Here is a 57,671-nt window from a genome sequence, read left to right on the forward strand (position 1 = left end):
TGGGCATCGATTCTCATCGAGGCGCGGGGCGACAACCCCAACTCAGACGCCGGATAGATGAAAGCAAGCCAAACACGACATCAACAACAGTATTGCAGAAAAGGGGGTAACCATAGATGTGGGAGCGGGCTTGCTCGCGAAGGGGCCCGACGAGTTACCCCAAAAACTGCAGAATCAACCAACCGTTCGCCCCACTGATCACCACAAACCTCGGGCCAGGCCCGGCAAAACGCAAAGTCTACGGGGCCGCGCCCAGCAACTGCTGGCGCAACTCGGGGTTATTGGTACGCGGATCGAGCCAGATGGCAAAAAACGCCTTGGCGAATTGCAGGTCCGTCACATCACGCAGTAACTGCTGACCGAGAAAAAAACGCACGCCCTGCCCCGGCAGATAGACCCCGGTCAGCCGCGTGCCGGCCTGCACATCGACGAACGACTGGTGCATCTGCGCCTGCCAGGACGCCAGTTGCTCGGCACTGACCGAGGTGCCGGCGAGTCGCTTGATTTCCCTGACACTGGCGTTCACCAGGTCATCACGGGAAATGCTGCGCTGGTAGATCAGCTCCAGGGCGAACGGCTGATCGCCCGCCAGGGGCCGCGAGGTACTCCAGAGCCGTGCGCTGTAGACATCGAAACCGTACTTGCGAAACTCGCCGCTGCCGAGGATTTGCGCTCCGGGCAGCGAGTCTTGCCAATTGGCCAGGGCCTGGCAGCTCAGCAAGACAAGCAGCCACAGACCATGGCGTAGCGGTGATCGTTGGCGGTTCATGGCAGATTGGCCTCATCGCGGGATGCCCAAAAAAACGTATACGCAATAGACCCTTTCGTACAATTTCCAATAATGGCTCTATTTTTGTATACAAAATGCACATACACATAAAGCAATCTATCCGATGCAATGTTACCGTTGCCACCTCACACAGGTCGGAGACGTGCGCGTGTTGATCCTCAAATTGCTGGTGATCCCAGGCTTCCTGCTACTGATTTCCCTGGCTGGCAAACGCTGGGGGCCGAGCGTGGCCGGTTGGTTATCGGGGTTGCCGGTGGTGGTCGGGCCGATCCTGTTGTTCCTCGCCCTCGAACAAGGCCAGGCGTTCGCTGCGCAATCGGCCACCGCCGCGCTGTCAGCCATGTTCGCGATGATTGCGTTTTGCGTGACCTATGCCCAGGTCGCACAACGGGCCGGATGGCCGCTGGCGTTGATGATCTCGCTGTCGGTCTGGGCGCTGGTGGCGGTTGCCCTCTCACTGATCCCGCCCTCCCTGGTGTTTTCGGTGTGCGCCGCCGCCACCGCGCTGCTCGCCGCGCCGTACCTGTTCCCCACCGTGCAACCGGTGCTCAGTGGCCCGGCGCCGAAATCCGACAAGCTCCTGTTGCGCATGGTGGCCGGTGCATTGCTCACCCTGGTCGTCACGCTGCTGGCCAGCACCGTCGGCGACCGCTGGAGCGGCCTGCTGGCAGTGTTCCCGGTATTGGGCAGCGTGATGGCGGTGTTCTCCCAGCAAACCCGTGGCCCGGCCTTTACCGCCGCGCTGCTGCGCGCTACCGCCACCGGCATGTACTCGTTCGCCGCCTTCTGCCTGGTGTTGGCGCTGGCCCTGCCGACGATGGGAATGAACGCTTTTGTGCTGGGCGTCGCGGTGTCGGTGGCCATGCTGGGCGTGACCAAGCGCCTGCTGGCGCGGCCGGTTGGCCCGGCGACTGACACTGAAGGAGCAGCCGTCAAACGCTAAGCTGCATCAGGTCATCGGGCTGTCCTCAGCATGGGTGGGTGCTCAGCCAAGGTGACCGCTCGGTAGTGCACACTGGAATGCATCACAACCTCCATGGGATGATCGCGCCCCACCGCGCGCCCATCCCTGGAGATTCCGATGTCATTGTTGAGTAAAAGAGCCCTTGTCCTGCTGCTGGCCGCCGCTACCGGCCTTGGGGCTTTGAATGCGCAGGCCGCCAAGGCCGCTTCCAGCGATGCGCCCGCCCACAAAGTCTCGATGCTCGGCGACAAGTTCACCTTCAACCTGCCCAAGGGTTTCATCGCCAACCCGCTGCCCGCCAGCCCGGACGGTGCCAGTGGCACCCTGTACAGCAATGAAACCACCAAGACCGTGGTGATCGCCGCTGAAAACACCCTGCCCAACGGTGTCAGCGTCAAGGACAACGACGGCGGGTTCCTCGACGGCACCGTGGCCGATTTCGATGCGGCGCAACACACATCACTGCCCGACTACAACAAGCTCAGCGAGAAAGCCCTGACCCGGAAAACCGGGCTGGGCCTGCGCCAGGTCGACGGCACTGCCACGCAGGGCGGCGGCATGACCCTCACCACCACGCTGATGGCGGCATCCGGCACTCGCATGGCGGTGATCCAGGTCATTTCCCGTCCCGGCGACATGGCGGCCCACGAAACCCTGGTCAAACAGATCGTCAGCGGGAAATAAGGCTAAGGGTTCAGACGCTGCAACCAGGCGCTCAAGTCCTGTATCTCGTCGGCGCTGATGCTGTGACCGACACCGGGGTAGGCGTGAAACTCGGGCTCGAGTGACACGCTCTGCAACAGGCTGTTGGCTTCGGTGCCGTCGCTCAATGGCAGGCGTTTGTCCTGCTCGCCATGACCGATGAAAATCGCCAGCGACTGGCGTTTTTCATCCGGTTGGAGCTCGGACTTGAGCACCGGCAGAATCCGCCCGCTCAACGCAGCGATCCCACCGAACGCCTCGGGATGTCGCAGGCCTGTTTCGTAGGACATGATCGCGCCCTGGCTGAAGCCGACCAGGAACACCTTCTCGGGTTCGGTGTGATATTTCTTCGTGGCCTGTGCGACGAAATCCAGCAGCAACTGGCCGCTGGACTTCAGATCATCGGTCTCGCCGTTGTAGGCCCCTTCGCCCTTCTTGCGAAACCACTGATAGCTGCCCGGCTCCATCACCATCGGCGCTCGTACCGACAGGTAGGTGTAGGACGCGGGCAAGTCATCCTTGATGCCGAACAGGTCCTGCTCGTTACTGCCGTAACCGTGGAGGAAAATCACCAGGGGTTGATGGTTCGAATCGGAGCTGGCCTGCTCCAGGTACTTGAGCGGCAAGTCGGTTTGCAGCGGGGTTTGGGCGTGGACGGCAGTGGATACCAGGAGCGTGAACAGCGCGAGCATCTTCAACATGGGTCTTCCTTCACTGAATGCAGGATTCGGGGAAGAGCCTAACACTGCTCAGTAGGCAGGAACATCTCGGGCTTGGCTGATGCCGCCTTCGCGAGCAAGCCCGCTCCCACATTTGAAATGCATTCAACTGTGGGAGCGGGCTTGCTCGCGAAGAGGCCAGTACAGACAAAGAAAATTCCTGGATCAGTCGTTGATCAACTTGCCCACCCGAATCGGCTCGCGCCCGGCGACCTTCGCCTGCCAGCTGCCGGGCTGGGTGTAGCGCCCACGGTCGATAGCGAACAGCACGCCACTGGTGCCGGCCTGCACGGTGGTGACCTTGTCGTTCAACGGGTCGACCACCTCGAACAGCGCATCGCCCTTCTCCACCCACTCCCCGGCCTCACGCAGGAAGCTGACCACGCCGTGATGCGGGGCGAACAGATATTGGGTGCCTTCGAATGGCATGCCTTCGCAGCATTCGGCCGGTGCCGCCGACCAGGTGCCGGAGATGAAACCCTGCTCGGCGAGGAACCCGAGGATGGCCTCGCAATTGGCCTGGGCCTGGTCGACGCGGGTGTCGCACATGCTGCCCAGCTCCAGGGTGGTCGCCAGGTTGGCCGGTGGTATCGCCGCCGCCGGGAACGCCCTGGCCAGGCGCAACCATGGCGCAGAACAGGATTCATCGAACGAGCTGCCGCCGGAGTCTTCACACAACAACGCCACGCCGGCCTTCAAACGCGCGGCCAAGGATTGCCATTGCGGCCAGTGCTGCGGCAACGCGTAGATGTGGATCGCGGCGTCGAAGTCGCAATGCAGGTCGAGGGTGATGTCAGCGTCGCAGGCATGGCGCAGCAACAGGCGGTGCATGGCTTCCAGCTGCGATGGCGCTGCCGGCAAGCCGTCGAGGACCTGGCCCATGGTCTGGCGAATCAGCGCGATGTTGGCCTGGGCGTCGCTGCCCAGGCGATCACCGATCAAGGCGGCCACCGGCGCACTGAGTTCGACGAACGAGCGGTTGAAGTTCTTGCCGCTGCCCAGCTCGAAACGTCCCAGGTGGCTGCCTTGCAAGTGCTGGTCGAGGCCAATGGGATTGGCCACCGGCACCAGTTCGATCACACCGTTCAGTTGTCCCTGCTGTTCAAGTTCGGTCAGGCGTTTCTTCAACTCCCAGGCCGTGCGCATGCCCGGCAATTCGTCGGCGTGCAGGCTGGCCTGGATGTACACCTTGCGCGTGCCCGCGCCATAACGAAACACGCTGAGGGTGCGCTGGCTGCCCAGGTGGCTCCAGGGCAGTTGGTGGTCGATGCGTTGCATGGGAATACTCCTGAATAGCAAGGTCACCATTGTGGGAGCGGGCTTGCTCGCGAAGGCATCGGTACATTCAACATCACTGTTGCCTGACACGACGCCTTCGCGAGCAAGCCCGCTCCCACAGGTCTCTCTGTGCTGAAAATGATTGCACAAAAAAAATGGCAACCGCGCCAACGGTTGCCACTTTTCCAAACGGCTGGATTACTCGCCGTAAACGTCAAACTTGAAGTACTTGTCCTGCACTTGCTTGTACTTGCCGTTGGCGCGGATTTCGGTGATCGCTGTGTTGAATTTCTCGGCCAGGGCGGTATCGCCCTTGCGCACGGCAATGCCGGCGCCGCCACCGAAGTATTTCGGATCGTTGTACTCAGGGCCGACGAAGGCAAAACCTTTACCGGCGTCGGTTTTCAGGAAACCGTCGTCCAGGTTGACCGAGTCGGCCAGCAGCGCGTCAATGCGGCCAGACACCATGTCCAGGTTGGCTTCCTGCTGGGAGCCGTAGCGCACCAGGACAATCCCTGCCGGTTGCAGCACTTCAGTGGCGAAGCGGTCGTGGGTACTGGCGCGCAGGACACCGACTTTCTTGCCCTTGAGTTCGGTCAGCGGGTCCTTGACGTCGCTGCCTTCCTTCATCACGAAGCGCGCCGGGGTGTGGTAGTACTTGATGGTGAAATCGACGTTCTTCTTGCGGTCGTCAGTGATGGTCATGGACGACAGGATGGCGTCGATTTTCTTGACCTTCAGCGCAGGGATCAGGCCGTCGAACTCTTGCTCGACCCAGGTGCACTTGACTTTCATCTGCTCACACAGCGCGTCGCCGATGTCCACATCGAAACCGGTGAGTTTGCCGTCAGGGGTTTTCATCGAGAATGGCGGGTAGCCGGCTTCGATACCGATGCGGATCGGCTTGGCGTCTTCGGCCACGGCGGTCAGGGACAACATCGACAGTGCCAGGGCACCGAACATCACTAGCTTCTTCATTTATAACTCCTGTGTGCGGAGGCTTTTATTGGCAGCTTCGATTGGCAGCGTTCGGTCATCGCTTCGTGAGCGGGAACCGAAGTGGCCGGCAGTCTAGAGCGGCTACAGGAGGGCAAATTACGCCGAGGCGACAAATATTTATAGAAAAGTGGCACCCGGAGGAAGGTGTCGAGGTGAACGCGCCATGACGGTGCAAAGTCTGTCAGACATACCGCGACTTCATGCCTGACCTTCAGGTTTTCCGGCTCCATCCGACAGAATGGGACGACTGGCGATGCCCGGCGTTTTGCGGCACATTGAGCGCCCTTGCGTCCCATCGAGAGTAGCGTGATGCCCACGTTGAACCTGATCCAGCACCACCCCGCCGAAGGTCCGGGCGCTATCGCCATCTGGGCCGAATCCCGAGGGCTGACGCTGAAGGTGTTTCGCGCCGACCTCGGCCAATTGCCACCCGTCAGCGCCGATCCGGTGATCCTGTTGGGCGGGCCTTACGAATCCAATGCCGGTCCGGCCTGGCTGGAAGCCGAACGGCAATGGCTCAGAGGCAGTCTGGATCAGGACGCGGCTGTGTTCGCCATATGCCTGGGGGCACAGTTGCTGGCGTTGAGCCTGGGCGGGAATGTACGGCGGATGGACCGGAGCGAAACCGGATGGACCACCGTAAGCTTTATCGATGGGCAAACGCTGAAGGTGCTGGAGTGGCACGAAGACGTCATCGACCTGCCGCCTGCCGCGCAGCTGTTGGCCAGCAGCGCGTACTGTGCGCAGCAGATGTACCGCGCCGAGCCGACGCGGCTGGGGTTGCAGTTTCATCCGGAGTGGAACGCCGAGTCGGTGGCCCTGCTCAATGCGCATTTTGGCGATGAGTCGCCGTTGCCACGGGGGCCGCAGGAGACAGAAGCTTACGCAGCAGTGGCCAAGTGGTTAGAGGCAACGCTGGATGAGTGGTGGGCGGCCACTTCCTTTCGCTGAAATACATACCTGTGGCGAGGGGGCTTGGGTATCAGCATTCACAACCAATCACAGCACTCACCGGCCGCTGCACCCCGACACTCAACTCAAACCCCTCATCCAGCCACCCGGTCACGCCACCAATCATCTCCTTGACCGGATACCCCAGGGCCGCCAGTTTCACCGCCGCCTTGTTGGCGCCGTTGCAGTGTGGCCCGGCGCAATACACCACAAACAGGCTGTTCTTCGGATAACCCGCCACCCCTTCGGCACTCAGCAAGCGCCCGGGAATGTTGATCGCTCCCGGTACATGCCCGCGTTCGAACGCCAGCGGGCCACGAACATCCACCAGAATGAAATCAACTTCGCCTGCCTGTTGGCTGCCGTGGACGTCGGAACAATCGGTTTCGAAGGTCAGGCGGTTGCTGAAATGCATCAGGGCGATGGCCGATGGGGCGGCGGGGATTTCGCGAACCAGACTGGTCATGGGCAGTACTCCAAAGAAGCGGTGGGTGTGGGAAGACTTTATCCACCAGGCACATGCGGCTACAGTGGCGCACAAGACACTCACCGGGAACTTTCCGCCAAATGCACCCTACCCCAGGAACGGTCGCGATTCTGGCCTACGACGGCCTCTGCACCTTCGAGTTCGGCATTGCCGTGGAGATCTTCGGCCTGCCACGACCTGAATTCGATTTTCCGTGGTACGAGCATCGTATCGTCGCGGTCGATCAAGGTCCGATGCGTGCCATGGGCGGCATCCAGGTCCTGGCCGATGGCGGCATGGAATTGCTCGCCGATGCCCGCACCATCATCATTCCCGGCTGGCGCGACCGCAGCACCGCGGTGCCCGCCGAGCTAATCGCCGCCCTGTGTCAGGCCCATGCGCGGGGGGCGCGGTTGCTGTCGATCTGCTCCGGTGTTTTCGTCCTCGCCGCCACCGGGTTGCTCGACGGCCACGGCGCGACCACGCACTGGCGCTACACCTCGGAACTGGCCGAGCGCTTTTCCGGCATCCTCGTGGACCCGGACGTGCTGTATGTCGATTCCGGCCAATTGATCACCTCCGCCGGCAGCGCGGCAGGCATCGATGCCTGCCTGCACTTGGTGGCACGGGATTTCGGCACCCAGGTGGCCAATTCCGTGGCCCGACGCCTGGTCATGTCGCCGCAACGCAGCGGTGGCCAGGCGCAATTCATTCCGACGCCGGTCAGTCCTACACCGCGCAGCGATCTTTCCCGCGTCATGCAGTGGGCACGTGAGCGTTTGCACGAGCCGCTGGAGGTGCGCGACCTGGCCAGCGAAGCCGCCATGAGCGAACGCACCTTCCTGCGCCGCTTTACTGAAGCCAGTGGCCAGTCACCGAAAACCTGGTTGCAGCACGAACGTCTGGGCCGCGCCCGCGAACTGCTGGAAAGCAGCGACCAGAACACCGAGCAGATTGCCGAACGTTGTGGTTATCGCTCGGTGGAAAGCTTTCGGGTGGCCTTTCGCACGGTGGTTGGCGTACCGCCTTCGGTGTATCGGGAGCGGTTTGGGCGTGGGGGCAATGCTGGTTTTTGAGGTGTTCTCAAGGGCCTCTTCGCGGGCAAGCCCGCTCCCACACAGATAGTGTGAACACTGGAGATTCACTGTGGGAGCGGGCTTGCTCGCGAAGACGTCAGACCAGGCAATTCAGCGCTCAAGGCTTGCGCAATAAATAGGTATCCATGATCCATCCATTGGCCAGCCGCGCAGCCTTGCGCACCCGTTCGATTTCATCCGCCACATCCTTGAGCCTGCCGCTGATCAGGATTTCATCCGGCGTCCCCAAATAGGCCCCCCAGTAAATCTCGAAGTCCTGATCCACCACCTGATGGTAAGCATCCTGGGCATCGAGCATCACCACCAGGCTGTCGGCATCGCTCACCTGCCCCGCCGCCAGTCGCCGGCCGGTGGTGATTTCAACGGAGCGGCCAATCTGGTTGAGCGGCACCTTGTGCCGTGCCGCCAACGCCTGGACGCTGGTAATGCCAGGGATCACTTCGAACTCGAACGCGCAGGCACCTGAAGCCTGGATCGCCAGAAGGATACGGATGGTGCTGTCGTACAGCGCCGGGTCGCCCCACACCAGAAAACCACCACACTGGCCGTCGGACAGTTCTTCATTGATCAGCCGCTCGAAGGTCTGTTGTTTGGCCTGGTTCAAGTCGTCGACACTGGTCTTGTAGTCCACCTCACCGCGCTCACGCTCAGGGCTGTGGGCTTCGACCAAACGGTAATCGTGGCCGGTGATGTAGCGTTCACAGATTTCGCGCCGCAATTCGATGAGTTTGTCTTTGCTCTCCCCCTTGTCCATGAGAAAAAAAACATCGACCTGATTCAGCGCCTTCACCGCTTGCATGGTGATGTAGTCGGGATTGCCGGCACCGATCCCGATGACCAGGAGTTTTTTCATCACAGCAGGTCCTCAGGGTCGGTGCCCGGCAAGCGTAGCCGCCAGCAACCATGGAACCGCAACTCGACAGCCGACAGGGGTTCGACGTCGATCAGGCTGGACAATGCCCCCTGCAACACCTGCGTCAGGGCGGCACGGATGACGAAGGGATGGGTAATGGCAACAATGTGCCCCGGCGTCGACTGCAAGGTTGTCAACCACCCGTCCACCCGCTCCTCCAGTTGCACCAGCGACTCACCACCGTGGGGAGTCGAAGCCGGGTCCACCAACCAATACTGGAGCGCCTGGGCTTCGGTTTTTTGCAGCTCACCGATGCGCACGCCGCTCCAGCGCCCGAAGTCGCAGTCCCTCAGTGCGTCGACAATCTGCGGCGAACTGCCGAACAGTTCAGCGGTTTGCCGGGTGCGCAACTCCGGGCCACAGACAAGGCGTGGAGCGCCCTTGAACTGCTTGCAACGGGAAAGCCTGAGCGCTTGCCAATCCATCTCCAGAGGCTCGTCCAATGGAAAACGCGCCAATTTCTGTGCGACGGTTCGAGCGTGACAAATCAGGGTTAAACGGGTCGCCTGCACCAGCAATCACTCTAAAGATGGAAAGGAACGACGGCGTCAGGTGACTGCCATCGCGCAATTGTGCCGCAACAAAGCAGCCCCGGGTGGTGTTTAATTTTCCTGTTTGAAACGGATCCTTCAGTCATTTCCTGCCAGGTTTTCTGTCATGGCTGACCGCAATGCAGGCAATCACCTACAAGACTTTACGACATCGGCGTAGCCCCTTGGTACAGGCACTTCGCCCCTTTTTCGGGCACGGCCAGACCACGCGAAAATTCACTAGACAGGCAGTGCGCGATAATTAAATACTCCTTTCAACGGACTGTTAAAACACTTGCCACGCTCATCCAGCAGGAGCCCGGATGCCCTTTCTCGAACACCCGATCAACGCGTCTGGCCAGGCATCGTCTCCGGCCGAACCGCCAGTTCCTCGTTTAATGCGGTCCATCCCAAGAAACATCCGACAAGAAAAAGAGTGGCGCCTGACAACATTCAGACGACCACCGATTTAATGTGTGAAAAAACCGACAGTGATAGTCAGGTTCGGCTCAAACCGCCGAATCGTTTGATACAGGAGCGTTTCCATGCTGGTCTTGCGTCCAGTCAAGTTGGCCGACCTGCCCCAGTTGCAGAGGCTGGCTCGTGAAAGCCTCGTGGGCGTCACGTCCCTGCCCGACGATAGCGAACGGTTGCGCGAAAAAATCCTCGAGTCCTGTGCCTCATTCGAGAAGGACGTCGAGGCTCATGGCCCGGAAAACTATTTCTTTGTACTCGAAGACCTGACGACACAGCACCTGGTCGGCTGCTCGGAAATCCTCGCCACGGCGGGGTTCAGCGAGCCGTTCTACAGTTTGCGCAACCGGCACTTCACCAGTGCCTCGCGGGAACTGAACATCGAGCACGGCGTACCGGCCTTGTCGTTGTGTCACGACCTCAGTGGCCACACCTTGCTGCGGGGCTTCCATATCGATGCCGCGCGGGTACGCAGCGCGTATTCCGAACTGCTGTCGCGGGCGCGCTTGTTGTTCATCGCTGCCCACGCCCGGCGTTTTTCCGAAACGGTGATCACCGAGATCGTCGGCTACAGCAGTGATGAAGGCCACTCGCCATTTTGGGACGCCGTGGGCAAGCATTTCTTCGACTTGCCCTACGTCGAGGCCGAACGGCTTTGTGGCCTGCAGAGCCGCACCTTTCTCGCCGAACTGATGCCGCAGTATCCGATTTACGTGCCCATGCTGCCCCAGGCCGCACAGGACTGCATCGGCAGCATCCACCCCGACGGCCAGGAAGCCTTCGATATCCTTGAACGTGAAGGCTTCGAAACCAACAGTTACATCGATCTGTTCGATGGAGGCCCGACGCTCTATGCGCGCACCTCGGGCATTCGTTCCATCGCCCACAGCCAGTGCGGCGTAACGCAGCCTGGCCCGGTGATCGATGCCCGTGGCAGCTTTCTGGTGAGCAACGAATCCTTGACGGATTATCGGGCCATCGTCGCCGATCTTGATTACATCGCCGGACAACCCGTAACGCTGGACGCCGCCATGTGCGAGGCGCTGAAGGTGACCGAGGGCAGCCCGATCAGGCTGATCGCCCTGTGAATACCCGCCAGATTCAACGCCCGAGCACACGCGCACAAGGAGCAGCCGCATGATTGTCCGTCCGGTGCAGATCACCGACCTGCCCGCCCTGTACAAGCTGGTGCGTCAAGCCGTTCCGGGGCTTACCAGCCTGCCGGCCGACGAAGAACGCCTGGCCCACCGGATTCGCTGGGCCCAACGCACCTTCGCCGGGCAGGTCGATCGGGCCGATGCCGACTACCTGTTCGTGCTCGAGGATGACGAGCAGCAAGTGCTGGGCGTCAGTGCCCTGACAGGTGCCGTCGGTCTGCGCGAGCCCTGGTACAACTACCGGGTCGGACTGACGGTCAGCGCTTCAGCGGACCTGGGTATCCAGCGTCAGATCCCGACCCTGTTCCTGAGCAATGAATTGACCGGGCAATCGGAGGTCAGCTCGTTGTACCTGCGCCCCGATCAGCGCCAGGGCAGCAACGGCCGCTTGCTTTCGCTCGGGCGTTTGTTGTTTGTGGCCGAGTTTACGCAGCTGTTCGGCAACCGGCTCATCACCGAATTACGTGGCAGCGCCGACGAACGAGGTGGCTCGCCGTTCTGGGACAGCCTCGGCCGGCACTTTTTCAAGATGGATTTCAGCTACGCCGATCACTTGTCCGGTCTGGGCAACAAATCGTTCATCGCCGAACTGATGCCGCGCCAGCCGCTGTACACCTGCCTGCTCACCGAACAGGCCCAGGCGGTGATCGGCAAGGCCCACCCGAATACCGAGCCGGCCCTGAAAATCCTCAGCGCCGAAGGGTTTGCCCACAACGGCTACATCGATATCTTCGACGGCGGACCGGTCCTTGAAGCCCCGGTTTCCGGGATCCGCACCGTGCGCGACAGTCAACCGCTGATACTGGCCATCGACTCGCCGGACGATCAAGCGCCCCTCTGGCTGATTCACAACCGCCGTCTGGAGAACTGTCGCATTACCTGCGCCCCGGCCCGACAGGTGGGCAACAGCCTGGTGGTTGATCGCCTGACCGCCAAGCGCTTGCAGTTGCAACCCGGTGATTCGGTGCGCGCCGTGCCGCTGCTTGACCAACGGCTACAGGCCGAGGCGGCGTGACCTATCAGTTCCATCGTTGCGACGTCAATCGGCCTTACCCAGCAAATTCGTCATCATTCTCCCCCGGCACGCGTGATAGCCTTTTACTTCTTCGGCGTTGACACTTTTGCTCAAGCCCTTCCATTCCATTGGTGGAACTCATATGTCCAGGCTTTCCCATCAAGATTTGCGCCGCAATTTTCGCCAATTGTTCGCCTCCGACACCTGCTACCACACAGCCTCGGTGTTCGACCCGATGTCGGCCCGCATCGCCGCCGACCTGGGCTTCGAAGTCGGGATCCTCGGGGGTTCGGTCGCCTCGCTGCAAGTGCTGGGTGCCCCCGACTTTGCCCTGATCACCCTCAGCGAGTTCGCTGAACAGGCCACCCGCATCGGCCGTGTCGCCCAGTTGCCGGTGATTGCCGACGCCGACCACGGCTACGGCAACGCGCTCAACGTCATGCGCACCATCGTCGAACTCGAACGGGCCGGCGTCGCTGCGCTGACCATCGAAGACACCCTGCTGCCTGCGCAATTTGGCCGCAAATCCACCGACCTGATCACGGTCGCCGAAGGCGTCGGCAAGATCCGCGCGGCACTGGAAGCCCGCTGCGATACGGAAATGGCGATCATCGCCCGCACCCACGCCGGGATTCTGCCGGTGCAGGAAATCATCAGCCGCACCCGGCAATACCAGAGCGCCGGGGCCGACGGGATCTGCATGGTGGGTGTAAAGGACTTCGACCATCTGGAGCAGATCGCCGAGCACCTGAGCGTGCCGCTGATGCTGGTGACCTACGGCAACCCGCTGCTACGCGATGACAAGCGCCTGGCCGAACTGGGAGTGCGCGTGACCATCGACGGCCATGGCGCGTACTTCGCCGCGATCAAGGCGACCTACGACAGCCTGCGCGAGCAACGCCAGATCCTCACCCAGACCTCGGACCTGAGCGCGACCGAGCTGACGCACACCTACACGCAACCGGAGGAATACATCCGCTTCGCGGAGGAGTTCATGAGCGTCAAGGAGTGACAGTTTAAACCGACACGCCGCCATCGTCGGATCGCCGCCCGGAGCAGGCTCGCTCCCACAGGTCTTGCGCTGGAAGATCACACCGAGTCGAGCAGTTCGCGATGAGGTTTCCCGTTACCGCAACAGATCACACGATTACGCCCGGTGGTCTTGGCTTCGTATAGCGCATGATCGGCGTCGTTGAGCCAAAGCGTCGCGTCGCCATGGGCCGGGTTGAATGACGCCAGGCCAATGCTCAGGCTGACTTTCAGCGCCGGGTTCTGCTTGTATCCCAAGGTGGCGAAGCGATCGCGCAGGGCATCCATGACGGCGGCGGCGCGGTTCAGGGGCAGGTCCGGAAGGATCACGCAAAACTCGTCGCCGCCGTAGCGCCCTGCCATATCGGCCGCTCGCAGGCTCTGTTTGAGCATCTTGCTCAACTGGCGCAGAACGATGTCGCCGGCAACATGGCCGTAGGTGTCGTTGATGGCTTTGAAATGGTCGATGTCGATCAGCGCGATCGCCCCGCCTTTTTGCTGGCGTTTGCAACGCTGGAACTCGACCTCCATCTGGTCCTTCCAGGCGCCATGGTTCAGCAGGCCCGTCAGGCTGTCGGTGCGGCTCAGTGCCAGCAGTTCACGCTTCTGACGGCCGAGGGTATGGGCCTGGCGGAAACAGATCCAGCCCAGCGCCAGCGGATACAGGCACAGCAACGGCAAACAGGCATAGAGCTGCAACGGGCTGGTGGCAGGAATGAACGCCGGGGCGAAAATCACCAGGCCAACGCCCACGCCCAATACTTGCGCGGCCGTCCCGGCCAGCAGGAAGCGAATGCCACCGATGGCCACGTTGTGCATGGCCATCATGGAAACGGTGGTCGCGCTGGGCAGTGGATTGAAATGCATCGCGGCAATCCAGAAGCCGCCGAGAAAGGCATCGATCAGCAGATTGCGGTGTTCGGCGTGATAAGGCTTTCTGGCCCGGCGCGCCCAATGGTAGGCCAGGTGTGGCCAGACCAGGCCATTGAACCACATGAACCCCCAGACCCAAGGCGCCGGATCGAGTGGATACATCGCCGCGCTCACGCATACCAACCCAAGGGCCACCCCCAGGATTCGCGATGTATAGAGCCTCCTGGCCAATGAATATCCCGTTCCTCCCGATTTTTCCATAGGGCCTCTGTGCCACTCGACGGAATTCGACAACAGCCTGTGCCTATGCGCTGGAGTCTATCAGGGTGAAATCAAATAGCCATCACCGACTGACAGGCTGAATATCGCTACATCACGCTCGCATAAAAGCAAAAGCCTCGTCTCCAGAAACGGCTATACATGAAAGAAGGGTTGATCAATGACCATAAGAGGAGGCCCATGCAGACCTTTCAAGTATTGATCATCGGCAGCGGGTTTGGCGGCCAGTGTGCGGCAATTAATTTGCTCAAGGCCGGCATCGACGATTTGCGCCTGCTGGAGCGGCGGGATTTCTTCGGCGGCACCTGGTGCCAGAACACCTACCCCGGCGCGGCAGTCGACGTGCCCTCGCCCCTGTACTCCCTGTCTTTCGCCCCTTATCGCTGGACGCAAATGTTCGCCGAACAGGCCGAATTGCACCGCTACACCCGCCACGTGGTGGAGCACTTCGGCCTGCGGGACAAAGTGGAACTGGGCGCCAATGTCGAGCGCGTCGAATGGGACGACACCCACAAGCGCTGGACGCTGTACACCGCCAGCAAAGGTACATTTTGCGCGCAGTTCCTGATCAACGCGACCGGGCCGCTAAGTCAACCGGTGGTGCCGCACTTCGACGGACAGGAGCGCTTTCAAGGCAAGACGTTCCACACCAACAACTGGGATCATCACTACGACTACCGACAAAAACGCGTGGCCATCGTCGGCAGCGGCGCCAGTGCGGCCCAGGTCATTCCGGCCATTGCCCCGGACGTCGGGCACTTGCATGTGTTCCAGCGCACACCCCACTGGGTTTTGCCCCGGGCTGACCGCAGCTTTGGCCGTTTCCAGCGCTGGCTGCTGGGGTTCAAGCCGGCCTACAAGCTGCTGCGCTGGGGGATCTACTGGCAATTCGAAACCCGGGTGATTGCCTTCAAGTATTCGAAGCCGGCCGTGCACATGGTCCAGCGCCAGGCCCTGCGTTTTCTCAAACGCCAGGTGCCGGACGCCGAACTGCGGCGCCAACTGACGCCGGACTACACCATCGGCTGCAAACGGGTGATTCTGTCCAGCTCGTTGTACCCGGCACTGGCGCGCGACAACGTGACGCTGCACAGCCGCGAGCAAGGCATCGCGGCCATCGACGAAACCGGCATCGTGACCCTCGATGGCCAGCACATTGAGCTGGACCTGATCGTCTGGTCAACCGGCTACGACGCCACCGACGGGGTGATTTCCTACCCGGTAACGGGCAAAAACGGCACCCGTCTCAAGGAGGTCTGGGCGCAATACCCGCGGGCCTACCTCGGCACCGCCCTGCCCGATTTTCCAAACCTGTTCATCGTCACCGGGCCGAACACCGGCATCGGCCACACCTCGGCGCTGTTCATCATCGAATCCCAGATGAACTACATCCTCGATTGCATTCGCACCTTGAAGACTCAAGGTTTACGCAGCATCGAAGTTCGCCATGAGGCGGAACGTACCTACACTGAAATGATCCACCGGGAAATGGAACGCACCGTGTGGAAGTCCGGTGGTTGCCACAGTTGGTATCAAAGCAAAAGCGGTCATGTGATCGCCATGTTTCCGGGATTCAGCTTCAGCTTTCATCGCTTGACCCGGGCGCTGAAACCCGCCGATCACATTTTGTCCTGAGCAGATACAAGGGAGACGCGTGATGCTTTTGTTGTTCGTCGTTCTCGCAGTGTTCGTCACCTGGAGCTGGCTGACCTACCCGGCCATCGGCTACTGGCTCTATGACTTGAACATGGCGGCCGAGGCCAAGCTGTACCGGCTGCACAAGATCGTCGTGCCCATCCCCGAGATGACCGTCTCAACCTGGCAAGGCGGGCCGTACGAGGCCACCAGCAATGTGCTGATGCTCCATGGCTTCAGCGCCGACAAGAACCTCTGGCTGCGTTTCGCCCGGCACTTTGTCGGCAGCCATCGGGTGATCATCCCGGACATCGCCGGCCATGGCGAAACCGGCTTCAAGGCGGGCGGCGGCTACGACATCCCGCTGCAGGCCAAGCGCATGATCCAGCTGCTGGACGTGTGCGGGGTGGAGAAAGTCCATGTCATCGGCAACTCCATGGGCGGCTACATGGCGGCGTGGCTAGCGGCCACTTACCCGGAACGCATTGCGTCCGTGGCCCTGGTCGACCCGGCCGGTGTCACCGCGCCCGAGCCCAGTGACCTTGAGCGGCATTTGGCCAAGGGCCACAACCCGTTTCTGATTCATTCGCGGGAAGAATTCCGGCGCTTCTACGCCATGACCATGGCTTCGCCACCCTGGGTACCGAAGCTGGTGCTCGATGCCGTCGCCCAGCGCTATGAACAGTCCCGCGAGGAGCTGGAGGAAATTTTCCGCGAATTGCGCGCCAGCCCGCCGATGGAACCACACCTGCCCGACATCACCGCCCCGGCGCTATTGCTGTGGGGGCGCAAGGACCGGCTGATCGATGTCAGCAGCGTGGCGGTCTGGAGCAAGGGCATCGCCGACCTGCGCGTGCATATCTGGGACGCCATCGGACACATGCCCATGGTGGAAGCGCCATACGGTTCGGCGCGCCTGTATCGCGAGTTTTTGGCATCGCTGCGCTCGGAGAGCCCTCAGGATCAACGACTGCACTAGGCATCCCCTAGCAGTCCTTTGCAGAATGAAGTTCGTCAGAAACTTCGTTTGTCGCCGGCGCTGAAGGCTGCGATCTTTCGTCCATCCTTTACGTCTCCGCGCCAGGAATCCTGTTCATGAACCACCCGAACTTCGTCAGCCCTGACCTGATCCGCCAACGCTTCTCCAAAGCGATGTCCGACATGTACCGCGAGGAAGTGCCGTTGTACGGCGCGTTGATGGAGCTGGTGGAACAGACTAACCGTCACGTGCTGGACAGCGATGCGCAAATCCTGCGGCAGCTCACCAGCACCGGCGAAATCGAGCGCCTGGACCTGGAACGTCATGGGGCGATCCGCGTCGGTACGGCCGATGAACTGGCGACCCTCGCCCGCCTGTTCGCGGTGATGGGCATGCAACCGGTGGGTTACTACGACCTGACACCGGCTGGCGTGCCGGTGCACTCCACGGCTTTTCGCGCGGTGCATGAAGCGTCGTTGCAGGTCAGCCCGTTCCGGGTGTTCACCTCGCTGTTGCGCCTGGAACTGATCGAAGACCTGGCGCTGCGCGCGTTCGCCCAGTCGATGCTCGACCAGCGCTCGATCTTCACCCCCACGGCCCTCACGCTCATCGAACGCGCCGAATCCCGGGGTGGCCTAACCGAGCAGGAAGCCCAGGCGTTCGTCGAGCAGGCACTGGAAACGTTTCGCTGGCACCACAGCGCCACCGTCACCGCCGAACAGTATCGACAGCTCAGCGCCCAGCATCGCCTGATCGCCGACGTGGTGGCGTTCAAGGGCCCGCACATCAACCACTTGACGCCACGGACCCTGGACATCGACATCGTCCAGGCGCAGATGCCGGCCCATGGCATCACCCCCAAAGCGGTGATCGAAGGCCCGCCTCGCCGCCAGTGTCCGATCCTGCTGCGCCAGACCAGCTTCAAGGCCCTGGACGAGCCGATTGCCTTTACCGATCAAAGCGAGGCGCGCGGCAGCCACAGTGCCCGGTTCGGCGAGATCGAACAGCGCGGTGCCGCCCTCACGCCCAAAGGCCGCGCACTCTACGACCGCTTGCTCAATGCCGCACGGGACGAACTCAAGGACTTCCCCAACGAAGCCAACGCCGCGCGCTATAACGCCCTGATGGTGCAGCATTTCAGCGAGTTCCCTGACACCTGGGAAGGCATGCGCCAACAGGGCCTGGCTTACTTCCGCTACTTCGTGACGGAAAAAGGCCTGGCGGCGGGTGACCTGAAAAACGCGCCCCTGGAAGACCTGCTCAGCGACGGTTACCTGCGGGTTGAACCGCTGGTGTACGAAGATTTCCTGCCGGTCAGCGCGGCTGGGATTTTTCAGTCAAACCTGGGGGATGCGGCGCAAACCCGTTACGGCGCGCATGCCAACCAGCAAGCGTTCGAACAGGCCCTGGGGCGTTCGACGATCGATGAGCTGGGCCTGTATGCCGAGAGCCAGCGGCGTTCGATCGAACAGTGTTTCGCGGCATTGGCCGATGTTGTTCAAGTCAATAAAAAACATGACTGAACGATTTCTCATAACTCAATAAAAAACGGGCGACCTACAGGTCGCCCGCTTTTTTTATATCCAAAACTTTCAGTGCCGCAAACAAAGTGTCCGCCCAGTGCAACGGCCTCGGCAATCCATGCACTGGTAAAGAGCCCTGACACTGGGCGAACGGAAAGTATTTTAGTAGAAGCGAATTAATATGTCCGTGCCGCAAAGATGAAATTTATCGACACAATGTTTAACAGGATGTCGATTTAAATACTATGCAACACGGAATCTCAAACTCACCAGTTCGACCATTATGAGCTGATTATTCCTATACAAAACTTGCACAAAAACAATCAGCCCGAATAGAACCATTACTCGATATCAGTGCTTGCTGGTCACCGTCAATACGTCGGTATAAACCACGTTGACGCTTTGTCCGACTTTCAAGTCCTTGAGTTTCGCCTGGACTTCAGGTCGTTTGACGTCGACGGTCTTGGACTTGCCTTCCGGGTTCTCGAAGGTCACCTGGTTTTTCTTCAGGTCGATGTGGGTGATTTTCAGCTGCACTTTCACCTGGCGGTAAGCTTCGCCGCCCGGGTTGGCGCTGCCTGGCGCTGCGCGTATTTCGCCGATGGCTTCGGCGGTGCCGGGCAAACCTTTGTCGACATCGGTGTCGAGGTAGGCGGCAACGGCGCTGGTGACCGTGATGTCGACCGTATCGCCGGCCTTGAGGTTGTCGAGGTTTTTCGCCTTGTCGGTCAATTGCACAGGGAACTCATTACCCTGCGGGCCTTTGAGGACCACGGAATGATTCGCGGCATCAACCGAAACGACTTTGGTGGAGACCTGATCAGCCACCACGACTTCGGACAACGGAATTTCGGCGGCAACCGCGCCAAAACTGGCAGCAGACAACAAGGTAGCGAGGGTGATGGCTTTGGTCAGTGCATGGCGTTTCATAGGCAGAACATTCCCTGTGATAGATGGCAACAGACGGCGTTGAAACCAGGCTCAACGCCATGTGTGCGAGTGAGCATAGACGCTGTTCTGCGAGTGGTCGCGCCGGGGCGGTGATTTTCCTTGCACAAGCGCCTAGTACCCGGTCATTTCCAGATAGCCCTGCCCTGCATGGCTGCCACTGAGGCGCACCGGGCCTTCCCAGTAGGGAATGCGCAAGTCCATCCAGGCCTGGGGATTGAGCGCGGTGATGGCGATATCGAGGTGTCTGGCGGGGATCTTGATCGACCAGCGAATGGGCATTGTGCGCCCGGCAACCCGGGCGGTGTCTTGCGGCGTGAGGCTGATGTCGCCGGCGTGCAGCATTTGTGTCTGGCCCCGGGCGTCGATCCAGGTGCCGGTGAGGTAAGGCTCGCCGTCCTTGTGCCGCATGCGATACAGCATCACCTGCTCGCCGCTGTCCAGGTGCAGGGAAAACCAGTCCCAACCGGTCTGGTTGCTCGTCAGGGGCTGGCTGCTCCATTCGCGGTCGAGCCAGGCCGGGCCACTGACCTGAAAGGTCTTGCCGTCGATGTCCAGAGTGCCGCTGGCCTGGAAAAACGGCTGGCTGTAGTAGTAAGAAGCCTGGCCCTGCTCGGATTTCTGGCTGAACCCCCGGTCTCCCTGAAGCACCAGCGGACCCGTCGCGGTCAACCGCAGCCGGTAGCTGAAACGCCGGTCGCGGGCACTGAGTTGCAGGTCAGCCAACGGGTCGTCGGCCGTCGCCTGGCTACGCAATTGCCAGTCGTCGATCCATGCATTGAACGGCGCGACGCTGACACCGGCCTGACCGACGCCGCCACGGGCATAGCGCTCGGCCGCGTAATGCACCGTCGCCGAAGTCACCGCTGCGTGACCGAGCCAGATCGTCTGATTCTGCCAACCCGCCACCTCGGGGCTGGCTTTCAGGGCGCTGCGGAACAAGGTCCATTGCGCGCCGAACTCATTGCCCTGATCGTCCTTCAGGTTGGCCGTGACGTACCACCATTCGATGCGAAAGCCCTCGTGAGGGCCGTGATCCGCCGGGAAGCTGAACACCCGACTGGGCACCACCGGGGTGAACGCAGCGGCCTGGTTGCCCAGCCCGGCAAAGCCCTTTTCGACCGGTGCCGGTTGATCGCAACCGCTTGCCAGCAGCGCCAGGAGCAACACGCAGGCGTTAATCTTCATGGGCAAACGTCCGCAACAGGTCCGCCGGTTGCGTGCGGTACAAACGGTACAACGGCCAGGCCGAGGCCAGTAACGTCGCGACCAGCGCCAGCCCCATCAATTGCACCAATTGCCATGGAAACACCCGCAACGGCAGGCGCCAGCCAAAGGCCTGCACGTTGATCACCGTGTCCAGGCACCACGCCAGGGCGATGCCCAGCGGCAACGCCAGTACCAGGGTCAATATCGCCAGCAACCAGGTTTGCCCGAGGTTGAGCAACATCAGATGCCGACGCGTCACCCCCAGCGCCCACAGCGGCGCCAGTTGCCCGAGACGGCTCTGGCTTTGGGTCAACAGGCTGATGAACAGCGCCACCCCGGCCACGCACAGCGTCAGGCTGTTGAGGGCGGCGGTGGCGGCGAAGGTGCGTTCGAAGACTTGCGTGGACCAGCCCTTGAGCCGCGCCTGATTGACGATGCGGCTGTCCTCCAGGGTAAAGCGCGCCTGCAGCGCCGTGACGAACGCCGGGATCGACGCCGGTTCGATGCGCAGGTTGAAGCGGTTCGGTGTCAGTTGCGGCCAGCCGCGCAACAGGTGGTTGATGTTCACCAGAATATGGCCCTTGGGATTGCCGTAGTCGGCGTAGATCCCGACGATCCGCGGCGACCACGGGCCGGTGGGAGTCGGCAGCGTCAGGTGATCGCCCGGTTGCACGTGCAGGCGCCGGGCCAGTTGTTCGCTGAGCATCACCGCATCGTCTTTGGCCAGTCGCTCCCAAGGGTTGTCGCCCAAGGCTTCGAGCAGCGGCCAGTGCTGGCGATAGGTCGGATGGTCGATGATCCCGGACAGGTCCGTCGGCCAGCCCTGCAACTGGATCGAAACCTGCCAGTTGGGCAGCACCGCCGCCAGTTGCGGCTGCTGATTGAGCCAACCGTGCAGCTCCCGGGCCTGGGCCGGGTTCTGGGGATTGAGGTAAAGCTCTGCCGTCAGCCGTTGCTCGAGCCAATCGCTGAAGGTCTGGCGAAAGCCTGCAGTCATGCTGCCGGCACCGATATTCGCTGCCATGGCCAACAGCAGCGCCATCAACGCCAGGCTCAGGGCCGGCAGTTGCTGGCGGCAATCGGCAACAAACCACTGGCCGAGCACCGAGCGACTGCGCTGCGAAACGAGATTGAGCAGAGAACTGAGCACCACCGGCAACGCCAGCGCGGCACCGATCAACAGCGCCGCCATTAACACGAAGCCACTGACCAGGCTGTCGCCGAAGATCAACGCCAGCAGCGCGATCACCCCGGCCATTGCCGCCACCCCACCCTGGCGTCGCAACCAGCGTGCATGGGCCTGATGCCAGGCCTGCGGGTCAGCCAGCGCCAGCAATGGCAGACGCGCCGCCCGCAACAGGCTGTTGACCCCGGCCAGCAACGCGCCGATCAGACTCAGGCCGACACCACTGAACCACCATGTCAGGCTGAGGCTAAGTTGCCCCGCCACTTCGGCGCCATACAAGCCACGCAGGCTGGCCGCGACATCCGGCAACAGCACGCCGGCCAGCAGGTAGCCACTGACCACCCCGGCCACACCGCCGATCAGGGCCAAGCCAGCCAATTCGACGGCGAGACAAGCGATCAACATCCGCGCACTCACACCGCAGGCACGCAGGGTCCGCAGCAGGCTTCGCCGTTGCTCCAGCGCCAGCCCGATGGCGGCGTGTACGATAAACAGGCCGACCACGAACGACAGCACCCCCAGGGCATCGAGGTTCAGGTGGAAGCTTTCGGTCAGGCGTGTCAGGTTGTTTTCTTCGCCGGCGCGCTTGAGTTGCAGCTGCCCCTTGAACGGCTCCGGCAGCGGTGCGGTGAAATCCTTCGGTAACAGCAGCCGCGACACTTGATCCGGCAACCCCAGCACCTGCTGGGCAAAACCGATGTCCACCAGCAGCACACCGGGCGCCATATCGGCCTGCACATGCAATGGCGGCAGTGCCGCGCCCGCCAGGCTCAGTGGCCGGTCACCCTCGCGCAAACCCAGTGCCTGCAAGGTCTGCGACGATATCCAGGTACTGCCCGGCGGGCTGAAAAAATCGACCACCTGTTCAATCGCCAGGGCCTGCCCGGCCACCGCCGCGCCCGCCGGCAGCGACACCGGATCGATGCCCATCAACTGCAAGCGCTGCTCTTCGTGCCCCTTGAGCGTGACCCGGCCTTGCAGCACCGGTGACACCGGCCACCCGGCACGGCGCAGATCGATAAACCATTGCTGGGGGAACGTGCCGCCGCCGGGCGCACCGAGGCTGGCCTGGGGTTCGCCGCCGATTAACTGACTGGCGCGGGCATAACTGTCGCGGGCCTGGCTGTTGAGTGCCTGGACGCCGGTCAACAGACCGGTGGCCAACCATAGCCCGGTGAGCACACTGAAAAACTGCACCGGATGCTGCCGCCAGTGGCTGAGCAGCGCGCGCAGGGTTTCGCTGAAAATGTGCATGTCAGCGCTCTCCCGCACCGGCCAGGCGACCGCCGCACAGCAGGGCTTTTTCTGCCAGCCGTGCCGCTACGCCGGGACTGTGGGTGACCATCAACAGGCTGGTGGGGCTGTCGTCGAGCAATTCCAGCAGCAACTGCAACACCTCGGCACCGGTGGTTTCATCGAGGCTGCCGGTGGGCTCGTCGGCCAGCAGCAATTGGGGGCGCGATGCTAGCGCCCGGCCCAGCGCGACCCGTTGCTGCTGGCCGCCGGACAGTTGCTCCGGGTAGCGCCGCAGCAACTCGCCCAAGCCCAGGCGCTGCACCAGGTGCGCCTGCCAGCGCAGGTCATGGCGCCCCGCCAGGCGTGCCTGAATCGCCAGGTTGTCTTCGACCCGCAGGCTGCCGATCAGGTTGAATTGCTGGAACACCAGGCCGATTTCCGTACGACGCCAGTTCGCCAGTTGCCCTTCATTCATCTGCTCCAGGCGATGCTCGCCACTGCGGATGCTGCCGCGGTCGACCTTGTCCAGCCCGGCGATCAGGTGCAGCAAGGTGCTTTTGCCACTACCCGACTCGCCCATCAGCGCCAGGCTGCTGCCGGGCCTGAGCGTCAGGTCGACGCCTTGCAGCACCGGCAGCGGCCCCTGCGGTGTGGCGTAGCTTTTGAAAACGCCATGGACTTCAAGCATGGGTCAACCTGCTGGATATGCATGGGCCAAGGATAGCGGCCCTGAATGGTTTTTGTCCGCTGACGATCATGGCCCCGACCGGTCATCGCCCTACCCTCGAAGCTGGTCTGACCATAACGATAAAAAACGGAGACGCCATGCCTCGTTTCACCTTGAGCCCTCGTGGGCTGCTCGCTTGCCTGATCACTGCCTGCCTTGCGCAATCGGTGGTCGCCGCCGACGGACCGGTCGCAGCCAGCCCGCAAACCACGGCCAGTAACGCCGCCGTGCTGCAACAACTGCCCTTCACCGACCGCACCGACTACGAGTCGGTCACCAAGGGTCTGATCGCGCCGTTCAAGGGCCAGGTCAAGGACGCCTCGGGCAAGGTCATCTGGGATATCCAGGCCTATGACTTCCTCGCCAAGGATAAGGCCCCGGAGTCGGTCAACCCGAGCCTCTGGCGCCTGGCCCAGCTCAGCGCCCATGCCGGATTGTTCGAAGTCAGCCCGCGGCTGTATCAGGTGCGCGGCCTTGACCTCGCCAACATGACCATCATCGAAGGCGACGACGGTCTGATCATCATCGACCCACTGACCATGGCCGAAACCGCCAAGGCAGCACTGGACCTGTACTACCAGAACCGTCCGCACAAACCGGTGGTGGCGGTGATCTACAGCCACACCCACGTCGACCACTTCGGTGGTGTGCGCGGAGTCATCGACGAAGCCGACGTCAAGGCCGGCAAGGTCAAGGTGTTCGCCCCCGCCGGGTTCATGGAACACGTGATGAGCGAGAACGTCTACGCCGGCAACGCCATGAGCCGTCGCGCGCAGTTCCAGTTCGGCAGCCTGCTACCCCGTGGCGAAAAAGGCCAGGTCGATGCCGGCCTGGGCAAGAGCACGCCGAGCGGCGGCACCGTTACCCTGATCCCGCCCACCGACCTGATCGACAAGGAACTGGAAACCCGCACCATCGCCGGCCTCGACGTGGAGTTCCAGTTGACCCCGGGCACCGAGGCGCCGGCGGAGATGAACCTGTACCTGCCGCAGTTGCGCGCCTTGTGCATGGCGGAAAATGCCACGCAAATGATGCACAACATCCTCACCCCTCGCGGCGCCCAAGTGCGTGACGCCAAGGCCTGGGCCGAGTACCTGGACGGCAGCCTGGCGCGTTACGGCGACAAGAGCGACGTGTTGTTCGCCCAGCACAACTGGCCGACCTGGGGCGGCGAGCGCATCCGCACCTTCCTCGCCGACCAGCGCGACATGTACGCCTTCCTCAATGACCGCACCCTGCACCTGCTGAACCAGGGCCTGACGCCGCTGGAAATCGCCGACTCGATCAAGAAACTGCCCGGCAGCCTCGACCAGAAGTGGTACACCCGTGGCTACTACGGCTCACTGAGCTTCAACACCCGGGCGGTGTATCAGCGCTACATGGGGTTCTATGACGGTAACCCGGCCAACCTCAATCCGCTGCCTCCAGTGGAAACGGCCAAGCGTTCGGTCGAGGCCATGGGCGGTGAAGCGGCGGTGCTGGGGAAAATGCAGGCGGCGATGGCCAAGGGCGAATACCGCTGGGCCGCGCAACTGGGCAATCAGGTGCTGTTCGCCAACCCGGACAACGGCGACGCCCGCAAAGCCCAGGCCCAGGCGCTGGAGCAAATGGGCTATCAAAGTGAAAACGCCACCTGGCGCAACATGTACCTGACCGGCGCCATGGAACTGCGCAACGGCGTGCCGCCCAATGCGGGCACTTCGGTATCGGTGGACATGGTGCGGGCGATGAGCCCGCAGATGTTCTTCGACTTCCTGGCGGTGCGCCTGGACAGTGAAAAGGCCGTAGGCCATGACCTGACCCTGAACTGGACCTTCGATGACCTGAACCAGGACTTCAACCTGACCCTGCGCAATGGCGTGCTGACTCACCGTGCCGGGCTCAACGCTCAGGCGGATGCCAGCGTGACCATGAGCAAGGCCACCCTGGAGCAGATCAGCCTCAAGCAACTGGATATCCCGACGGCGATGCAGAAAGGCCTGATCAAGCTGCAAGGCAATGGCAAGAAGCTTGGGGAGTTGATGAGCAGCCTCGATACATTTGCGCCGCAGTTCAATATCGTCACCCCGTGAAACCAGGCACGCTGCCACTGGATGAATGCAGTACCTGTGGGAGCGAGCTTGCTCGCGATGGCGGTGTGGATCTTTACGGGTGTACATATCCGTTGCTGCGGTAACGGCCACTTTTGGTTCCGCCCTTACGGCGGGTCACTTGGAAAAGCCCCAAGTAACCAAGGGCTCTTGCCCCTGACGTTCGGTGCCTCGCTTAGGCTCGGCATGCCCTCGCTCCGGTCCTGCTCCGTGGGCCCGCCGCCATCGGCCATCCATGGCCGGCGGCGGCTAACCCGGCATCCATGCCGGGTTGCCCACTGCGCAGAACCGGAACGAAGCCTCACGAGGGGGCAAGAAGATCAAAAGCCAAAGCAAAAGCGAGGCGACCTACCGGCCGGCCTGGTTGCTGGCTTCGTTCACCTGTGATTCACAGGATAAACGCAGTACCTGTGGGAGCGGGCTTGCTCGCGAAGGGGCCGTCAGATCCGACATCATCATTGACTGACAATCCGCTTTCGCGAGCAAGCCCGCTCCCACAAGGATCCAGGTTGTACACAGTATGTGTGAACGACACAGATCCAATGTGGGAGCGACGGTGCGGCGATCCGACCTGCTCGCGATGCGGTTCAGGCAGACACCACTTCAACCACCGGCATTTGCCAGCGCTGATTGACCACCTGCTGCCCGGGTCCATACAGGCGCAGGACCAGGGTGAACGCCCCGCTTGCTGGCGTCGGCAACCAGTTGCTCTGCGCAGGCGGAGCCGTGTTCTGCAGGATCAACGTCAACCCACCGTCCGCATCCTCTTGCAAACGATCCCGACTGCTCAGGCAGTAACGATTGATCGGGTTGGCTACCAGTTGCCGGTCCGGCAAGTCATACAAGGTCAGCGACCAGAACTCGCTGGCCGGCGGCAATTGACCCGGTGCGAAACGCAGGCGATAGCTTCGCCCGCCCTGCAAGGGTTGTCCCTGATTATCCAGGCGAGTGCCGGTGTAGAAGGCCTCTTCCACGCTGTTGCCGTAGATGCCGACATTCGCCGCGACTGCGCGGTTGAGGTAATTGCCGTTCAGCGCTTCGCGAGTGCCGAACAGGCCGAGGGTGGTGCGTACCTGGCTCACCGCGGTTTGCAGTTGCGCCTGGGCGTCTTGAATCCCGGCGAGCAGTGCCTGGCGCGTGGCCTGCGGCAACGTCGCCGGGTCGAAACCCTGGCCGGGCACGATGCCGATCCGGGCAAAGCGTGCACGCAAGGCTTGCTCGGACGGTTGCGTGGGGCACAGGCTGAGGATCTGGTTCAGCGTCGCGATGAACTCCGGCCCCAACCCGGTCTTGCTGTCCCAGGGTTGCCAGTCAATGGCTGGCGCAGCCACGGGCGGCGCACTGCCGATGTATTCATGCAACGCACGCAAACCGTATTGCTGCTGCAAGGCACGCACCGCCGGCAGGTCCTCGGCGTTTTTCAGGCCCGTTCGCCCAAGCACCATGACGATTTCGGTTTCACTGCGCAGCACGGCCTTGACGCCGTCCGGTGTCGGGCCCTGCCAGTCGGGCCCGGCGATCAGGTAGTTCCCCGCTTCGCGACCGGTGCTGAGCACGCCGACATAGGCAAAGTTGTGGGTGTACTGGTCGACCAGTTGAAGCACGTAATAGCGCTCGTCATCGATCGCCGGCACGCTCAACACCTGGGGTTCGCTGCGCAGGTCGAGCCAGGCCCAGGAGTACGGCGTGTCGTTGTTCGGCGTGACGATGTCGCGGTTGTTCGGGGTAAACAACTCGCTGTAATGACGAAAGCGGTTGAAGCCGCCGACGTACTCCGGCGCAGACGGGTTGAGCGCCTGTTTCTCCATGGTCTGGTAATGCATGAGCATGGGGTAGGCGTAAATCCACGCCTCTTTGGCAATCTGCCGCAGGTCCTCGGAATCGGCGGCCAGCAACCAGCGCGGAAACATCAGGCTGCCGCCCAATACCCCCATGCCACCCAGCACCCGGCGGCGAGTGAAAATCAGGTTCATGATTCGATCCTCGTTATCGTCGGCAACTGATAACGCCCGTCCAATGCCCCGCCCTTGGGCAGGTACAGGCGCAACAGCAGGTTGAACGGACCTTGCGGCGTCGGCAGCCAGTTGCCCTGCGGCGCAGCCTTGGGCACATCGGCTTGCAGGATCAGGGTCAAGCCGCCGTCGGCATCGTATTGTAGACCAGGGCTGCGGTCGCCCAAGGCATAACGCTGGATCGGGTTGGCCACCAGCAACTGGGTTTTGCCGTCATACAGGGTCAGCGACCAGAACGCATTCACTGGTGGCAATTGCCCGGCGGAAAAATGCAGGCGATAAGCGTGCTGGCCGGTGAGCGCCTGCCCCTCGGCATCGTGCAAGGCCATCGGGTACAACGCTTCCACCGCATCGTTGGCGTAGATGTAGCGCCAGGCGACCGCGGCACGGGTCAGGTCATCGTCGCCGTATTTGCCGACGTTGGACGGCGACGGCAACCAGCCCTGTTGTTCCACCGATAGCTGGCTGGAGGCTGCGCGTACCTGCTCGCGACCGGCTTCGGCGCCTTGGGCGACGGCTTCGCTCAAGTCTTCCGGGGCCTTGAATTCGATCCCCGGCTTCACGCCGATGGCGGCGAAACGGGCCAGTTTCTGTTGTTCGCTGGCGGTCCATTGGTGCAAGGGAGCCAGCGCGTTGAAGGTGTTGAACAGCGCCTGCGCCGGCCCCTGTTTGGTGTCCGCATACGCCGGCAGTTGCAGCGGTGCCAACGGTTCAGGGGTCGCGCCGCCATTCACTTTGGACAGCGGTTGCAAGGCGTAGCCCTTCAGCACTTGCGCGGCGTCTTTCTGATCCGCTTCGCCCTTGACCTCGGTCCGTCCCAACAGGAAGACCAGCCGGCTCGGCGAGCGAATCACCGCGCTGAAACCCGATGGTATTGGCCCCTTCCAGTCCGGCCCGACAATCAGGTAACGCCCCGCCTGCTCACCCGTGGCGCGGGTGCCGATGTAGTCGAGGTTGTCGGTGCGCATGTCCACCAGTTGAAAACTGTAGTAGCGACCCTGCACGGCCGGCACGTCCAGCACCATCGGTTCGCTGCGCAGATCGAGCAAGGCGCGGGAGTAGAAGGTGTCGTTGTTGGGCGACACCACTTTGTTGTCTTGCGGACCGAGCAGGCGCGGTTCGCTGTAGAGCCGGTTGAACGGCAGTTTCGCGGCGATGGCGCTGAGCACCTTGTCGTGTTCGACGGTGGCGTAGGCGAACACGTAGGCCTCCTGCGCCAGGGCTTTCGCCTGCTGTCGGTCGAGGGTTGCGGCGTGAACAGTGCCCAGGCTCGCGCCCAGGGCCAGAGCGGATATCCAGTAGCGCACGGTAGATCTCCTGTAGCAAAACATCAGCACACACAGATCCCTGTGGGAGCGGGCTTGCTCGCGAAAGCGGTGTGACATGCAACATTGCAGTCGCCTGACACTCCCTCTTCGCGAGCAAGCCCGCTCCCACATTGGATTTGCGGTGGATTGGCGAATGGTTACTTGGCCCAGCGCCGCAGGTCCGACGGGGTGTAGTCGTCGGTCTTGGCGGCGAAGCCCACGCGCATCGGCTCGGTCTCTTCGTTGGCCAGGCCGCCGGCGTAGTAGCGTCCGGAGATCAGGTCATAGGAGGTTTCCAGCACGTTGTAGGTGAAGCCGTGGTCGTACTGCTGGATCGCGTGCAGTTCACCGCTGCGCCACAGTTCACCGCGGCTGTCGTACTGGTCCGACTGGGCGATCTGCCAACTGTCCTCGTCCACATAGAACCGGCGCTTGGCGTAGATATGCCGCGCATCAGGCTTGAGGGTCGCCTCCACCACCCACACGCGGTGCTTCTCGTAGCGGGCCAGGTCCTGGTTGACGTGGTTGGGCTTGATCACGGCGTCGTACTTGAGGTCGCGGCTGCCGATCTTGTAGCTGTTGTAAGGGATGAACAGCTCTTGCTTGCCCACCAGTTTCCAGTCGAAACGGTCCGGCGCGCCGTTGTAGCCATCGATGTTGTCGGCAGTGATCAGGCCGTTGCTGTAACGGGCGCTGTTGTCGTAGGCGATCATCGGCGCACGACGCACGCGACGTTGCCCCGGCAGGTATTGCCAGGCCGAACGCGGCTCGGCGACCTGGTCGATCGGCTCGTGCACCAGCACCGCCTCGCCGGACAGACGCGCCGGTTCCAGCACCCGGCTCTTGAACATGAACAGGATGTTCGAGTTGGGTTCCAGCCCGCCCACGGTGTCGGCGAAGTTGATCAACGACTGGTTGCGCACATAGCTGGTGGCGCCGTTTTCACGCACCAGCGCGGCGCTGCTGATGCGCTCGTAGCTGCCGCCGCGATAACGGGTCATGTGGTTCCACATCACCTCCAGGCCTTCGGTGGGCAACGGAAACGGAATGCCCCTGGCGTAGTCATGCACGCCGTTGCCGCCATCGGCCATGCTGGTCTTGGCGACGTTCTCACGACTGGCCGCCAGCACCTCCTTGGGTAGGTTGGCGCTGCGATGGCTCGGGTAGATGTTCATCTTGTAGGTGTCGGGAAAACGCTTGAACAACGCGACTTGGCCCGGGCTGAGAAACTTCTGGTACTGCGCCACGTTCTTCGCGGTGACGGTGAACAACGGTTTCTCGGCGGCATACGGATCGCTGTAGCCGCCCTTGCTGTCGACGGTGCCGGCGTTGCTCGCCAGGCCACCGGTCCAGGCCGGAATGCTGCCGTCGGCATTGGCTGCCATTTCCGAGCCCATGGGGGTCAGGGTCTTGCCCAGTGCCGCCGAATCAGTGCCTTTGGCCTGGGCCAGGCCGACGGTGCAAGCCAGGGCCAGCACGCACAATTGCATACGCATAACGGTTCTCCTTAGAAGTCTGCCTTGAAGCTGACGGATGCGAAATCGCGGTCGTCGAGGGTGCTGTAGTCGTTGGAACCGAAGAACGCGTTGTAGGCCAGTTCCACGCTGTAATCGTTCATGTAGACGCCGGTCAGGCTCACGCCCAGCGCTTGCTGGCCTTCCTGGAACGGCCCTTGCGGATCGTAGGAATAGCCCGAGATGTCATGCCGCCAGTTGACGGCCGGAATCAGGTTGATGCCCGGCAACACATCGCTGTACTCGAGGCTGGCGCGCAGGCGATAACCCCACGACCAATCGGTGGCAAAGCCCTTGTCGGTGCAGTATTGGTTGGTCACACCGGAAGCCACCGTATTGCACAGCGTGCCGTTGCGCGGGGCGCTGCGGCCGAACGCGGCGTTACGGCCCAGGCGCTCGTCCCCGAGATCGTCGATGTGCACGACCCCGACTTCACCGAACAGGCTCAGGCGCGTGGCGCCCAGCACGTTGTCGATGGCCTGGGTGGCCGAACCGGTCAACTGCCAGACGCCCTTGCGTTCCCACGCATCGAACTGGCTGCCATTGGTGGTGCTGAAACCGGGCGGCAACTGCACCCAGGAACTGCCCCCTGGCCCTGAAATCACGGCGACGTTGACGTCGGGCGCGTTGATCGCGATCGGCATGTTCGGTCGGTAGCTCAACTCACCGGCCAGGGAAATCCCGGTGACCGGCTCGACGCCGTTGAGGCTGATGCCGTACAGGTGAATGTTTTCCGGGAAAGCCGCCGCATAGCTCGGCCCCTGGATGCCACCGGGGAAGGTGCCGGGCAAGGCGGTGTTCCTGGCGTTAATGGTGAAATACGGCAACCGCGAGTGATAGTTGATGTAGTAGATCGCCGCTTCCGCATCGTTGAGCGCCGGGATCATCTGGCGCAGGGCGAAGCCGAACTGGCCGTTGTCGGACGGCGATTCGTTGCCCCGGGACGTGGCGAACAAACCCGCAGCCTGCATCTGTTGATCGGTCTGTACCTGACTCAGGAACAGCGGCCCGCAACCCGGCTGGATCACATCGCTGCTGGCGAAGAAAGTGCCGCAACCGTCAAGTACGCTGGGGCGCCAGTTGTACTGGTAGAAACCTTCGAGGTTGGTGCTGTCGGTCAGGCCAAAGCTGAAGGAGACCATCTCCACCGGCAATTGGCCTTCCTTGATTTCCACGCCGGGACGGTTGAACGCCGAGATGTCCAGCGGGTTGATCACGTTGATACCGTTCTGGATCAGCAGCGCTTCGCCCCAGGACAACACCTGGTTGCCGACCTTCACGTTCAGCGGATGCCCGGCCACCTGGAAGTCTTTCCAGACGTACGCATCGAGCACCTCGAAGCCCTTGAACTTGGCCAGGTCGTCCCAGCCTGAATCGTCGAAATCCTTGAAGCGGCCATTGCCGGTTTCATAGGCGTGGTCGTACCAGTATTTGAAGCGAATGAACGCGCCCTGGCCCTGGCCATCGAGACTGACATCGGTGAGGCCCTTGAAGAGTTGCGAGATGGTGTCGCCCTTCTCGAAATTCAGCCGGTTGTCGTCGGCGCTGACGCTGGTGCCATTGGCGTTCACGCCCTGGGCCTGCAAGGCGTTGGCGCGGGTCATCAGGCTTTTGTCGGGGTTTTGCGTCGACCAGCTGCTGCCCAGGCTCAGGCTGGTCTTGGTCGACAGGCTCCAGTCTTCGTTGAGGTCGAATGTGGTGGCGTACGTTGGCCCCGTCAGTACGGCAAGAATCGCCAGCGCAAGGGGTTGCGGGCGAGTATGGCCAAGCCGGTGAAGCCGCGGACGGACTCCGGCTGTGGCCGAGCGTTTTTTTATCATTATTAGGCTCCGGTCAGGTTTGCTCAGCCTGGACACGGTGCCCAACTATCGGCCACGACACGCAAGCGATGGCCGACAAAAAATAATCATCGGGGGATCTGCGGGGCAGGCGGTATTTGTTTTTAAGGTGTACATCTCCGTTACTGCGGATGCGGTTACCTGTGGGAGCGAGCCTGCTCGCGATGGCTGCTTGGCAGGCGATATGGATTTTTGAGGGTGTACATATCCGTTGCTGCGGTTACGGCCGCTATTGGTTCCGCCCTTACGGCGGGTCACTTTCGAAAAGCGCGAAAGTAACCAAAGCGCTTTGCCCCTTACGTTCGGTGCCTCGCCAAGGCTCGGCATGCCCTCGCTCCGGTCCTGCTCCGTGGGCCCGCCGCCATCGGCCATCCATGGCCAGCGGCGGCTAACCCGGCATCCATGCCGGGTTGCCCACTGCGCAGAACCTCCACTCGGCCTCTCGAGGGGGCAAGAAGATCAAGATCAAAAGCCAAAGCCAAAGCCAAAGCCAAAGCCAAAGCGAGGCGGCCTACCGGCCGGCCTGTTTGCGGGGTTCGTTCGCCTTTGAGAATTGAGTTGGCTGACAGGCCGTCATCGCGAGCAAGCTCGCTCCCACAGGGGACGTGGTTGTACACGGATTTTGCGCCTGACACTGGTCAACTGTGGGAGCGGCGGTGCGACGATTCGACTTGCTCGCGAAAGCGCAGTGTCAGCCAACAGAGATGTTGAATGATCAACCGCATTCGCGAGCAAGCCCGCTCCCACAGAAGAGCAAAAGCAGGTCGGCGTACACCCACGCTCTTCACCACTCATCAGGCCGAGCGTTAGCTCGCCTGCAGCTCTTGATCTTGATCCACCCGCCCCCTCGGCAGGCTGAGTGGAGGCGTTCATCCGGGGGCAGGCGCGCAGCGCCGTTCGGCGCAGTCGAACACATCGAGAGGAGGTCGAGCGAAGCCGACCGGAGGCGATGCCCCCGGATGAATGCCGGAGCGAAGGAACCCCGAGCCGAGGCGAGGGGCCGTACGTTCGGGGCGAGCGTTTTTTGGGTTATTTTTTTTAGGCGCTTGTAAAAAAGTGACTCGCCGTAAGGGCGAAACCGCCAGCCGCCATTACCGCAGAAACAGATATGTACTCAATCAACCAAGAACCTGGTCGGCCCGAAGGCCGCCAAGTTCAAAAGCCAAGATCAAGCCAAACTCTTGCTGACCACTTCAAACACATCACTGGACAACTGCCCCGAAGCCCGAATCCGCTCCAGCTCCCCCTTCATCAAAACCTGACGAGCACTGTCGTACTTGCGCCAGCGAGTCAAAGGCGCCAACTGCCGAGAAGCAATCTGCGGATTGAAGCCATTCAACTCGATCACCAGATCGGCCAGGAAGCGATACCCGGAACCGTCGGCCGCATGGAAGTTGATCAGGTTCTGCCCGGCAAACGCACCGACCAATGCCCGCACCTTGTTCGGGTTCTTGATGTTGAACGCCGGATGCTGCATCAACGCCTTGGTCCGTGCCAGACCACCGGGCAACACGCTGCCGGCCTGGACGCTGAACCACTGGTCCATGACCAGCGGGTTGTCCTTGAAGTGCTCGGCGAAGCTGGCCAGTGCCTTGGCTTTCTCGGCTTCGAACGGTGAATTGACCAACACGGCAAGTGCGGTCAGGCGCTCGGTCATGTTGTCACACGAATCGAACTGCTCCAGGGTCGCCGCCACAACTTCCTGCTTGCCGCTGAGCATCAGGTAGGACAGCGCGATGTTCTGCAACGCGCGGCGGGCAAAGTGCTCGGCTTCGGCCACGTACGGCGTCTGCCTGGACAGTTCGCGATTGCCCTGATAACGCAGCCACAGACCTTCGAACAACGCATCGGCCAATTGCTTGCGGGCAAATTCACGCGCCGTGTGAATCGCTTCGACATCCGCCACTTCGCTGATCTCGGTCAGGTATGCCTCGCTTGGCAGCGAGAGCATTTCGGCGACCATGGCCTGATCCAGCGACTCATCCGAAAGCACCGTGCGCAGCGCCGACACCAGTCGCTGATCGAGCACCAGCGCTTCGCCCTTCTGCTGCTGGCCGATCAACTCTTGCAGCACCTGCACCGACAATTGCTGGCCGGCATCCCAGCGGTTGAAGCCGTCGCTGTCGTGCTGCATCAGGAACATCAACTGGTCGCGGTTGTACGGGAAACTCAGTTTCACCGGCGCCGAGAAGCCGCGCAGCAACGATGGCAGCGGTTGTTCGGCGATGTCGACGAAGGTGAAAGTCTGCTCGGCTTCGGTCACCGAAATGACCCGAGAGGTGCCTTGCGCGGCGGCTTCACCGGACAGACGCAGGGCAATTGCCGCGCCTTTGGAGTCCAGCAGGCCCAGCTCGACCGGGATCACGAACGGCAGTTTTTGTACCTTGTCCGGGGTTTCCGGGCAGCTCTGGCGGAAGGTCAGGCTGTAGGTTTTCGCGGCGGCGTCGTAGGACTCAGTTACCGCCAGACGCGGTGTACCGGCCTGGCTGTACCAGCGCTTGAACTGGGTCAGGTCGACACCGTTGGCATCTTCCATCGCCTTGATGAAGTCATCGCAGGTCACGGCCTGGCCGTCGTGGCGTTCGAAGTACAGGTCGCTGCCTTTGCGGAAGCCTTCGGCGCCGAGCAAGGTGTGGATCATGCCGACCACTTCCGAGCCTTTCTCGTACACGGTCAAAGTGTAGAAGTTGGAAATCTCGATGAAGCTGTCCGGGCGCACGGCGTGGGCCATGGGGCCGGCGTCTTCGGCGAACTGGTGGGTGCGCAGGTACGCCACGTCCTGGATGCGCTTGACCGTGGCCGAGTTCATGTCCGAGGAGAAACCGGCATCGCGGAACACCGTGAAGCCTTCCTTGAGCGACAGCTGGAACCAGTCGCGGCAGGTCACGCGGTTGCCCGACCAGTTGTGGAAGTACTCGTGGGCGACGATCGCTTCGACCCGCTGATGCGCGGCGTCGGTGGCGGTTTCGGCCTTGGCCAGCACGGCGCTGGAGTTGAAGATGTTGAGGCCCTTGTTCTCCATGGCGCCCATGTTGAAGTCATTCACGGCGACGATCATGAAGATGTCCAGGTCGTACTCGCGCCCGTAGACCTCTTCGTCCCAGCGCATGGATTTCTTCAGGCTGTTCATCGCGTGCTGGCACTTGTCGATGTTTTCCGGCTCGACGTAAATGCGCAGCGCCACGTTGCGCTCGCTCAGGGTGGTGAAGCTGTCTTCGACGCACCACAGGTCACCGGCCACCAGCGCGAACAGGTACGCCGGCTTCTTGAACGGGTCTTCCCAGGTCGCCCAGTGCCGGCCTTCTTCACCGGGACCGGAAGCGATCGGGTTGCCGTTGGACAGCAGCACCGGATAGCTGTGTTGTTCGGCAACGACCGTGGTGGTGAAGGTGCTCATCACGTCCGGGCGATCGAGGTAATAGGTGATCTTGCGAAAGCCTTCGGCCTCGCACTGGGTGCAGAACATCGTGCCGGACTTGTACAGGCCTTCCAGCGCGGTGTTGGTTTCCGGGTGGATCCGGACGCTGGTGTCGACCGTGAAGGTGCTGCTGGTCGGATGCAGGGTCAGGTGATTCTCGGTCAGCTGATACTGCGCCTCGGAAAGCTCCTGGTCAGCCAGAGTAACCGACAGCAGTTCCAGCTGCTGGCCATCCAGCACCAGCGGCGGCAGGCCCGGGCCACGCTCGGGGTTGCGGCGCATCACCAGTTGCGCATGGACCAGGCTGTGGTCCTCGTACAACTCGAAGGTCAGGTGCGTTTCGTCGATCAGGTATTCGGGCGCCTGATAGTCCTTGAGGTAAATCATCTTCGGTTGTTCGGTGCGCATGCTGGAGTCCTTACTGATGCACGGCGAGCTGGTAAGCCGTGTATTTACGAATGTTGATCACGCCGGTATCGAAGATCAGGTATTGGCCCTTGATCCCCATCAGCGTGCCTTCGGCAATCGGGTTCTTGTCCAGGTTAAAGCTGACGATCTTCGTCGGGTACTGCTCGACCGGGTAGCGGATTTCCAGCGGTTCGACGTCGGTTACCGGCTGGATCGCCTGCAAGCCAAATCGCTGCTGCAACCCGAGCAAGCCTTCAGCGCAGCTGTCGAACAGTTGATCGCGGACCTCGACCAGGTTCACCGCCGCCGCATCGCCCTTGAGTAAAGCACGCCAGTTGGTCTTGTCGGCCACCTGGCTGCGGAACAGGTCTTCGACAAAACCAGACTGCTGGCGGGTCGATACGCGCATGATCGGCAACGCCTGGCTCGCGCCCTGGTCGAGCCAGCGGGTCGGCAACTGGGTAGCACGGGTAATCCCGACTTTGACCCCCGACGAATTGGCCAGGTACACCACGTGGTCGGTCATGCAGAACTTCTCGCCCCACTCAGGTTCCCGGCAAGTGCCGGCCTCGAAGTGGCAGCGTTCCGGGCTCATGATGCACACGTCGCACTGGGCCAGCTTGGTCATGCATGGGTAGCAGTAACCCTGGCTGAAACTGGTCTTGGTCTTGCGTCCGCAATGGATGCAGTGGATCGCGCCCAGGTATTCCAGGCGCACCGTGGTGCCGATCAACGGATTGACCGGGACCTCGGTTTCGCCCAGACGGAAAGCGTATTGCACGTTCGACCCGTCAAGGCGCGCCGACATTTTGCTGATTGCACCGCGGCCAATCTCGATCAATGGATGGCATCCGACTTGAACAGGATATTCGGCACTTGAATCGACTTCGAGCTGCATTCCTGCGGGCCCATGTAGCCCGTGCGCTGGTCCTCGGGCAGGTTCTGGATTTCCCAGGCGATCATCGCCTGCAGCGACAGCTCGCGTTGTTCGGCGGTGAGTTTGCCACCGTCGGACCATTTGCCGATTTCCACGGCCAGTTTCAGGCTCTCGTAGATATCAGGGGTGATGTTGTTGATCATTTCGTTAAAAGAGGACATTGGGTCTCCGTCTCTTTATTGCATGTTCTGAATTAGGCGGCCAGTTTACGGCGGTTATACAAACCGCCCAACAAACCGGTGAAGCATCCGATGAGTAACCCGCTGACGTGGGCCGCGTTGGCGATTTCGCCGAAGCCGATCATCGACACCAGCCCGGACAGGCACAGCAGCAACCACACCAGCATCATCACCAGCACGCCGCGCGGCAGGCGATAAGCCGGGTTCGGCGCCAGCAACTGGAATATCCAGCAATGCCCGAGCAGGCCGTACAGTACGCCGGACAAACCGCCGAACAAGGTCGGGCCGCTGAAGAAATACTGGGCGAAGTTGGACACCAGGCTGAACAGCAAGGTCAGGCCGATCAGGTTGATACTGCCCTGGCGCGATTCGATGCGCCGCCCCAATTCCCAGTACCACATGCCGTTCATCGCCAGGTGCAGGATGCCGAAGTGGATCAGCATCGGCGTGACCAGGCGCCACCACTGCCCCGCCGCCAGGCTGTCGGCCAGTGGCGTGAAGTGGAGGTACTCGCCGACCACGCGGAATTCGAGGAAGGTCAGCCAGCGCATCGTTTCAAGGTTGTCACCCAGCAAGGTGATCGCGCCGACGATCATGCTCAGCAGCAATACCAGCGCGGTGGCCCTGGCGTATTTCAACTGCTCGACGAACCCCGGACGGTTGACGGTTTGCGCCAGCGGAATGTCCAGTTGCTGATCGGGATCGCCCGCCGGAAACCGTTCGTACAGCGCACGCACGTCTTCACTGATGTTCTGTGGCACCCACAACACCTGCTCGCCAGCTTCCTCGCTGACCCGATGGGGCACTTGCATGCGCTTGAGCAGGGTGACGAACCCGCTCAAGTCCACCGCCAGGGGCAGACGCAATACCGCTACAGCACTCATTGCAGCACCTCCGGCCGCTCGACATCGACCCAGACGAATTTTTGCGGATCCAGGCGGGTTTCCTGATCCAGTCGGTAGGCAACCAGTTTGCCGTACAGCACTGCGCTGTAATCCAGGCAGGCCAGGTTCGGCCGGATCGGCGCCGGTTTGCCGCTGCGCCAGTAATGGCCGACGAACAACAGCGGTTCATCGATGCCGTAGCGCAGCAAACTGTTCTTTTCGGTGGACGTCAGCGGCGTCCGGGCCACGGGTTCGGGCAGTGCATCCGGCTGGAACACGATATCGCCGTAGGTTTTCGGATCGTCTTCCCAGAACTTGGTCCGGAAGAACGAACGCACCAGGCCGTCGCCGCTGGTCATGGTCAGGCCATGGGGCAAGCGCATGTCCGTACCGCGCAGCAGCCGGTCGAATACGGTGCAGGCAAAAGAGCCCGACTCCGCCGACGCCTGGAGAAAATGCTCATCGATGCAGCCGTTGGGGAACAACGCCCGCAGCGGCTCGATCAGCCCCGCGTCCCAGCAGGCGTGGACCACGCGAAAACGCCCGGCATCGACGAACAATGGCAATTTGTAGAACCATTGCTGGAAGTCGTGCCAGTCACCCGGATGGTGTTCGAACTGGGTCAGGGTTTCGTGCAGCAGGCGGGCATGGCGCGGCGTGTGCTCGCGCACGAACTGCTTGCCGCTGCCGGGCAGCGCCGGCGTGCTCCAGCCCAGCGCATTGAACTCGTGGTTGCCCATGATGCACAGCGCCTGACCGGCCTCGACCATGTCGTGGACGATATGCAGCGCCTCGCGAATCCGCGGGCCGCGGTCGATGATATCGCCGACGAACACCGCCATGCGCGAGGCATGCCGCCAGACGCCACCCTGTTTGTGATAACCAAGTCGGTCGAGCAAGTGCTCCAGGGTCAGGGCGCAACCGTGCACGTCACCGATCAGGTCGTAGCTACGCGCGGGATCGAGCATCAGTCGCCTCCACCCCCCAACTTGCTGCCCCAGCCGAGCTTGGTCCGGCAGACTTCATAGTAGTTGTGGTCCAGCGGATGGATCAGCCGCAGTTTCTGGGCTTTCTTGCTGACGGTAATGGTGTCGCCCGGCGCGCAGGTAAAGTGGTTCTGCCCGTCGCACGAGACTTGCGGGTAAATCTGCATATCCTTGGACACGACGATTTTCAGCTCACTGTTGCCATCGACCACGATCGGTCTACCCGACAAGGTATGGGGGTACATCGGCACAATCACAATAGCGTCGAGCTTGGGATGCATGATCGGCCCGCCGGCAGACAACGCGTAGGCGGTGGAACCGGTCGGCGTGGCGACGATCAGGCCGTCGGCCTTCTGGCTGCAGACGAACTGGCCGTCGATGTACAGCTCGAACTCGATCATTCGCGTGGATTTGCCAGGGTGCAGCACCACGTCGTTCAGTGCGTCGCCCTGGCCGATGGCTTCGCCGTGGCGACGGACTTCGGCCTGCAACAGGAAGCGGTTTTCCACCAGGTAGTGGCCGTCCAGCACTTCGGCGACCTTGGTTTCCAGCTCATCGGGACGGATGTCGGTGAGGAAACCCAGGCTGCCGCGGTTGATGCCGAGCACCGGAATATTGTGCTTGGCCAGTGCCCGGGCGGCACCGAGCAGGCTGCCGTCACCACCGACCACGATGACCATGTCGCAGACTTCGCCGAGCATCTTGCGCGACGAGGTTTGCAAGCCGTGCCCTGGCAGCACTTCGGCGATGGTGTCTTCGAGGATCACGTGCAGGTGACGATCGAGCAGAAACCGTTTCAGTCGGCGGACGGTATCCAGCACCTGGGAACTGCCCAGGCGACCGATGATGCCGATATTGCGAAATTGCTCCATGGGGCTCCTGCGGGGATCTGCGTGGCGGCGAAAACCACGATTATGGGCGAAAGCCGCCCGTAGACAAAATCCTTTCAGCTTCAAGGGTGTGCCCGGGTTTCGGGCTATGCTCGCAAGATGATGCTATTTCCGGATTTACTCCACCTGCCCCATCAGTTACGCCATCCCGAAGTGCGTGACCTGGCGTGGGTCATCCTCGCGCCGCCCATGCTGGGCGATACCCCGTGGCCGCAGCGCCACCCGCTGGCCGGCAGCGACTGGGTGCAGGCACCGGATCGGCTGGAGCACTGGCTGCGCCAGCTGGATCGGGACAGTTATGGCTTGCTGCACTGGCTGGCCCAGGCCAGGACCCGGCGCCTGGGCTTGTACTACGAACGCCTCTGGCAATTCGCCGTGCAGCATGCCCCGGGCATTGAACTGATTGCCGCCAACCTGCCGATTCGCCGCGAGGGGCACACCCTGGGTGAACTGGACATGCTGCTGCGCGACCGCGACGGCGTGCATCACCTGGAACTGGCGATCAAGCTCTACCTCGGCCCGCAATCCGGCGACGGACACGACACCGCCCAATGGTTGGGCCCGGGCTGCCACGACCGGCTCGACCGCAAACTGGCGCACTTGAGCCAGCATCAATTGCCGATTTCCGCGCGCCCCGAGAGCCGTGAAGTGCTGGCGGCGCTGGATATTCAAGCCTTCAGCGCGCAATTGTGGCTGGGCGGGTACTTGCTGTACCCATGGCCCGGACAGGCCGCCTCGCCGTCGGGGGCCCATCCGCAGCATTTGCGCGGTCGCTGGCTGCACCAGAAGGATTGGCCGGCGTTGTTGGCCCAAAGCCCGCCCGGTCGCTGGCAACCCCTACCCCGCCACGCCTGGCTGGCGCCAGCGCATTATTCGGCGGAGCACACCTGGAACCCCGGACAGATGCAGGCGTGGCTGGACGAACTGGAACCCTTGGCACCGGCGCAGTTGCTGGTGCGCCTGACGGAAAATGCCAGCGGCGACTGGGAAGAGGCCGAACGGCTGTTTCTGGTGGCGGATCTTTGGCCGAATGTGCCGGGACAGGGTTGAGTTTTGTATTGCCTGAGCCGGCCCCTTCGCGAGCAAGCCCGCTCCCACAGGGATCTTCAGTGGATACAAAACTTGCGTATGACTGAGATCCAATGTGGGAGCGAGCCTGCTCGCGATGGGGCCAACCCGGTCTAAACGGACAACCGCGCCGAATCACATCACAAGCGAATCACATGCCCCTCCACGGGTGGGACCTGGCCATGGACCAAGCGGGAAATGACCCTTTGCGCCGCCTCGTAACCCTGACTTTCAATGACTTCCAGCAAAGGCTTTTCGCTCCCGGTCACTCGCTGGAAAAACCGCACCAACCCTTCGCCGATATGCTGGCTGACCCCTTCCGGCCCCCATTCGGCATTGCGCTTGCGGATCTGGATCGGCGCAAAAAAGAACACCGGTTGTGGCCCTTCGATAGCCGTCAGCCGTGGCTCATCGGTACTTTGCGCAGAGCCGGCGAAACAACTGTAGAGCAGGTGCCCGGCAAAGTGCTGGTGGACCTGATCACGTAGATTGAGGTCGCCGGAAAAATCCACGTACAGCGTAGGACGGTCACCGGTGAGGTTGGCCAACTCGGCATAGGGCAGCACGTGTTCGTAACAACCGAGGGTTTCGACAAAGGCTTTGTTGGCGGCGGACGTCAGCGCCACACGCTCCAGTTGCGGATGATTTTCCAGACACACGGCCGTGCCGTAGGCGGTTTTGCTGGAAGCGCTGGAGAACACCAGGCGGGTCGCATCGAAAAACCGGTTGTCCTGCAGGAAGTCCGCCAGCATCGATGAGGTCAGAAACAACGGCTTGAGCAATATCTGCAGATTTTCGGTTTCTGGCCTGTAGTACAAATCCCAACTGCAGCGCGTGTATTGGTTGTACGCAGAGGTCAACCCCGACCGGTGTTCGGCCCCATCGTAAAAGCCGCGTTCGGTGACCCGTTCCGGGCGCATCCACAGGTGGCTGGCCAGCGGAAAGTAACCGTAGAAACGTTCGCCCACCTCGATGCCATCCACCTTTGATGCAATGACGTCGGCAACCCCCCAGGCAGGAACGTGGCCCCAATCCGCCAGGCCTGTAGGAAAGAAACCCCAGTAGTTCATTGAATCGCCATAAGCCGCGTACGTAATGTTGTTGGTGGTCAATGCGCAACGATCAATCTTCAAGATCACCTCGCCGGCTGCCGGGATCAGGCTACGTTGCTCCCGCTCTATCCGGCTCTGGTCCAGGGCGTTTTTACGGGTGATCAGCCGTGTTACCGTGGTGAAATCCTGCATGTTCGGTCTCCTGCTGCGACACAGTGGCGGGTCACTCAAGAGTAATCACAGCCGATGAAGAGTGGGTTCGGAAACACCAAGGGCAGCTCGCCCATCCTCAATTCCCGCGCCAAGCCGCTGAAACGGCCGAGTCAGGCCCGGGCGATTTTCACCGTCGAGGCGATTTACGAGGCTTTTGTTCGGATTTGGCAGCGTGATGGCTGGTCAGGGCTGACCACCCGGGAAGTGGCATTGGAAGCCGGCGTGGCGATTGGCACGCTGTATGACTATTTCCCGAGCAAGGAAGCCCTGCTGTCGGGTTACATCCGGCATCGCCTGGATGTATTGCTGGCGCAAATGGATCAAGACGTTATCCAGCCAACCGACCTGGACTGGCAAACTCGCATCAAGCGTCTTGTGTGCCTGACCTGCGACCCTGACGATGCCCGACAACCCCTGTTCAACCATGCCGCGTCGCTCATCGAGCATCAGATCGCCGAACCCAAGCATCATCGTAGGGTGTACGAGGAACTGTCGCAAAAATGGCGTGAAGCCTTTGCTGCTTGCCGCGATTTGCCGATGCAGCCATCAGCACCGACTATTGAAGCCTGGGTGATCATGGCTTGGGGCGGTCGCCGCTATTGCGTCACAGCGCAACCGGCAGCGGAGCAAACTGCCGCCTGGCTGTCGGAAATGGAAACGATGATTTGTAGCCGGTTATCCAGCGCTTCGTAGGACAAAGCGCTGGCCAATGAACATCAATCTTTCTTGTGCTGTTCGACCCATTGCCCATAGGCATTGATGAATTTTTGCAGGAACGGCTTGACCGACTCGGACAACTTGCCCGCCTCGTCGAACGCCGAACCGGCGTTCCCCAGATAGGCCTCCGGTTGCTGCATCATCGGCACATTCAGAAACACCATGGATTGACGCAGGTTGTGATTGGCACCAAACCCGCCGACGGCCCCCGGCGAAGCACTGATAACGGCGCCGGGCTTGCCATTCCACGAACTCTTGCCATAAGGACGAGAACCGACGTCAATCGCATTTTTCAACGGCGCCGGCACCGATCGGTTGTATTCCGGGGTCACGAACAACACCGCGTCGGATGAGCTCACCTGTTGTCGGAAAGTGCTGTAGGCTGCCGGCGGTGAAGCGCCATCGATGTCTTCGTTATAGAGCGGCAGATCGCCAATTTCGATGATGTTGAGCTTGAGATTGGCCGGCGCCAGCTCTATCAGGGCCCGTGCGACCTTGCGGTTGATCGATTCCTTTCTCAAGCTGCCGACCACGACGGCGATCGTATAGACGTTGCTCATAAGAGTTTCTCGACTGTCCGATAGGAAGAGCTTGTAGTTATAGATGACGATTCAAGCAGCGGGCGACCGAAAACACCGTCCCTGACTATTTTTTTTCCGTAGGAAAACTTACCTCGCCCAAGTACGGTCTACAGTGCCGCAAATTGAGTGATTTATCTCCAGAGGCTCTAAAGATGGCAGCAGTACTCGTCGGTCAGTTCCATGCAAGAGATGCGGAGGGCCGTATTTATTCGGTGCACGAGTTCCAGGACTCCACCCCGGCGGCAGACGGTTCAGGGCCTGTCACCACCTACAAGCTGGCCATTGGCGACCGAGTCAACAAGGTCGACGACAATGAGTTCATGCTGGTGCAAACCGGCGTGACCATTACCCGCGAACCGCAAACCGCCAGCGTTTCATAACCCGTCGTTATGAGCAGAAGTCATAAGCGCGGACTTGGGGTAGGATTCAGCCACTGACTCCTCCACTTGCTGAACATGGACTTCACGCATGCGCTTACGCCATATCGAAGTGATCCAGGCGCTCTTGCAGACCGGTCACCTGGGCACCGCCGCCGAATGGCTGCAGTTGCCGGTGGCCGAAGTCGAGCGTTTGCTGCGCGACGCCGAGGACCAGTTGGGTTTCATGCTGTTCGCCAGCGTTCGCGGACGATTGCAGGCCACCCGCGAAGCGCGGGAATTGCAGGCGGAAATTGCCCGGGTCTACGATGCGCTTGAACCGGTGCAGCGCCTGGCCAACAGCCTCAGGCAATACCTGGCGCCGCCGCTGCGCATCATCTGCACCCCGCCTCTGGCCAACCAATTGTTGCCACACAGCATCGCGGCCCTGCGCCGACGCCTGCCCGACGCGCCTTGCACACTGCTGAGCCAGCCGACCCGCGACATCGTCAGAAGCCTGCTGCTGCGTGACAGCGATCTGGGCCTGAGCCTGCATGACCCCGATCACGCCGACCTCGATTGCCAGGTGATTGCCCAGGGCAAACTTCAGTTGCTCGCCCCCCATGGCTGGCTGCAACCGAAACAGAAATACATTTCACTGCAGGATCTGGCCGGTCAATCAATGATCGGCCTGGAAGGGCACGACCCGTTGAGCCCGGCGCTGGAAAACAAACTGCACGGTTTGCGCCCTGCCCCGGTGATTCAGACCCGGGTCCAGACGCATCAGATGATGCGCAGCATGGTCGAGGCCGGCGAAGGCCTGGCCATCGTCGACCCCTTCACCGCCCTCGGCGCCAAAGCCTCGGGCCTGGACGCCTGCCCGCTCGCGCCAGCGGTCCCGATCAGTCTCTACGCCCTGACCCTGAAAAATGCCGAACCGTCTCCGGCGGTTCAGGCACTGTTAGCCATCGTCACGGAACAAGCCGCGGCGATGCTGACGAACTGAACGGGTTTTCCAGCGGATTTTCGAACAATCGATACCAGAACAGCGCCACTTCGGCGGTGTTCGGATCGATGCCGCGATAGCGCAGATGATCGATCCCGCCAATCAAGTAACCGCAGCGTTCATAGAGCCTGCAGGCCCCCAGGTTGTTGTTCTGGGTTTCGAGCATGATGCCCGGGAGCTTTTTCTTGCGGCTCCAGAATTGCGCCACATCCAGCAGGGCCTTGGCCACGCCATGCCGCCGGGCCGGTGCGTGCACCGCCAACTCATCGATATGGGCAAAGCCGTTCCAGTTGGTGCTGACCACCAGGTGCCCCACGGGCTGGTCATCCAGATACGCCATGAAAATCGCGCTGTCGTCGCCATCGCGAAAGCTGCTGAATTCCTCCGGGTCGATGCCGTAGCACTTGCGATAAGGCGTGATCGGGGTGACCGGCCACTGTGCCACCGGCTTGCCTATTTCGGCCGCACCGTAGGCCGCGACTTCAAAACTGAAATCACTGCCCCAGATATAGGCGGCAAAACCCTCGTCGGCAACCCGTACCGACAACCCTGGGAAATTCGGATTTATAACCGGCTGCATACTGGGAAAGGTCCTCATTCCTTGATGCAATCGACGGTGTAGCACCGTCCACTGCCCTGATCTTCGTGTTGCAATCCGTGCACATCAGCAACGAACCCCGGGAAACTGCTATCGAACGTGCGGGCAAACGCCAGGTAATCGATGATCGAGCGGGTCGACTCGGTAAAACGCTCGCCCGGCATGATCAGCGGAATGCCAGGTGGATACGGCACCAGCATCACCGCCGCGATCCGCCCGACCAGCGCATCGATCGACACGGCTTCGACTTCACCGCGCACCAATTGATCATAGGCGTCCGCCGGCTTCATCGCGACTTCCGGCAATACGGTGTACATGCGCTTGAGGTGCCTGGCGGTGGCGTTGCTGCGATAACAGGCATGTAACTGATCGCACAGATCACGCAGGCCCATGCCCTGATAGCGCGCGACATTCTCTTGTGCCACGCAGGGCAGGCAACTGGCCAGACTGACGTTGGCGTCATAACTGCGCTTGAACTCCAGCAGTTCAGTGAGCAGCGTGCTCCACTTGCCCTTGGTGATGCCCATGGAGAACAACACCAGGAACGAATACAGCCCGGTCTTCTCGACCACCAGGCCACGCTCCCAAAGGAACTTGCTGACCACCGCCGCCGGAATCCCGCGCGCGCTGAGGGCGCCACCGGCGGTCAATCCCGGCATCACCAGCGTGACCTTGATCGGGTCGAGCAACACATAATCGTCGGTCACGCCGCCAAAGCCGTGCCAGTCGGCATCGGGCTGCAGCAACCAGTCCTCGGTGACGACCCGCTCGATGCCTTGCGCCGACGGCGGCTGCCAGATCGAAAACCACCAGTCATCCGCGGCAATGTGTTGGCGCAAGTTAGCCAGCGCCCGGCGAAAACTCAGGGCTTCATCGAACATTTCCTGCAACAGCGAACGCCCGGCCGGCCCTTCCATCATCGCCGACGCCACATCCAGCGAGGCGATGATGCCGTACTGCGGCGAGGTCGAGATGTGCATCATGAACGCTTCGTTGAAGCGATCCCGGTCCAGTTGCCGCGCACCGCCATCGCGCACGTGAATCATCGATGCCTGGCTGAAGGCCGCCAGCAACTTGTGGGTCGAATGGGTGGTGAACACCAACGGGCTGTCTTCATCACGGGAGGTGCCCATGCCGTAGCGCCCGGTAAAAAACTCATGAAACGCCGCATAGGCGTACCAGGCCTCGTCGAAGTGCAGTACCTCAACGCTATTGCCCAGTTGCTGCCTGATCAGCTCGGCGTTGTAGCAGAGGCCGTCATAGGTCGAATTGGTCACCACCGCGAGCTTGACCTTCGGCGAACGACCCTTGGTCAGCGGGCTGGCGTCGATCTTGGCCTGGATCGATTCGCGGCTGAACTCACTCAGGGGAATCGGGCCGATGATCCCCAGTTCATTACGTTCCGGACACAAGTACAGCGGGATCGCGCCGGTCATGATGATCGAGTGCAGCACCGACTTGTGGCAATTGCGATCCACCAGCACCAGGTCATCGCGGGCGACCACCGAGTGCCAGACAATCTTGTTGGCCGTGGAGGTGCCATTGATCACGAAAAAGGTGTGATCGGCGCCGAAATTGCGTGCCGCGCGGGCCTCGGCTTCAGCCAGGGGGCCAGTGTGATCGAGCAAGGAGCCGAGCTCCGGCACCGACACAGAAAGATCCGAGCGCAGGGTGTTTTCCCCGAAAAACTGGTGAAACGCCTGTCCGACCGGGCTTTTGTGATACGCCACGCCACCGCCGTGACCGGGGGTGTGCCAGGAGTAGTTGGAATCGGCAGTGTGTTGCACCAACGCCTTGAAAAACGGCGGCAGCAGGCCATCGAGGTATTTGCGTGCGGCGCGGGCCACCTGCCGGGCGAGAAAGGGCACGGTGTCCTCAAACAGGTAAAGAATACCGCGCAACTGGTTGAGCTCGGCCATGGCGTCGGCGGGCGCGTTTTCCAGGGTCACTTTTTCGCCCAGGGCGAAGATCGGCAGATCCGGCGCACGCACCCGCGCCAGTCCGATCAGTTCGGCCATATTCTGTAACAGATGGGAGTGGGTGCTGGCGTCTTCAGAGGCAATCAACATGCAGGACAGGCCATGGTAAGTCGATGCCACCAGCCGTCCTTCGGTGTAGTCCACCGCCGACACGACGCTGAACCCTTCCTGCTCCAGCTCCCGGGCAATCCCCCGCACACGGTCGCCGGCGACGCTGTCAGCCTTGATGTCGCGATGGACAATCAGGACCGGGAATTTCAAGTCTTTATACATGAGGCTCAGTGTCCTGAGGCGGCAGACCAGAGCCTGCCAATCACCTCAGGGTAGAGTGTTGCAGAGGATGTGGCGAGTGCGATGCCCTGAAATGGGTCACAAGGTGTCCCTTTTTTTGAAAGGGTCAGGCCTGCGCTTCAGCCTCAGCCAACTGCACCCACAACGCCGGGGCACCCGCGGATTTGCCGATGATTTCCAGGCGCGCCGCGTGGCGGGCCAGGTCGTCTTCGCTGGCGCGGATGATACGTGTCGGCTGGCGGTCCGCCGGTAAACGACGAATCTCGGTGGCCGAGTTGTCCGCCCCTTCACCGGAGCCATTGCCATCGGAGGCGTTGCCGGCCAGGGACAGACTGGTCTGCCCCCCGGTCATGGTCAGGTAGACGTCGGCGAGAATCTCGGAGTCGAGCAACGCGCCGTGCAGTTCACGGCCGGAGTTGTCGACGCCATAGCGTTTGCACAGGGCGTCGAGGCTGTTGCGCTGCCCCGGGTGACGTTCCCGGGCCATCATCAGGGTGTCGAGGATCGAGCAGTGCTGCGTAATGTCCGCGCGGTCCTGCTGGCCCATCAGGGCGAATTCGTTGTTGATGAAGCCAACGTCGAACGCCGCGTTATGGATGATCAGCTGCGCGCCCTTGATGAACTCGAAGAACTCTTCGGCCACCTCGGCAAAACGCGGCTTGCCCACGAGGAATTCGTTGGTGATGCCGTGGACGCCGATGGCGCCCTCGTCACTTTCTCGATCCGGTTGCAGGTACACGTGAAAGTGCCGGCCCGTCAGGCGGCGGCCGATCAACTCGACACAACCGATTTCGATAATCCGGTGGCCGTCGGTCACCGGCATGCCGGTGGTTTCGGTGTCGAGTACAACGGATCTGGTGGCCATCAGTGCTCAGCTCTCAATCGGTCAATCGTGCAAAAGCGGCGATGTTAACACGCTGCCGGGGTCTTTCAGGTAGACCGAGTCGCCACCTTCGCGAGCAAGCCCGCTCCCACAGGGGATCGCGGTCAAATGTGGGAGCGGGCTTGCTCGCGAAGGCCACGACTCGGTCCATCGGTGAAACCCAAATCAGCTTTGCTTGTACCCGCGCACTTCATCGACGCCACGGTTGGCCAACTGGTCAGCCCGTTCGTTGCCGTGATGGCCAATGTGCCCGCGCACCCATTTCCAGGTGACCTTGTGGCGGTTGACCTGCTCGTCGAGCAACTTCCACAGGTCAGCGTTTTTCACCGGTTCCTTCGCCGCGGTTTTCCAGCCGCGCTTCTTCCAGTTGTCCATCCACTCGTTGATGCCTTTCATCACGTACTGGGAGTCGGTCACCAGCAGCACCTCGCAAGGACGCTTGAGCTCTTCCAGGCCACGGATCGCGCCCATCAGCTCCATGCGGTTGTTGGTGGTATTGGCTTCGCCGCCCCACAACTCCTTTTCGACGCCCTTGCACACCAGCAGTGCGCCCCAACCGCCAGGGCCGGGGTTGCCTTTGCAGGCGCCGTCGGTGAACAGTTCTACGCTATCGCTCATGCCAATCTATCCAGAAAATGCGCTGGCCCGCCGATCGCTGACCGACGACGCCCGAAGCCGGGACAGGCCCGGCCGCAAATGAAAAGTGTGTATTACGGTTCGATGTTGCGCCGGTTGACCTTGGCCATCGGCAACGGGATCAGTTTGCCCATCGGTTCGCGCCGCTCCTGACGGACCGGTCGCAGGCCCACCACGATCTTGCGCGCCACCAATAAATAGAAGCCGCCGCCCGACAATTGCCAGTCACTGGCCTTGCGCTCCCAACCGGCCAGGCGGGTCTGCCACGCTGGCGACGCAAGCGGCGGACGATAGCACCCGAAGCGGCGTTTCTCCAGCGCGAAGCCCAGCAGGTTCAGCCAATCCGCGACCCGTGACGGCGAAATGCAGCGCGCCTTGCGCAGCGCATCCTGGGCAAACACATGTCGCAGGCCCCAACTGCTCCAGGGGTTGATGCCAATGATCAGCAAATGCCCGCCGGGGCGTACGCTGCTTGCCGCCTCGCGAAGCAGACCGTGGGGTGACAGGCAGAAATCCAGGCCATGCTGCAGCACCACCACATCGGCGGCATGCTCGCTCAACGGCCAGGCCTGTTCCTCACAAACGATCTCGACCCCCGGCAACGGCGCGCCAAGGCGCACGTTGCGCTGCACCTGCGGGGCCGACGGCGGGGGCTGGGCCGACGGACCGTAATGCACCAGATAGCCACCAAAGAACCGCCCGAGCTCGTCTTCGAGCATGCGCCGCTCTTCGTCCAGCAGAAATTGCCCGAGGGGACCGGCCAGCCACTCGCGGGCGGCGCTGATCAACGCCAGCCAGTCAGGATCGGCTTGTGCGAACGCTTTATCAGTCATTGCATTCTCCAACGCGCCAGGAAGTTCTAAGATGCGCCAATGTTTTCCGCTTGGCGAATCCGACGATGATACAGATCACTGCCCTGCCCGCCTTCACCGACAACTACATCTGGTTGTTACAAGACCACGACAGCAAGCGCTGCGCGGTCGTCGACCCGGGTGATGCCGCCCCCGTGCAAGCCTGGCTCGCGGCCAATCCGGGCTGGGTACTGAGTGATATTTTGATCACTCATCACCATCATGACCACGTCGGCGGCGTCGAACAGCTGAAAAAAGCGACGGACGCGAAAGTTTATGGTCCGGCCAGCGAAACGATCCCGGCGCGGGACGTTGCGCTCAAGGACAACGACAAGGTCAGTGTGCTCGGCCGGGACTTCGACATCCTCGCGGTCCCTGGCCACACCCTGGGGCACATCGCCTATTACCATCACGGCTTGCTGTTCTGCGGCGACACACTGTTTGCCGCCGGCTGCGGACGCTTGTTCGAAGGCACGCCACAGCAAATGTACAGCTCGCTGACACGCCTCGCCGGGTTACCGGATGACACGCTGGTGTACTGCACCCACGAATACACCCTCAGCAACCTGAAGTTTGCCGCGGCCGTCGAACCGAACAACCCGGACACCGCCGAGCGCCTGGCCAAAGTCACCCGCCAACGGGAATCCGGGATCATGACGCTGCCCTCGACACTGGCGCTGGAAAAGCTCACAAACCCGTTTTTGCGCTCCGGTGAAACATCCGTTAAAGAAAAAGCGGACGAACGGACCGGCACCGATAACTCGGCGCCCGATATGGTTTTTGCTGCGCTTCGAGCGTGGAAAGACAGGTTCTAAAGCGGCTTCTCAAGATTGCAACAATTCTGAAAGGTTGACCGCGCAGGGTGCGCTTTCTAGAATCGCCCGACATTTTTGCCCGGAACTTACTTCCAGCCAATGTCGTCACCTATTCGCAAAGCCCTCAGTTCAGACGCATTGACCCGCTTGGCTCAAGCCATTGCGGTGGCTGTGTCCGCCACCCTGGCGGGCTGTTCCAGCCATGCGCCGCAGACCGATGCGGCGCACACGCAGAACATCGCCGCGCGCGCCAAGCAGAAGCCGATCTGGCTCAGCGAAAAACCCAGCCCGCAAATTCCCCAGGACGTCTGGGAGCGCATGCGCCAAGGCTTCCAGCTGCAGGACGGGCTGGGCGTCAACCCGCGCATCGAGCAACAACGCCTGTGGTTCGCCAGCAATCCATCTTTCCTCGAAAACGCCGGCGAGCGTGGCAGCCTCTACATTCATTACATCGTCGAGCGCCTTGAAGAACGCAACATGCCGCTGGAACTGGCGCTGCTGCCAGTGATTGAAAGTGCCTACAACCCGATGGCCTATTCCCGGGCCAACGCGGTGGGTCTTTGGCAGTTCATCCCGTCCACCGGGCGTTACTTCAACCTGCGTCAAACCCGTTTCTATGATGGCCGCCGCGATATCACCGCATCGACCACCGCCGCGCTGGATTACCTGACCCGCCTGCACGACATGTTCAACGGCGACTGGATGCTGGCCCTGGCGGCCTACAACGCCGGCGAAGGCACCGTCAGTCGGGCCATCGAGCGCAACGAACGCCTCGGTCTGCCAACCGACTACTGGAACCTGCCGCTGCCCTCCGAAACCCAGGCCTACGTGCCGAAGTTGCTGGCACTGTCGCAAGTGGTGATGGCGCCGGAAGCCTACGGCGTGAACCTCAACCCGATCGCCAACGAACCCTACTTCCAGGTCGTCGAAATCAACCAGCGCATGGACCTGTCCAAGGTTGCTGAAGTCGCCAACATCGACGAAGACGAACTGTTCCAGCTCAACCCGGCCTTCAAGCAGCGCACCACCACCCTTGATGGCCCGCAACATCTGCTGGTGCCGACTTCCAAGGCACAACTGCTGACCAGCAGCCTGCAGACCATGCGTCCTGAAGAATTGATCAGCAAGAAATCGCTCAAGCCGGTCTTCGAAGGTGCCGACGACACCCAGGTCGCCAGCGTCAAGCGTTCCTACCGGGTCAAGCGGGGTGACAACCTCGGCTCCATCGCCAAGGCCAACAACGTCGACGTGAAGGACCTGCAACGCTGGAACAAACTGACCGGCAAGAACCTCAAAGCCGGCCAGACACTGGTCATGCAGGACACCGGCAAACGCAGCTCCGGGCGCGTCAACACCGTGATTGCAGCCAATACCAAGAAGCAGCAGACCACGTACAAGGTCCAGCAAGGCGACTCGCTGTACATCGTGGCCAAACGCTTCAACGTAGAAATGCAGCACCTCAAGCGCTGGAATCCGCGTGTTGGTCAGGCGCTGAAGCCTGGCCAGATGTTGACGGTGGCCAATCCGCATTAAAAAACAGCCCCTGAATTCAGGGGCTTTTTTATGCCTGCGCAGTTTTCGTCGCAAATGCAAAAACCTGTGGGAGCGAGCTTGCTCCCACAGGGTTTGTGGCCCAACCGATATTGCGCATTAAGCCCCCGTCTTTTTCCTGTCCATACAAGCTGTTACTGTACGGTCCACAAAGCACAAGCCGCCTGGATCGGATCCCCTATTTGAAGCGTCCCCTGCCCCTGCTCCTGATCAGCCTGGCCTTGAGCTCCACCGCAAGCGCGACGATCAGCGAAAGCCATGGTTATGCGCAGTTCGGCACGCTCAAGTACCCGGCCCGATTTACCCACTTCGACTGGGTCAACCCGCAAGCGCCCAAGGGCGGTACGTTGCGGGTCATGGCGTTTGGCACGTTCGACACGCTCAACCCGTACACCTTCAAGGGCACCAGCCCGGTCACCACGCCGAACTTCCTGCAATACGGCATCAACGAGCTCAACGAGCCGCTGATGGTCGGTACCGGGCAATACGCGCCTTCGGGTGACGAGCCCGCGTCCAGCTATGGCCTGATCGCCCAGTCGGTGGAGTACAACGAGAACCGCAGCTGGGTGGTGTTCAACCTGCGTCCCGAAGCACGCTTCCATGACGGCACGCCGATCACCGCCTACGACGTCGCGTTCTCCTATCGCGTATTGCTCAAGGAAGGCCATCCGCTGTACCGCACCAGCCTTCAGGAGGTGTCGCGGGTCGACATCCTCAACTCGCAGCGCATCCGTTTCGTGTTCAAGCGTGCCGGTAATCCGTTGCTGATCCTGCGCCTGGGTGAAATGCCGGTGCTGGCGCAGCACTACTGGAAAGGCCGCGACTTCAAGGCCACCACCTTCGAGCCGCCCCTGGGCAGCGGGCCGTATCGCATCACCTCGGTCACGCCAGGACGGCAAATTGTCTTTGATCGGGTCAAGGATTACTGGGGCAAGGACCTGCCGGTCAATCGCGGCAAGTACAACTTCGACCGCATGGAAGTCGAGTACTACCGCGACAGCGACGTGGCGTTCGAGGCGTTCAAGGCCGGTGAGTTCGATATCTATATCGAGCATCAGGCGAAGAACTGGGACAGCGGCTACAACTTCCCCGCCATACGCCGCGGTGACGTGATCAAGGCACAGATTCCCCATCAGATCCCGACCCAGACCCAGGGCCTGTTCATGAACAGCCGCCGTCCGACTTTCTCGGACGCCAAGGTCCGTGCAGCGCTGGGGCTGATGTTCAACTTCGAGTGGACCAACCGCACGCTGTTTGGCGGCGCCTACCAACGCGCCATGAGCTACTACCCCAACAGCGAGTTCTCGGCCAGCGGTTTGCCGGTCGGGCATGAATGGCTGTTGCTCAAGCCCTATCGCGAGCAACTGCCGGCCAGGCTCTTTACCGAGCCGTTCAGCCTGCCGCAGACCGACGGCAGTGGCATCCCCCGGGAGACTCTGCGCAAAGCCCTCGGCCTGCTCGCCGAAGCCGGCTGGAAGCTCAATGGCCAGCGCCTGCAAAACGCCGCCGGGCAGCCGTTGCGCCTGGAGCTGCTGCTGGTCAACCCGAACCTGGAACGCATCCTCCAGCCTTACGTCGAGAACCTCGCCAGTATCGGCATCGACGCACGGCTGCGCACGGTCGATCGCGCGCAATACAAGCAGCGCCTCGACCAGTTCGATTTCGACATGATTCTGATGACCCTCAACCAGACGCTCAGCCCGGGTCTTGAACAATGGCAGTACTTTCACTCCAGCCAGGCAGGGGTCAAGGGCAGCAAGAACTTCGCCGGCATAACCAACCCGGTGGTCGACCACTTGCTCGAGCAGTTGCTGGCCGCCCAGACCCGCGATGAACAAGTCGCCGCCGGCAAGGCCCTCGACCGCGTGCTGCTGTGGCAGCACTACATCGTTCCCAACTGGTACCTCGATTATCACCGTCTGGCGTACCGCAACCGGCTCGCCTTCGTCACCACGCCGCCCTACACTCTGGGCCTGAACGCGTGGTGGCTGAAATCTTCGGAGAAAGATCAATGAAACCCATCCGTGCCCTGCTCCTGCAGGCCAGCGGCCTGTTGTTCGCCGGGCTGGCCTGCGCCGCCCCGCAACATGCCGTGACCCTGTATAACGAACCGCCGAAATACCCGGCCGATTTCAAACACTTCGACTACGTCAACCTCGACGCGCCCAAGGGCGGGATTTTCCGTCAGGCCGGTTTCGGCGGCTTCGATAGCCTCAATCCGTTCATCAGCAAAGGCGTGCCGGCGGACGATATCGGCATGATCTACGACACCTTGGCCAAGCAAGGGCTGGACGAGCCATTCACCGAGTACGGCTTGATCGCCCGGTTGATCGAGAAAGCCCCGGACAACGCCTGGGTGCGTTTCTACCTGCGCCCCGAAGCACGCTTCCATGACGGCCATCCGGTACGCGCCGAGGATGTGGTGTTCAGCTTCCAGATGCTGACCAAGGACGGCGCACCGATGTACCGCGGCTACTACAGCGACGTGGCGGAAGTGATCGCCGAAGACCCGCTGACCGTGCTGTTCAAGTTCAAGCACACCAACAACCGCGAGCTGCCGCTGATCCTCGGCCAGTTGCCGGTGCTGCCCAAGCACTGGTGGGCCGACCGCGACTTCAACAAGGGCAACCTGGAGATCCCGTTGGGCAGTGGCCCGTACAAGGTCAGCGAAGTGAAGGCCGGACGCTCGGTGCGTTACGAGCGGGTCAAGGACTACTGGGGCAAGGACCTGCCGGTCAATCGCGGTTTCTACAATTTCGACGTGATGACCAACGATTACTACCGCGACAACACCGTCGCCCTGGAAGCGCTCAAGGCCGGGCAGTTCGACTACTGGCTGGAAATGACCGCGAAGAACTGGGCTAACGCCTACAACACTCCGGCAGTCACCGAAGGTCGACTGGTCAAGGAACAGATTCCCAACGGCAATCCGACCGGCATGCAAGGGTTCGTGTTCAATATGCGCCGCCCGGTGTTCCAGGATGTGCGTGTGCGCCAGGCCTTGTCGCTGTTGCTGGATTTCGAATGGACCAACAAGCAACTGTTCAACGGCGCCTACGCGCGTACCCGCAGTTACTTCGAGAACTCGGAAATGGCCGCCACCGGCCTGCCCGACGCCGATCAGGTGGCGATCCTCGAACCGTTCCGCGCCAAGCTGCCACCACAGGTGTTCAACGAAGCCTTCAAGAACCCGACCACCGATGGCAGCGGCATGATCCGCGCCCAGCAACGGCAAGCCTATCAATTGTTGCAGGAGGCCGGCTGGCGCATCGTCGATGACAAGATGGTCGACGCCACCGGCAAGCCGGTGGTCATCGAATTCCTGTTGGCCCAGACCGAGTTCGAACGGGTGCTGCTGCCGTTCAAGCGCAACCTGAGCGACCTGGGTATCGACCTGGTGATCCGCCGGGTCGACGTCTCGCAATACATCAACCGCGTGCGTTCCCGGGACTTCGACATGATCGTCGGCAGCTTCCCGCAATCCAACTCGCCGGGTAACGAACAGCGAGAATTCTGGATGTCGGACGCCGCCGACAAGCCCGGCAGCCGCAACTCCATGGGCCTGAAGGATCCGGTGGTCGACCAACTGGTCGAGCAACTGATCAACGCCGATTCGCGCAACAGGCTGGTGGCCCACGCCCGCGCACTGGACCGCGTTCTGCAATGGGGCTATTACGTAATACCCAACTGGCACATCAAGACCTGGCGCGTGGCGTACTGGAACCACATCGGCCATCCAAAGGTCTCGCCCAAGTACGACATCGGCACGGCCACCTGGTGGGTCAAGCCCGACATCAAGCCGGCGATAGAAGTCGAAACCACACTGCAGGCCGATCCTGCGGGCATGGAGTAATCAGATGCTGGCGTACATTTTTCGGCGACTGCTGCTGATCATTCCGACCCTGTTCGGCATCTTGCTGATCAACTTCGTGATCATCCAGGCCGCCCCGGGCGGGCCGGTGGAGCAGATGATCGCCAAGCTCGAAGGCTTCGAAGGCGCCACCAGCCGCATCGCCGGCGGCGGTGCCGAAGTCTCGGTGGCAGGTTCCGCCTATCGCGGCGCCCAGGGCCTGGACCCGGCGCTGATCAAGGAAATCGAGCACATGTACGGCTTCGACAAATCGGCGCCGGAACGCTTGTGGATCATGGTCAAGAACTATGCGTCCCTGGACTTCGGCGACAGCTTCTTCCGCGACGCCAAGGTCATCGACCTGATCAAGGAAAAGATGCCGGTGTCGATCTCCCTCGGGCTGTGGAGCACGCTGATCATGTACCTGGTGTCGATCCCGCTGGGGATCGCCAAGGCCAAGCGGCACGGCAGCCACTTCGACGTCTGGACCAGTTCGGCGATCATCGTCGGCTACGCGATCCCGGCGTTTCTGTTCGCCATCCTGTTGATCGTGGTGTTCGCCGGTGGCAGTTACCTGGACTGGTTCCCCTTGCGCGGGCTGACCTCGAACAACTTCGATGAACTGAGCATGGGCGGCAAGATCCTCGACTACTTCTGGCACCTGGCGCTGCCGGTGACCGCACTGGTCATCGGCAACTTCGCAACCATGACCCTGCTGACCAAAAACAGCTTCCTTGACGAGATCAACAAGCAGTACGTGATCACCGCCAGGGCCAAAGGCCTGACCAACCACCGCGTGCTGTACGGCCACGTGTTCCGCAACGCCATGCTGCTGGTGATCGCCGGTTTCCCCTCGGCCCTCATCGGCATTTTCTTCACCGGCTCGTTGCTGGTGGAGGTGATCTTCTCCCTCGACGGCCTCGGCCTGATGAGTTTCGAGGCAGCGATCAACCGCGATTACCCGGTGGTGTTCGGCACGCTGTTCATCTTCACCCTGCTCGGACTGGTGGTGAAACTGATCGGCGACCTCACCTACACCTTTGTCGATCCGCGCATCGACTTCGAAAGCCGGGAGCATTGAG

49 protein-coding genes are annotated in these 57,671 nt (G+C 61.5%); 20 read left to right on the forward strand and 29 right to left on the reverse strand.

The window, feature by feature from the left end:
- Nucleotides 1–238 precede the first annotated feature (238 nt).
- Entirely contained in the window at nt 239–769 is a 531-nt protein-coding gene (locus KGB28_RS01880; RefSeq protein WP_223441688.1) for a chalcone isomerase family protein, read from the reverse strand.
- A gap of 169 nt (nt 770–938) precedes the next feature.
- On the opposite strand from KGB28_RS01880, the gene KGB28_RS01885 reads away from it, so the two are divergent.
- Nucleotides 939–1,733 carry a hypothetical protein gene (locus KGB28_RS01885; RefSeq protein WP_223441690.1) on the forward strand — a complete coding sequence of 265 codons (795 nt, stop codon included), beginning with the start codon at nt 939–941 and terminating at the stop codon, nt 1,731–1,733.
- A gap of 138 nt (nt 1,734–1,871) precedes the next feature.
- Nucleotides 1,872–2,438: a hypothetical protein gene (locus tag KGB28_RS01890; RefSeq protein WP_223441692.1), complete on the forward strand. Its 567-nt coding sequence runs from the start codon at nt 1,872–1,874 to the stop codon at nt 2,436–2,438.
- Between the two features lie 2 nt (nt 2,439–2,440).
- On the opposite strand, the gene KGB28_RS01895 is transcribed toward KGB28_RS01890, so the two are convergent.
- From KGB28_RS01895 to KGB28_RS01905, 3 genes are all read right to left on the reverse strand, one after another.
- The gene (locus tag KGB28_RS01895) at nt 2,441–3,157 is read right to left on the reverse strand and encodes an alpha/beta hydrolase (protein ID WP_223441695.1); all 717 of its coding nucleotides are present in this window, start codon (nt 3,155–3,157) and stop codon (nt 2,441–2,443) included.
- 183 nt (nt 3,158–3,340) lie between these two features.
- On the reverse strand, nt 3,341–4,453 hold the full coding sequence (locus KGB28_RS01900; protein ID WP_223441698.1) for a succinylglutamate desuccinylase/aspartoacylase family protein: 1,113 nt from the start codon (nt 4,451–4,453) through the stop codon (nt 3,341–3,343).
- A 198-nt stretch (nt 4,454–4,651) separates the two neighbouring features.
- A complete protein-coding gene (locus KGB28_RS01905; protein ID WP_150752940.1) occupies nt 4,652–5,431 on the reverse strand; it encodes an ABC transporter substrate-binding protein in 780 nt (259 codons plus the stop codon).
- 330 nt (nt 5,432–5,761) lie between these two features.
- Between KGB28_RS01905 and KGB28_RS01910 the strand changes: the two genes are divergently transcribed.
- Nucleotides 5,762–6,403, forward strand: coding sequence for a type 1 glutamine amidotransferase (locus KGB28_RS01910; RefSeq protein WP_223441701.1), 642 nt, complete (start codon nt 5,762–5,764; stop codon nt 6,401–6,403).
- A 31-nt stretch (nt 6,404–6,434) separates the two neighbouring features.
- Here the strand turns inward: KGB28_RS01910 and KGB28_RS01915 are convergent, their stop codons facing one another.
- Nucleotides 6,435–6,869, reverse strand: coding sequence for a rhodanese-like domain-containing protein (locus KGB28_RS01915; RefSeq protein ID WP_223441703.1), 435 nt, complete (start codon nt 6,867–6,869; stop codon nt 6,435–6,437).
- 101 nt (nt 6,870–6,970) lie between these two features.
- Between KGB28_RS01915 and ftrA the strand changes: the two genes are divergently transcribed.
- Complete coding sequence (ftrA, locus tag KGB28_RS01920; protein ID WP_223441706.1) at nt 6,971–7,945, forward strand: transcriptional regulator FtrA; 975 nt, start codon at nt 6,971–6,973, stop codon at nt 7,943–7,945.
- A gap of 118 nt (nt 7,946–8,063) precedes the next feature.
- Here ftrA and cobF read toward each other — a convergent pair whose 3' ends face one another.
- Together cobF and KGB28_RS01930 are read right to left on the reverse strand one after the other, a co-directional pair.
- Nucleotides 8,064–8,819, reverse strand: a complete 756-nt coding sequence (cobF, locus tag KGB28_RS01925; protein ID WP_223441707.1) for a precorrin-6A synthase (deacetylating) — start codon at nt 8,817–8,819, stop codon at nt 8,064–8,066.
- Nucleotides 8,819–9,391 (reverse strand): histidine phosphatase family protein, encoded by a 573-nt coding sequence (locus KGB28_RS01930; protein ID WP_223441711.1) that lies wholly within the window; start codon nt 9,389–9,391, stop codon nt 8,819–8,821. Before KGB28_RS01930 ends, cobF begins: the two co-directional genes overlap by 1 nt.
- A gap of 563 nt (nt 9,392–9,954) precedes the next feature.
- Here KGB28_RS01930 and KGB28_RS01935 point away from each other — a divergent pair.
- The 3 genes from KGB28_RS01935 (at nt 9,955) to KGB28_RS01945 (ending at nt 13,067) form a co-directional block, all read left to right on the forward strand.
- Nucleotides 9,955–10,971 (forward strand): arginine N-succinyltransferase, encoded by a 1,017-nt coding sequence (locus tag KGB28_RS01935; protein WP_223441713.1) that lies wholly within the window; start codon nt 9,955–9,957, stop codon nt 10,969–10,971.
- 49 nt (nt 10,972–11,020) lie between these two features.
- Nucleotides 11,021–12,055 carry an arginine N-succinyltransferase gene (gene astA / locus KGB28_RS01940; RefSeq protein ID WP_223441716.1) on the forward strand — a complete coding sequence of 345 codons (1,035 nt, stop codon included), beginning with the start codon at nt 11,021–11,023 and terminating at the stop codon, nt 12,053–12,055.
- A gap of 142 nt (nt 12,056–12,197) precedes the next feature.
- The gene (locus KGB28_RS01945) at nt 12,198–13,067 is read left to right on the forward strand and encodes an oxaloacetate decarboxylase (RefSeq protein WP_223441718.1); all 870 of its coding nucleotides are present in this window, start codon (nt 12,198–12,200) and stop codon (nt 13,065–13,067) included.
- Between the two features lie 77 nt (nt 13,068–13,144).
- On the opposite strand, the gene KGB28_RS01950 is transcribed toward KGB28_RS01945, so the two are convergent.
- Complete coding sequence (locus KGB28_RS01950) at nt 13,145–14,218, reverse strand: diguanylate cyclase (RefSeq protein ID WP_223441721.1); 1,074 nt, start codon at nt 14,216–14,218, stop codon at nt 13,145–13,147.
- A 198-nt stretch (nt 14,219–14,416) separates the two neighbouring features.
- Between KGB28_RS01950 and KGB28_RS01955 the strand changes: the two genes are divergently transcribed.
- From KGB28_RS01955 to KGB28_RS01965, 3 genes are all read left to right on the forward strand, one after another.
- A complete protein-coding gene (locus KGB28_RS01955) occupies nt 14,417–15,871 on the forward strand; it encodes a flavin-containing monooxygenase (RefSeq protein ID WP_223441723.1) in 1,455 nt (484 codons plus the stop codon).
- A 22-nt stretch (nt 15,872–15,893) separates the two neighbouring features.
- Nucleotides 15,894–16,850 carry an alpha/beta fold hydrolase gene (locus KGB28_RS01960; RefSeq protein WP_223441725.1) on the forward strand — a complete coding sequence of 319 codons (957 nt, stop codon included), beginning with the start codon at nt 15,894–15,896 and terminating at the stop codon, nt 16,848–16,850.
- Nucleotides 16,851–16,966: 116 nt separating this feature from the next.
- Nucleotides 16,967–18,373: a VOC family protein gene (locus tag KGB28_RS01965; protein ID WP_223441727.1), complete on the forward strand. Its 1,407-nt coding sequence runs from the start codon at nt 16,967–16,969 to the stop codon at nt 18,371–18,373.
- A gap of 351 nt (nt 18,374–18,724) precedes the next feature.
- Here KGB28_RS01965 and KGB28_RS01970 read toward each other — a convergent pair whose 3' ends face one another.
- From KGB28_RS01970 to KGB28_RS01985, 4 genes are all read right to left on the reverse strand, one after another.
- Entirely contained in the window at nt 18,725–19,303 is a 579-nt protein-coding gene (locus tag KGB28_RS01970) for a hypothetical protein (RefSeq protein ID WP_223441729.1), read from the reverse strand.
- Between the two features lie 132 nt (nt 19,304–19,435).
- Nucleotides 19,436–20,509 (reverse strand): lipocalin-like domain-containing protein, encoded by a 1,074-nt coding sequence (locus KGB28_RS01975; RefSeq protein ID WP_223441730.1) that lies wholly within the window; start codon nt 20,507–20,509, stop codon nt 19,436–19,438.
- Nucleotides 20,499–22,970: an ABC transporter permease gene (locus KGB28_RS01980; RefSeq protein WP_223441732.1), complete on the reverse strand. Its 2,472-nt coding sequence runs from the start codon at nt 22,968–22,970 to the stop codon at nt 20,499–20,501. Before KGB28_RS01980 ends, KGB28_RS01975 begins: the two co-directional genes overlap by 11 nt.
- 1 nt (nt 22,971) lies before the next feature.
- Nucleotides 22,972–23,640, reverse strand: a complete 669-nt coding sequence (locus KGB28_RS01985; protein ID WP_223441733.1) for an ABC transporter ATP-binding protein — start codon at nt 23,638–23,640, stop codon at nt 22,972–22,974.
- A gap of 137 nt (nt 23,641–23,777) precedes the next feature.
- Between KGB28_RS01985 and KGB28_RS01990 the strand changes: the two genes are divergently transcribed.
- A complete protein-coding gene (locus tag KGB28_RS01990) occupies nt 23,778–25,751 on the forward strand; it encodes an alkyl/aryl-sulfatase (protein WP_223441735.1) in 1,974 nt (657 codons plus the stop codon).
- Nucleotides 25,752–26,356: 605 nt separating this feature from the next.
- Here the strand turns inward: KGB28_RS01990 and KGB28_RS01995 are convergent.
- The 10 genes from KGB28_RS01995 to KGB28_RS02040 form a co-directional block, all read right to left on the reverse strand.
- Entirely contained in the window at nt 26,357–27,742 is a 1,386-nt protein-coding gene (locus KGB28_RS01995; RefSeq protein ID WP_223441737.1) for a DUF1254 domain-containing protein, read from the reverse strand.
- Nucleotides 27,739–29,088 (reverse strand): DUF1254 domain-containing protein, encoded by a 1,350-nt coding sequence (locus KGB28_RS02000; protein WP_223441740.1) that lies wholly within the window; start codon nt 29,086–29,088, stop codon nt 27,739–27,741. Before KGB28_RS02000 ends, KGB28_RS01995 begins: the two co-directional genes overlap by 4 nt.
- Nucleotides 29,089–29,246: 158 nt before the next feature.
- Nucleotides 29,247–30,584, reverse strand: a complete 1,338-nt coding sequence (locus KGB28_RS02005; RefSeq protein ID WP_223441743.1) for a DUF1329 domain-containing protein — start codon at nt 30,582–30,584, stop codon at nt 29,247–29,249.
- A gap of 11 nt (nt 30,585–30,595) precedes the next feature.
- A complete protein-coding gene (locus tag KGB28_RS02010) occupies nt 30,596–32,422 on the reverse strand; it encodes a DUF1302 domain-containing protein (protein WP_223441746.1) in 1,827 nt (608 codons plus the stop codon).
- Between the two features lie 1,186 nt (nt 32,423–33,608).
- Nucleotides 33,609–36,266 carry an aminopeptidase N gene (gene pepN, locus KGB28_RS02015; RefSeq protein WP_223441749.1) on the reverse strand — a complete coding sequence of 886 codons (2,658 nt, stop codon included), beginning with the start codon at nt 36,264–36,266 and terminating at the stop codon, nt 33,609–33,611.
- Between the two features lie 10 nt (nt 36,267–36,276).
- Entirely contained in the window at nt 36,277–37,107 is an 831-nt protein-coding gene (locus tag KGB28_RS02020; RefSeq protein ID WP_223441752.1) for a DUF2797 domain-containing protein, read from the reverse strand.
- Nucleotides 37,104–37,364: a YeaC family protein gene (locus KGB28_RS02025; protein ID WP_056727623.1), complete on the reverse strand. Its 261-nt coding sequence runs from the start codon at nt 37,362–37,364 to the stop codon at nt 37,104–37,106. The genes KGB28_RS02020 and KGB28_RS02025 overlap by 4 nt, the downstream gene beginning before the upstream one ends.
- A gap of 32 nt (nt 37,365–37,396) precedes the next feature.
- Complete coding sequence (locus KGB28_RS02030) at nt 37,397–38,266, reverse strand: rhomboid family intramembrane serine protease (protein WP_223441754.1); 870 nt, start codon at nt 38,264–38,266, stop codon at nt 37,397–37,399.
- Complete coding sequence (locus tag KGB28_RS02035; protein ID WP_411740566.1) at nt 38,263–39,237, reverse strand: metallophosphoesterase; 975 nt, start codon at nt 39,235–39,237, stop codon at nt 38,263–38,265. Before KGB28_RS02035 ends, KGB28_RS02030 begins: the two co-directional genes overlap by 4 nt.
- Nucleotides 39,234–40,124: an NAD(+) kinase gene (locus KGB28_RS02040; protein WP_008016128.1), complete on the reverse strand. Its 891-nt coding sequence runs from the start codon at nt 40,122–40,124 to the stop codon at nt 39,234–39,236. The genes KGB28_RS02035 and KGB28_RS02040 overlap by 4 nt, the downstream gene beginning before the upstream one ends.
- 117 nt (nt 40,125–40,241) lie before the next feature.
- Between KGB28_RS02040 and KGB28_RS02045 the strand changes: the two genes are divergently transcribed.
- On the forward strand, nt 40,242–41,192 hold the full coding sequence (locus KGB28_RS02045) for a DUF1853 family protein (protein ID WP_223441756.1): 951 nt from the start codon (nt 40,242–40,244) through the stop codon (nt 41,190–41,192).
- A 158-nt stretch (nt 41,193–41,350) separates the two neighbouring features.
- On the opposite strand, the gene KGB28_RS02050 is transcribed toward KGB28_RS02045, so the two are convergent.
- A complete protein-coding gene (locus KGB28_RS02050) occupies nt 41,351–42,454 on the reverse strand; it encodes a DUF2855 family protein (protein WP_223441758.1) in 1,104 nt (367 codons plus the stop codon).
- Nucleotides 42,455–42,508: 54 nt separating this feature from the next.
- Between KGB28_RS02050 and KGB28_RS02055 the strand changes: the two genes are divergently transcribed.
- On the forward strand, nt 42,509–43,168 hold the full coding sequence (locus tag KGB28_RS02055; RefSeq protein ID WP_223441759.1) for a TetR/AcrR family transcriptional regulator: 660 nt from the start codon (nt 42,509–42,511) through the stop codon (nt 43,166–43,168).
- Nucleotides 43,169–43,191: 23 nt separating this feature from the next.
- On the opposite strand, the gene KGB28_RS02060 is transcribed toward KGB28_RS02055, so the two are convergent.
- Nucleotides 43,192–43,752, reverse strand: a complete 561-nt coding sequence (locus tag KGB28_RS02060) for an NADPH-dependent FMN reductase (RefSeq protein WP_223441761.1) — start codon at nt 43,750–43,752, stop codon at nt 43,192–43,194.
- Between the two features lie 173 nt (nt 43,753–43,925).
- Here KGB28_RS02060 and KGB28_RS02065 point away from each other — a divergent pair, with 173 nt between their 5' ends.
- Both KGB28_RS02065 and KGB28_RS02070 read left to right on the forward strand, forming a co-directional pair.
- Nucleotides 43,926–44,153 (forward strand): hypothetical protein, encoded by a 228-nt coding sequence (locus tag KGB28_RS02065; RefSeq protein ID WP_223441772.1) that lies wholly within the window; start codon nt 43,926–43,928, stop codon nt 44,151–44,153.
- A gap of 88 nt (nt 44,154–44,241) precedes the next feature.
- The gene (locus KGB28_RS02070; protein ID WP_223441775.1) at nt 44,242–45,135 is read left to right on the forward strand and encodes a LysR family transcriptional regulator; all 894 of its coding nucleotides are present in this window, start codon (nt 44,242–44,244) and stop codon (nt 45,133–45,135) included.
- Here KGB28_RS02070 and KGB28_RS02075 read toward each other — a convergent pair.
- The 5 genes from KGB28_RS02075 to KGB28_RS02095 all read right to left on the reverse strand — a co-directional run bounded on the left by KGB28_RS02075 (nt 45,101) and on the right by KGB28_RS02095 (nt 50,355).
- Nucleotides 45,101–45,715 carry a GNAT family N-acetyltransferase gene (locus KGB28_RS02075; RefSeq protein WP_223441778.1) on the reverse strand — a complete coding sequence of 205 codons (615 nt, stop codon included), beginning with the start codon at nt 45,713–45,715 and terminating at the stop codon, nt 45,101–45,103. The genes KGB28_RS02070 and KGB28_RS02075 overlap by 35 nt on opposite strands.
- 14 nt (nt 45,716–45,729) lie before the next feature.
- A complete protein-coding gene (locus tag KGB28_RS02080; RefSeq protein ID WP_223441780.1) occupies nt 45,730–47,985 on the reverse strand; it encodes an Orn/Lys/Arg decarboxylase N-terminal domain-containing protein in 2,256 nt (751 codons plus the stop codon).
- Between the two features lie 124 nt (nt 47,986–48,109).
- Entirely contained in the window at nt 48,110–48,868 is a 759-nt protein-coding gene (gene dnaQ, locus KGB28_RS02085; RefSeq protein ID WP_046037200.1) for a DNA polymerase III subunit epsilon, read from the reverse strand.
- A gap of 183 nt (nt 48,869–49,051) precedes the next feature.
- The gene (gene rnhA / locus KGB28_RS02090) at nt 49,052–49,504 is read right to left on the reverse strand and encodes a ribonuclease HI (RefSeq protein ID WP_053158774.1); all 453 of its coding nucleotides are present in this window, start codon (nt 49,502–49,504) and stop codon (nt 49,052–49,054) included.
- Between the two features lie 92 nt (nt 49,505–49,596).
- On the reverse strand, nt 49,597–50,355 hold the full coding sequence (locus tag KGB28_RS02095; RefSeq protein ID WP_223441782.1) for a methyltransferase domain-containing protein: 759 nt from the start codon (nt 50,353–50,355) through the stop codon (nt 49,597–49,599).
- Between the two features lie 65 nt (nt 50,356–50,420).
- On the opposite strand from KGB28_RS02095, the gene gloB reads away from it, so the two are divergent.
- From gloB to KGB28_RS02120, 5 genes are all read left to right on the forward strand, one after another.
- The gene (gloB, locus tag KGB28_RS02100) at nt 50,421–51,188 is read left to right on the forward strand and encodes a hydroxyacylglutathione hydrolase (RefSeq protein WP_223441784.1); all 768 of its coding nucleotides are present in this window, start codon (nt 50,421–50,423) and stop codon (nt 51,186–51,188) included.
- A gap of 99 nt (nt 51,189–51,287) precedes the next feature.
- Nucleotides 51,288–52,721 carry a transglycosylase SLT domain-containing protein gene (locus KGB28_RS02105; RefSeq protein WP_223441786.1) on the forward strand — a complete coding sequence of 478 codons (1,434 nt, stop codon included), beginning with the start codon at nt 51,288–51,290 and terminating at the stop codon, nt 52,719–52,721.
- Nucleotides 52,722–52,933: 212 nt separating this feature from the next.
- On the forward strand, nt 52,934–54,754 hold the full coding sequence (locus tag KGB28_RS02110; RefSeq protein WP_411740567.1) for an extracellular solute-binding protein: 1,821 nt from the start codon (nt 52,934–52,936) through the stop codon (nt 54,752–54,754).
- Complete coding sequence (locus KGB28_RS02115) at nt 54,751–56,592, forward strand: extracellular solute-binding protein (protein WP_223441789.1); 1,842 nt, start codon at nt 54,751–54,753, stop codon at nt 56,590–56,592. Before KGB28_RS02110 ends, KGB28_RS02115 begins: the two co-directional genes overlap by 4 nt.
- A 4-nt stretch (nt 56,593–56,596) precedes the next feature.
- Nucleotides 56,597–57,670: a microcin C ABC transporter permease YejB gene (locus KGB28_RS02120; protein WP_008051869.1), complete on the forward strand. Its 1,074-nt coding sequence runs from the start codon at nt 56,597–56,599 to the stop codon at nt 57,668–57,670.
- Nucleotide 57,671: the final 1 nt, after the last annotated feature.

Origin of the sequence: Pseudomonas sp. BF-R-19, assembly GCF_019956445.1 — a bacterium.
Classification (GTDB): Bacteria; Pseudomonadota; Gammaproteobacteria; order Pseudomonadales; family Pseudomonadaceae; genus Aquipseudomonas; species Aquipseudomonas fluorescens_BH.

Coding starts and splice junctions, on each gene's coding strand:
- pepN (WP_223441749.1), bottom strand. CDS start 36,266: ATGCGCACCGAACAACCGAAGATGATTTACCTCAAGGACTATCAGGCG.
- astA (WP_223441716.1), top strand. CDS start 11,021: ATGATTGTCCGTCCGGTGCAGATCACCGACCTGCCCGCCCTGTACAAG.
- KGB28_RS02040 (WP_008016128.1), bottom strand. CDS start 40,124: ATGGAGCAATTTCGCAATATCGGCATCATCGGTCGCCTGGGCAGTTCC.
- cobF (WP_223441707.1), bottom strand. CDS start 8,819: ATGAAAAAACTCCTGGTCATCGGGATCGGTGCCGGCAATCCCGACTAC.
- KGB28_RS02010 (WP_223441746.1), bottom strand. CDS start 32,422: ATGATAAAAAAACGCTCGGCCACAGCCGGAGTCCGTCCGCGGCTTCAC.
- KGB28_RS01910 (WP_223441701.1), top strand. CDS start 5,762: ATGCCCACGTTGAACCTGATCCAGCACCACCCCGCCGAAGGTCCGGGC.
- KGB28_RS01965 (WP_223441727.1), top strand. CDS start 16,967: ATGAACCACCCGAACTTCGTCAGCCCTGACCTGATCCGCCAACGCTTC.
- KGB28_RS01985 (WP_223441733.1), bottom strand. CDS start 23,640: ATGCTTGAAGTCCATGGCGTTTTCAAAAGCTACGCCACACCGCAGGGG.
- KGB28_RS02050 (WP_223441758.1), bottom strand. CDS start 42,454: ATGCAGGATTTCACCACGGTAACACGGCTGATCACCCGTAAAAACGCC.
- KGB28_RS02055 (WP_223441759.1), top strand. CDS start 42,509: ATGAAGAGTGGGTTCGGAAACACCAAGGGCAGCTCGCCCATCCTCAAT.
- KGB28_RS02070 (WP_223441775.1), top strand. CDS start 44,242: ATGCGCTTACGCCATATCGAAGTGATCCAGGCGCTCTTGCAGACCGGT.
- KGB28_RS02075 (WP_223441778.1), bottom strand. CDS start 45,715: ATGCAGCCGGTTATAAATCCGAATTTCCCAGGGTTGTCGGTACGGGTT.
- KGB28_RS02045 (WP_223441756.1), top strand. CDS start 40,242: ATGATGCTATTTCCGGATTTACTCCACCTGCCCCATCAGTTACGCCAT.
- KGB28_RS01900 (WP_223441698.1), bottom strand. CDS start 4,453: ATGCAACGCATCGACCACCAACTGCCCTGGAGCCACCTGGGCAGCCAG.
- KGB28_RS02025 (WP_056727623.1), bottom strand. CDS start 37,364: ATGTCCTCTTTTAACGAAATGATCAACAACATCACCCCTGATATCTAC.
- KGB28_RS01945 (WP_223441718.1), top strand. CDS start 12,198: ATGTCCAGGCTTTCCCATCAAGATTTGCGCCGCAATTTTCGCCAATTG.
- KGB28_RS01915 (WP_223441703.1), bottom strand. CDS start 6,869: ATGACCAGTCTGGTTCGCGAAATCCCCGCCGCCCCATCGGCCATCGCC.
- ftrA (WP_223441706.1), top strand. CDS start 6,971: ATGCACCCTACCCCAGGAACGGTCGCGATTCTGGCCTACGACGGCCTC.
- KGB28_RS02115 (WP_223441789.1), top strand. CDS start 54,751: ATGAAACCCATCCGTGCCCTGCTCCTGCAGGCCAGCGGCCTGTTGTTC.
- rnhA (WP_053158774.1), bottom strand. CDS start 49,504: ATGAGCGATAGCGTAGAACTGTTCACCGACGGCGCCTGCAAAGGCAAC.
- KGB28_RS01905 (WP_150752940.1), bottom strand. CDS start 5,431: ATGAAGAAGCTAGTGATGTTCGGTGCCCTGGCACTGTCGATGTTGTCC.
- KGB28_RS01955 (WP_223441723.1), top strand. CDS start 14,417: ATGCAGACCTTTCAAGTATTGATCATCGGCAGCGGGTTTGGCGGCCAG.
- KGB28_RS02080 (WP_223441780.1), bottom strand. CDS start 47,985: ATGTATAAAGACTTGAAATTCCCGGTCCTGATTGTCCATCGCGACATC.
- KGB28_RS01895 (WP_223441695.1), bottom strand. CDS start 3,157: ATGTTGAAGATGCTCGCGCTGTTCACGCTCCTGGTATCCACTGCCGTC.
- KGB28_RS02030 (WP_223441754.1), bottom strand. CDS start 38,266: ATGAGTGCTGTAGCGGTATTGCGTCTGCCCCTGGCGGTGGACTTGAGC.
- dnaQ (WP_046037200.1), bottom strand. CDS start 48,868: ATGGCCACCAGATCCGTTGTACTCGACACCGAAACCACCGGCATGCCG.
- KGB28_RS01880 (WP_223441688.1), bottom strand. CDS start 769: ATGAACCGCCAACGATCACCGCTACGCCATGGTCTGTGGCTGCTTGTC.
- KGB28_RS02120 (WP_008051869.1), top strand. CDS start 56,597: ATGCTGGCGTACATTTTTCGGCGACTGCTGCTGATCATTCCGACCCTG.
- KGB28_RS01970 (WP_223441729.1), bottom strand. CDS start 19,303: ATGAAACGCCATGCACTGACCAAAGCCATCACCCTCGCTACCTTGTTG.
- KGB28_RS01995 (WP_223441737.1), bottom strand. CDS start 27,742: ATGAACCTGATTTTCACTCGCCGCCGGGTGCTGGGTGGCATGGGGGTA.
- KGB28_RS02105 (WP_223441786.1), top strand. CDS start 51,288: ATGTCGTCACCTATTCGCAAAGCCCTCAGTTCAGACGCATTGACCCGC.
- KGB28_RS01990 (WP_223441735.1), top strand. CDS start 23,778: ATGCCTCGTTTCACCTTGAGCCCTCGTGGGCTGCTCGCTTGCCTGATC.
- KGB28_RS01980 (WP_223441732.1), bottom strand. CDS start 22,970: ATGCACATTTTCAGCGAAACCCTGCGCGCGCTGCTCAGCCACTGGCGG.
- KGB28_RS01890 (WP_223441692.1), top strand. CDS start 1,872: ATGTCATTGTTGAGTAAAAGAGCCCTTGTCCTGCTGCTGGCCGCCGCT.
- KGB28_RS02005 (WP_223441743.1), bottom strand. CDS start 30,584: ATGCGTATGCAATTGTGCGTGCTGGCCCTGGCTTGCACCGTCGGCCTG.
- KGB28_RS01975 (WP_223441730.1), bottom strand. CDS start 20,509: ATGAAGATTAACGCCTGCGTGTTGCTCCTGGCGCTGCTGGCAAGCGGT.
- gloB (WP_223441784.1), top strand. CDS start 50,421: ATGATACAGATCACTGCCCTGCCCGCCTTCACCGACAACTACATCTGG.
- KGB28_RS01935 (WP_223441713.1), top strand. CDS start 9,955: ATGCTGGTCTTGCGTCCAGTCAAGTTGGCCGACCTGCCCCAGTTGCAG.
- KGB28_RS01950 (WP_223441721.1), bottom strand. CDS start 14,218: ATGGAAAAATCGGGAGGAACGGGATATTCATTGGCCAGGAGGCTCTAT.
- KGB28_RS02095 (WP_223441782.1), bottom strand. CDS start 50,355: ATGACTGATAAAGCGTTCGCACAAGCCGATCCTGACTGGCTGGCGTTG.
- KGB28_RS02060 (WP_223441761.1), bottom strand. CDS start 43,752: ATGAGCAACGTCTATACGATCGCCGTCGTGGTCGGCAGCTTGAGAAAG.
- KGB28_RS01960 (WP_223441725.1), top strand. CDS start 15,894: ATGCTTTTGTTGTTCGTCGTTCTCGCAGTGTTCGTCACCTGGAGCTGG.
- KGB28_RS02065 (WP_223441772.1), top strand. CDS start 43,926: ATGGCAGCAGTACTCGTCGGTCAGTTCCATGCAAGAGATGCGGAGGGC.